Origin of the sequence: Photorhabdus aballayi, from assembly GCF_026153155.1 — a bacterium.
In the GTDB taxonomy this organism is placed as follows: Bacteria; Pseudomonadota; Gammaproteobacteria; order Enterobacterales; family Enterobacteriaceae; genus Photorhabdus; species Photorhabdus luminescens.
In genome coordinates this window covers 1-48685 of sequence record NZ_JAPFCD010000039.1, presented here as the reverse complement: position 1 = coordinate 48685, position 48685 = coordinate 1, and the positions used below count along the sequence as shown (strand labels likewise).

The window sequence follows — 48685 nt, the reverse complement described above, 5'->3', positions numbered from 1 at the left end:
AATTGCATACGGTGTTTACCCGGCACAATGGACGAGGATGGTTGCTGGTTGACCCGGCGGTTTTTCTCAATGACCGACAGGAAGAGCGATTACCGGCGGCCATCCTGAATCATCAGCCGGCGGCGATACCGACGCAGATAAAACATCACCGTTTCGAAACCCGCTATTCTCCTTGGCTGATATCACTGGATATCAATCAGTCGGAGGATGCCGAACTGCTGGCGCTGAGCGTCACGCAGGCGTTGCAAGAAGCCGATCCGGCAGAGTTGATTGCCGGGCGCGGGCGGATGGTGTGTGGCTGGCTGTTTAGTGCCAGCACGGCCTCCGATATTGCGCACCATATCGGGATGATTGCGGTACAAACATTGTCACCTGTACGGCAAATCGTGCTGCGTTTTTACGATTCGACGGTGAACCATGCCATATGGCCGTTGCTGGATAGATGGCAACGCTCGCGTTTGTTGGGGCCATTGACAGACTGGTATCTGGTTGACGGCGACGGTCAGTTACTGCATCGGGACAATGCCCGGTCGGCGAAGGAACTGTACACCTTTTCACTGTCGTTGACCGCGGCACAGGTGGCAGAAATGGTCTGGTCAGGGCCGATGAATCGGGCACTGCGACAATATCGTCAGGTGCACCGCAATCAGTTACGCCGGACGGAGACTGAATCCCTGCATATTATGTTGGCTTTGTTGCGTCGGGTAACCGCACGCTATGCCTTTAATGATGCTCTGGAGCTGGAAACCTGTGCATTGCACGGCTTGCTATATCACCCGGAGATTGATTTACACCCCCGAATACAGTCGTTGTTATCCAATGAAAGCGGCGAGAGCGCTGGCGGTTATGTCGAGCGAACCGCTGGACTGACAGTAGAAGCATGGTCGGTACTGGCTCGTGAGTGCGGCCATCTCAATCCTGCCATTATTCCCTCAGAGAACCAGGAGATTTTGTTATGAATCGATCATTATGTTGGATGTGTGAGTCCACCGGACCAGCGTTGCTGCCGGTGCGTTATACCGTGGTGCCTGATAACGTTTCTGAAACCTTGCCGGTGTGGGCGGAAACACCAGAGCCGACGGCGCCGGGCTACCATTATGCGCTGCGTACCTTACGGCAGGGGTTTTTGTATGTCTATTACGTTAATGCCGGATTAGGTGAACGGGAGAGCTGGGATACCTGGAGCGTTAGCGAGGATGGCGCGTTGTGGAAAAATCTGAATGCCCCTTTTGGTATCTTCCCCAAGAAAACCGCAGATTGTCATGCGCCGACCCATCAGAGCGCCAATATGGAATTTATTGCGCTAAGGGATATCGCCTTGCGTCAGGAAACCTGGCTGGCTTTCTCTCCCTCCATGTGGAGCCGGGAGACCATTGAGTATTATCACAACAACCGCGAAGCGCGGGAAAAGCGGATGCAGTGCGTGAAACCGTGGCAGTGGCGCGGGGTGCCGGAAGGGGTGGGGATTGCTCAGGCGACGATAGAGAACCTGAATACCGTCATCGATTACTGTCTGGGCGACAATGACTCAGGTAAATATGTTTTGCCCTGTAATCCGAAAGCGGCGCGTATCAGCGGGACACTGAAAGAGGTGCCCTACTACAAAGTTTATCACAATGCGGTGAGACCGCAGGGCACCTTGTATCCGTGGAGTAAAACGCGGGCGGGGTGTGCGGATATCACGGTCAGGGCGATGCAAAAGCGGGGGCTGGCAGATGATGGCAAGCCGGTCTCGCCGGTGTTAATCGCGTTGCATGATCCGATCGGGATAGCGCATGAATTAGCGGGCTGGAGTGATGATATTGTTGGGGCGCATAAAACCTTTCTGGATGAATTGTCGATTGAGTTTATGACCGACAGTTCACTGAATGGGGTGGAGAATCAGTTGCGTCAAATGCACGCCACACATATCAAAAAGCCGGATAAAAAAAAGGATACCATTTTGGCGGCTTCTGAGGGTTTGTCCGTTCAGGAGTGGGACAAACTCAGAGAGGATACAATCCGTCACGCCATTGAATCGGATAAGCAAGCCTTTGCCCGTGATTGGAAGAAATATGCGGCAGAGCTGGATCTGGCTAAACGACAGGCATTTAACCAATGTTATGCCGATCTTTGTGCCGAAGTGGCGAAAAAGCTGGAGCCACTGGCCCAGTTCAGAGTGAGCTGGTTAAAACAGAGCGGGTTTATCACCTGTTGTCAGGATTTTCATTCCACCCGACTGGAGGACAACCTTAATTATCGCGAGGCCGTGGATTATGCCATCGCTTCGCTGAATGTGACCGAAACGGGCTGTGCTTTTTTAGATGATCAAATCGATCAATATTCCGCGTGGTCACCGGACAATATTGTCTGGCGCTCATTATTGCTGAATAACCCAGACGTCATGAAAGAGATGGACGAGTTTTTACAGAAGATGAAGCTGAATAAGGGGAATGAAAAACCGGCGGACATCTCAGCGTTTATGAAAACGGTGACGACGCTGAGTGGAAAACTGACTGAAGCCTACGATAAAGCGAATGAAGCGCTGGAAAAGCCGCCCAAAACCAACAGCCCCTTTGCCCGGGCGATGTTGCACAGTGATCGGAGACTGGTGACGTTGGGCGACCGGTTCTTTAATTTTACCCGTTTAGGAAAAGTGCTGAATAGCACCAATGAAATGCTGAGTAAGGGGCTATTCTCGGTGATTTCAGGGGTGGCGTTTGATCAGGCGGTTGATTTGTCGGTATCACAGCTTAAGGAGGGTAATGCGTTTCGGCAACAGGTATTGGAAAGACTTAAGAGACCGGGAGCAGAGGCTCGTCTTGAAACGAGAAATAGTTATAACGATAGGTTTAAAGAATTTGCTCAAAGTGCTGAAGGAGAGCCGATATTAAAAAAATCCCGGATTAAATGTTTAGTCTTATTTTTTAATGGACTGGAGTATGCCAATCAATTCAAAGAGAGTAAGGGGGATACCAAGAGCCACGCTCAGGTGACCGCCGCGTTTTTAAGTACATTGAGTACGGCAATGGAGATTGTGGAGCCGATGGTGAAGCACGGCATAAAAAATATGGCTGCCACCAACACCATTAAGTTTATTGGGACGGGTGCTAGTACGGTTGCTTCTGCATTAAATCTGGGGGTAGATATTAGTGACCTTTATTCTGAATGGCGTGGCAGAGGGCGCTGGCAGTTTATTGGTCTTTATGGTCTTAAAGTGATTTATGATTTTGCACAATTCACAACAGCATTAAAGGGTTTATTAGAAATATTAGCTAAAAGGGCATTATTTTCAGCTAAAAGTTTAATGATTGAAGGAGGGGAAAGGGCTTTATTGTGTGAAATGATTGGTTGGTTGTGTAGCTGGGAAGTGATGCTCGTTATTTTTCTAGTTGAAGAGTTAGTGATGTATTTTTCTGATAATGATTTACAAAAGTGGTGTCGAAGCTGTGTTTTTGGTTTGGAACCAGAAAAAAATTTGCAGTCTACGCAATCTATTTACCTTGAATCGCATCGGAATGAGCTGTGTGAAGAACAACGTAAAAGTTTTGCTGACGCAATTAAGGAGGGTTTATGAGTACCTTTCGTCCTTACAAAGATGCTATTGATTTTGATGAAATAAACAGACAGAGAAGAAGTCTTAATACACAGATAGAAGTTAAGAGAGAAGTAATGATTCCGCGTTATCCTGAAGATAGAGAGGAGATAGAAAAAGCCATTGCGGAGCTTCAAGCCAAAATCCCCGAACTGGATGCGATATTAGCAAAAGAGCCGCCGCCGCCGGAATTACCTCCTTGTAAACCATTAATTAAAGTGAGTGGTGTGTTGGAAGAATTCGAAACCCTGTGTGTCATAGGTTATTTTACCGATCGTGAATATGATCCGGTCGCTTTTGCTAGGAAGGAGGAGCGGAATCAGTTTGGAGCGTTATTGTTGGCAATGGCGGGAAATAGTGCAGGGGCGGCAATAACTTCGCAAACCGAAGATAGGAAGATTGATGTTTGTGATTTTGTGCGGGGGAAAATTAATGGTATCCCTTTTCATGGTTGGTTAGGGTTTACTGTAGCAAAAGCGGGTGATTACGTTGAATTAGCGGTAACCGAGCAGGAAGGGCATTATTTAGTTTATGCCATTGCTCATCCCGAATTAAGGGTGATATCAATGACACCGCGTTGTAAACAAGGTATTCATTCAAATGCCAAATATCAGGTACGTGGTAATTGGTATTGCTTTTTATTTTTCATGTTTTTTTACATGATGATAGATGTTTTTTTTGTGAAAATGGATATTATCGAATATATGAAATACGTATGTTTTTTCTGCACTTTGGCGGCAGGAATACTTTCACCATTTATATATTTTTCTTGCATGAGAAACCCTAAACCAACATTCAGATTGGCAGAAGAGATTTTCACTGCATTAGGTTTCCCTAATCCTACGGAAGTTAATCTTCAGAAGTTCACGAAGAAGAAGCTTAAAGAAATCAAGGCTAACTCATTGGATGGGAATTCTAGTATAGGAAGGGTTTTGCCTGATAGGCATTGTTTATTAAGCTATTTCTACTATTACTGATTTAAGTAATTAAATAGTGAATGTTGGTTATATGAAGAACAAAGTAAAAACTTTGCCGATGCAATTAAGGTGCTGTCATGAATACTTATCAGATGTTAAAAGGTGCTATTGACTTTGAAGAAGTAAAAGATCAAAGAAAAGATATTGATATATTGGTAAATGTTAAGAGGGAAAGAATTCAACGTTGGCCTGAAGACAGAGAAGAGGTAGAAAAAGCCATTGCGGAACTTCAAGCCAAAATCCCTGAACTGGATGCGATATTGGCAAAAGAGCCGCCGCCGCCAGAATTACCGCCGGGTAAACCATTAATCAAAGTGAGTGGTGTATTGGAAGAGTTCGAAACCCTGTGTGTAATTGGTTATTTTACCGATCGTGAATATGATCCGGTCGCTTTTGCTCGTAAGGAGGAACGTGATCAATATGGAGCATTGTTACTGGCGATGGTAGGAAATAGTTCAGGGGCGGCTGTGACTTCACAGACGTCAGTTCGGGTGAGTGATGCCTGTGATTTTGTGCGGGGGAAAATCAATGGTATTCCCTTTCATGGCTGGTTAGGGTGTACCATAGCAAAAGTGGGTGATGACGTTGAATTAGCAGTGACGGAACAAGAGGGACATTATGTGGTTTATGCCATTGCGTATCCCGAATTAAGGGTGGTTTCTATGACACCGCGTTGTGATAGGGGGATTCTTGCAGATGCTAAGGCGCAGATATTTGGTACTTGCTGTTTTTTTTCGCTTTATCTGTTAATTTTAGCGATAGGGGGTGTTTTTTTTATTGACAAAGACCTTGTCGGATTTCTGGAATATATGTCTTTATTTAGTCTTGTGATGATAGCAATATTTGCACCTAGCACGTATTACCATCGTCTAAAAAAACCCAGGCCCTCAGTGAAGTTGGCTGAGGAGATTTTCACAGTATTAGATTTCCCGAATTCTACGAATCTCGATATTTACCAATTCACAAAAAAGAGGCTGAAGAGAATCAAGGTTAACTCCCCAGATGAGGAACCAGATAAAGGAAAGATTATGCCAGATAAGTATTGTTTATTAAGTTATTACTACTATTACTGATTCAAGTAATAGGATGGAGGTAAAAATTTATGAGATAGTCCTCAGAATTATCTATGCTGAGTCGTAGAGATATTAAAAGATTACCGGTCTTTGGAAAATTCAGTCATGAATTGTCCAACGTGAAGTTTTGTCTATTTTTATGTGGTTTGTTTGTAATTTTGTGTAAATCAAAGAGTTTTTGTGAAACAGATCTATAAAATAGTTTGGATAGGTTTTGCTATTAATCTATCGACATATTTTCTTTTGTTGGTTGTTATCAAAGGATTTGATTCCAATTATTTTGGACTCTCTTATCGAGAGCGGAGTTTTCTCGATAAGATATTAATGTTTATGCTGATTTGTATTTTGCTGGAGGTGGTTAATCTGTTGGTTATTCTCAAAGCGCCAGGGTATGCAAAAATCAGCTCTTTTATTACATCCTATTTCTTTCCTTTTGGAGTGGTTTATTTTATGTCGATTCAAAAAGTCGCACTGTCCCCATTCTCTGAATATCAGGATGATAATAGGGTTGCAGATTCCACGACTTATTTTGTCCGGCAGAAGTATCGAGACAGAGATGAATTGAGGAGCGTGAAAACAGTGTGCTGATTACCGTGAATTTAAATCAGCAAATCGACATCGTATGCTCAAAGAAATTTGTTGATAGAGATGATATTAATAAAGTCATTCAAATGCTTTTGCAGGCGGCGTCGAAAATGAGGGCGATAATATTATTACGCTGAAAATGTGAAAAATTTATTCTTAATGATATAGGGTTCATGATGTTTGAAGGTGTTATTCGCCTGGGCGATAAGCTCAGTAGCGGCGGTGAAGTGATCTCCGCTTCCTCTTCTATCGAAATTGAAGGGAAAAGAGTCGCATTATTAAATGATTTAGTCAGTTGTCCGCTGAAAGGGCATGGTATTAATCGTATTGTTAAAGCTAATTCTCAATGTATTTCCGATGGTAAACCCGTCGCATTTGATAAAGCGCTTTGCCAATGCGGTTGTTATGTTATTTCCAGTACGACTAAAGCCGGAATAGGGGAGTCATCATGATGGCTTGGGATATTCCGCAATCTTATTCCGTACACCGGTCGGAGCCGCCAGTCTGGTCGCTTTGGTGGCGTCTGTTCAGTATGGCTTGTTTCGCTGTCGTAGTTGCGGCCGGCAGTGTCTGGTATCTGCTTAAAGATCCCGCCAGCTTGCTTTATGCGCTGGTCGCTTTAGCTGGAATAACAGCACTGTTCGGCGTGATTGCCGGCTGGCGGCTGTTTCGTTACGGCGTCGAACTGGAGCAAGCGGAGGTGCTGACACGAGAGAACGCCTGGCAGGAGGCGCGCTGGCAAGCATGGGCTTCGCAGGCGATACGGGTTGTGGATTATGGCGCGTTTTTTCCGCCGGAAGTGCCATCCCCGGCGGATAAAGCTGTCTTGGTCAATGGCGATAGCGCACTGGTATTGCCCCCTTTTTCCAGTTACCTCAACTTGTTTGAAAATTTACTGGGGGAGATGCGTCATAGTTTGATGGCGTATGTGGCTAACCATAAGGTGAATGTCTATTTTCCATTGGGCAGGTCTGAAATCATCGTATGGGAACAATTCTGTCAGGTTTGGGCGGAACTGGGGCTGCCTTTGTCTCAACTGCAAGGTCCGATGCAACTCAAAGCCGATTATACCCATCAGATAAGTGACTGGTTGACCACGGAAACCAAAGGATTGCTGTTGATCATAACATGGTGTTGGGAAGGCAATAAAACGCCGGAGGCAGTCAGTGAGGGCGCGGTGATTTGGCTGCTGGCGCCTCCCTCTTCTCCATTGTCGGCAAAGTGCTGTCTGCATCGGCCTATGGCTACTGTCGCAGCGGAGGCCGGGCAGAGTGTGGACCAGTTTCTGCGTTATCAATGTCCTGCCATCACTGCCGGGACACTGTGGTACAACGATGCCGACTCACCGGAGAAAGATAGGTTGTTAATTCGGTTGAATCAGATATTGAAAGCCTTGCCATCATCGGCACAGCAGAGTGTACCGGCAACGCTTGATCAGCAGTTCATCCCCCATTGGCTCGGGAAATCAGGGTCATATGCGGACTGGTTTGCATTAACGCTCGCCATGAAAATGGCCGAGTATCAACAGGCGCCACAGCTTTTTCTGCTAGTGCGCCATGCCGAATTACAACTGGGGACCATCTCCCCACTAAGCAATGTCACTTCATCAGGGGACTTCCATGTTTAAAGCTTTTATTACCCGTAATTTGGGGGTGAGTTTGGTCACCAGTTTGATCGCGCTGGTATTAGGTGGATCGTTACATTTCTGGGGCGATCGATTCGGGTTGTCTACTCAGGTTGTCAAAATAGTCGTCTGGATTGTCAGCATGGTGGGTGTGATATGGCTGTTGAATCTTTTTCGTGATTACAAACAGCGTCTGCCTGTACAGGAAATCGCTGTTAACTCTCCTGTAGAGCAGGCTGCGCTTCCAGAAGCGCTATTTTATTTTCAACGGCTGCAATATCAGCTTCGTCGGCGTTATGGCCCCCTTTGGCGTCGGCGGGTCTGTATTTTGTTGGTGATGGGGCAACGGGAACAAGTGGAAGCTATTGCTCCGGGGCTGACAGCACAACACTGGCAAGAGGGCGAGCACAACCTGTTGCTGTGGGGCGGCAGTTTGCAGACGCCGCCGGATAAAGCGCAGTTACAGGCGTTGCGCCGATTGCGTCGCCGTCGTCCGCTGGATGGCGTGGTGTGGGCGATGACCGAAGACCAGCTCAGCCAGCGGACGCAGATAGAAACCGCGTTGCGTATGCTGGAGAAGCAGGGCCGACAGTTGGGCTGGCAGGCGCCGGTGTATGTGTGGAATGTGCGTCACAGCCACTGGGACCAGCGCGACCGGCCAACTCAGACGGTGGGCTGTTTTCTGTCAGAAGAGGGGACGGCTGAGAAGCTGGCGCAGAGTCTGGACGGCCTGATATCAACGCTGGCGAACCGGGGCATGGAACAGGCGATAGCGGAAAATCGTCACGATTTTCTGTTGCGACTGGCGCAGTCTTTGCGGGATGGCGGGGTAACGCGTCTGGTCGGGCAGTTGACGCCGTTGTTAGACCGGCCGCCGCTAGTGCTGGCGGGGGTGACGTTCAGTTTACCGCTGCCGGTGCCGTCCGGGATGGTGGAGCATGGCTGGCTGGTGGATGCCAGTTGGGATGGGGTGCTGGAACAGGTGCGTGATATCCGGGGACAGGCGGTGGGTTTCCCGTGGGAGAAAAGCGCCCAGTGGGGGGTGATAGCTCTGGCGGCGTTATGGGGCGCGGGCAGTGTGACCGCATTTTTTGCCAACCGCCATCAGGTAGCGGTCAGTCGTGAACGAATCAGTCAGGCCAGTGACCATCAGGGAACCTTATCGGCCCGTCTGCTCAGTCAGCATGACTTGCAATTGCAGATTGACCGGTTGCAGCGCCAGTCAGCGCATGGAACGCCGTGGTACAGCGGTTTCGGGCTGAATCAGAATACGGCCTTGTTGAAAGCGATGTGGCCGGTGTATCAGCGCAACAATGCCGAACTGATACGTGATGCCGCTGCCCGGTTGCTCCATCAGCGTCTGACCGAACTGGTGAATTTACCGGCGGGCAGCGCACAGCGTCATCAGCGTATCACATCGGCGTATAACCAGTTGAAAGTGTATCTGATGATGGCCCGGCCGGAGAAAGCGGATGCAGCGGTGATGAGCCGGGTGTTGATGGCGGACTGGCCGCACCGGGCCGGAGTGACGGATGGCCTGTGGCAAAACACCGGCGAATCGCTGCTGGCGTTTTATGCGGAGAATTTACCGCGCCACCCGGAGTGGAAAATCAGTGTGGATAACGGGCTGGTTGGCGAAGTGCGTCAGATATTGCTCAATCAGCTTGGTCAGCGTCATGCGGAGAGCATGCTGTACCAGAAAATGCTGCAACAGGTGGCCCACAGTTACGGGGATTTAAGGCTGGCGCAGATGACCGGGGCTACGGATGCGAGCCGATTATTTACCACCCGTCAGGTCGTACCGGGGATGTTTACCCGTCAGGCATGGGAAGGGCAGGTACAAAAAGCGATAGCGCAGGTGGCGGCGTCCCGGCAGGAGGAGATTGACTGGGTGCTCAGTGATGGCCGTCAGCCGGTATTGAAGGCGGTGTCGCCGGCGGAGCTGAAAGCCCGGTTGACGGAACGTTATTTTACTGACTTCGCCGGGGCGTGGCTGAATTTCCTCAACAGCCTGCGCTGGCATAAAACTCATAACCTGTCCGACACCATAGACCAGTTAACCCTGATGGCGGATGTGCGTCAGTCGCCGTTGATTGCCCTGATGGATACCCTGGCTTATCAGGGAGAAACCGGGCAACCGGGAGCAGCGTTAGCGGATTCGCTGATGAAATCGGCACAAAACCTGTTCCAGAAAAATAAGCTGCCGATGATTGACGACCAGACCCATATGCCGCCGGGGCCGCTGGATAACGCGTTTGGTCCGTTATTAGCGCTGATGGGCAAAAGTAGTGCGGAAAACGGGCTGACGGCGGACCCGTCACTCAGTCTGCAAACCTTCCTGACGCGGGTAACCCGGGTGCGTCTGGCGCTGCAACAACTGGCGAATACGGATGACCCGCCGGCGGTGATGGAAGCGCTGGCGCAGAGTGTGTTTCAGGGGAAAAGCGTGGAACTGACAGACACGCGCACCTACGGCAGTTTGATAGCCGCCAGTCTGGGAGTGGAGTGGAACGGGTTTGGTCAGGCGGTGTTTGTGCAGCCGTTAATTGAGGCGTGGCAGACGGTGTTACAGCCGGCGGCGGCCAGTCTGAATGCACAATGGCAGTCGGCGGTGGCGGCGGACTGGCAGACCGACTTTGACGGACGTTACCCGTTTGTGGCGGGACAAGATGAGGCTTCTTTGCCGATGCTGGGGCAGTTTATTCGGGCCGATAGCGGGCGAATAGAACAGTTTCTGCACAATCAGTTAGGCGGGGTGCTGCATAAAGAAGGTAAACATTGGGTGGTGGATGAAGTGAACAGTCAGGGACTGCATATTAACCCGGCCTTTTTGGCGGCGGTAAATCAACTGAGTCAGGTTGCGGATGTGCTGTTTGCTAACGGCAGCGAGGGAATACGATTTGAATTGCGGGCGAAACCGGTGCGTGATGTGGCGGAAACGGACCTGACGATAGCGGGTCAGCGGTTGCGTTACTTTAACCAGATGGAGAGCTGGCAGCGTTTACGCTGGCCGGGAGACGAAGATAATCCCGGAGTGGTGTTGACCTGGACCGGCGTGAATACGGGGGCGCGGCTGTATGGGGAGTATCCGGGGACGTGGGGATTGATACGCTGGCTGGAGGCGGCACAGGTGCAGATGCTGGATGAAAGTCGTTACCGGCTGAGATTTACCACGCCGGAGGGGTTACCGCTGACCTGGGTATTGCGTACCGAAGTGGGGAAAGGGCCGCTGGCGTTGCTGAAACTGCGGGGTTTTACATTACCGAAAACGATTTTTGAGGAGAATAGGGGAAATACTCTGGCTGAATCGGAGATAAATAATAACGACTGGGGAGCAGAATAATCGCTTATTTGACGGAATAAACTGGAGGTGATAAATGGCGTGATATTACCGGTTATTGCCAGAATAGGTCGCTGAGTTCAGCCATTCATTCGGTTTCAATATTTTATAAGCATATCATCGTGATATTCCTATTCGTCTGTAATGCTTTATTATGAGGCAGGGTAATTGCTGCCCTGAATCGGGGTTAATCTATTATTAATGGGATGATGCTAAATAATGCAATCTATTCTCATTCGCAGAATATAACTGAGAATCATTCCTTTTTTACGCATCGGTAACGTATTGGTGATAGTGAATGTTAATCATAAGGTGAGTGTTTTGATATTATTTAACGTATTGAAAATAATATAAAAATAGACTTTATTTCAATGATTTTGAACGAAATGAATATAAGAAAGGTGAATTGATTTCATATTATTTAAATCAATGCAATCTTTTTATATAAACAGATTAAATCCTGTTTATATTTGGTTTAAATATAATGAATTCTGCGGTTGATATTAAACATATTGTGCTATTTGATAAAAAAAGACTTGATTTTAATATGCACTCGCAGGGAGGATGGGGATTATTAAGTAACTGTCTATGTAGTTAATGGATCTATTAATTTTAACGCATGTGCCAGGCTATATGATTATTCCTCTCCCGGTTAACTGCTGAGTCAGGAAATACCGGCATTGATTGACTGTTCCCCGAATTTACTGGGGATGACAACCGAGAATGTATTCGGTTGGGGTTTTAATCACGTCACCGATATTGGTGGCATTACCCATTCAATAATAGAGGAGTCATGGGTATGGCAATCCCTGCGTATTTATGGTTGAAAGATGATGGCGGCGCCGACATTAAAGGCTCGGTGGATGTACAAAACCGGGAGGGCAGTATCGAGGTGGTGGCGCTGGAACATGCGTTACATATCCCGACGGATAACAATACCGGCAAGCTGACCGGCACTCGTGTGCATGCGCCGTTGGTGTTCACTAAAGAGGTCGATGCGTCTAGCCCGTATCTGTATAAAGCGGTGACGTCTGGTCAGACCCTGAAATCGGCGGAATTCAAGTGGTACCAAATTGATGATGCTGGTCAGGAGAAGGTCTATTTCATCACTCATCTGAACAACGTGAAGGTGGTGAAAGTGGCGCCGTTGATGCATGACATCAAAGATCCGACCAAAGAGAAGCACAACCATCTGGAACGTGTCGAGCTTCGTTACGAAAAAATCACCTGGACGTACAAAGACGGCAACATCATTCACTCTGATGCGTGGAATGAGCGCAATCAGGCGTAATGGGTTGACGGGTTGGCGGTTATGCCGGCCACTTTAAATCTAACAGGCGCCGGGATGATTGCGGTGCCTGTCTTCCCTTGGAAGAACAGGAGATGTTGTGATGAATCGACCATTATGTCAGACGTGTGAATCCATCGGACCGGCGCTGCTGCCGGTGCGCTATACCGTGGTGCCCGATAACGTTTCGGAAACCTTGCCGGCATGGGCGGAAACACCAGAGCCGACTGCGCCGGGCTACCATTATGCGCTGCGTGCCTTACGGCAAGGGTTTTTGTATGTCTATTACGCCAATGCCGGGCCATTTGAATCGGAGAGTTGGGATGCCTGGAGCGTCAGCGAGGATGGCGCGTTGTGGCAAAATCTGAGTGCGCCTTTTGGTGTCTTGCCCCAGAAAACGGCGGATTGTCATGTTACGACCCATCAGAGCGCCAATGTGGAATTTATTGCGCTAAGAGATACCGCCTTGTATCAGGAGACCTGGCTGGCTTTCACGCCCTCCGCGTGGAGCTGGGAGACCATTGAGTATTATCACAACAACCGTGAGGCGCGGGAAAAGCGGATGCAGTGTGTGAAACCGTGGCAGTGGCGCGGGGTGCCGGAAGGGGTGGGGATTGCTCAGGCGACGGTAGAGAACCTGAGTCATGTGATGGATTACCATCCAGAGGACGGTGACTCCGCTAAATATCTTCTGCCCTGTAATCCGAAAGCGACGCGTATCTGCGGGACAATGAAGGAAGCGCCCTACTACAAAGTTTATTACGGAGAGGTGAAACCGCGGGGCACGTTGTATCCGTGGAGTAGTAAACGAGCGGGATGTGCGGACATTACGGTCAGAGCGATGCAAAAACGCGGGCGGGACGCGGATGGCAAGCCGGTTTCGCCGGTGTTAATCGCGTTGCATGATCCGATCGGGATAGCGCATGAATTAGCGGGCTGGAGTGATGATATTGTCGGGGAGCATAAAACTTTTCTGGATGAATTGTCGATTGAGTTTATGACCGACAGTTTATTAAATGGGGTGGAGAATCAGTTGCGCCAATTGAGGACAAGTCACTCGGAAGAAAAAGCAGAACGAAATTTTGACTTGATTTCAACGATGATTTCTGGACATGCTTCCGCTCAAGATCTTGTAAAACTTAAAGAAGATGTTACTCGTAATACGCTTAAATTGGACAACCAAGTGTTTGCCAGCGACTGGGGAAAATACACGGCAGAGCTGAATTTGGCTAAGCGACAGGCATTTAACCAATCTTATGCTGATCTTTGTGCTGACATAGCGCAAAAACTGGAGCAATTGGCCCAGTTGAGAGTGAGTTGGCTAAAACAGAGCGGGTTTATCACCTGTTGTCAGGATTTTCATTCCACCCGACTGGAGGATAACCTTAATTATCGCGAGGCGGTGGATTATGCCATCGCTTCGCTGAATGTGACCGAAACCGGCTGTGCCTTTTTAGATGATCAGATTGACCAGTATTCTGCGCTATCACCGGAAAATATTGTCTGGCGCTCATTATTGCTGAATAACCCGGAAGTCATGAAAGAGATGGACGGGTTTTTACAGAAGATGAAGCTGAATAAGGACAATCATCAACCGGCAGCCCCTTCGGATTTTACGAACGTGGTGTCAGATCTGAGTGGGAAACTGATTGAAGCCTACGATAAAGCGAACGAAGCGCTGGAAAAGCCGCCGAAATCCAACAGCACCTTTGCCCGGGCAATGTTGCATTGTGACCGGCGAATGGTAACTCTGGGCGACCGGTTTTTGAATTTTACCCGCTTAGGAAAAATGCTGGACAGCATGAATGAAGTGCTGAGTAAAACGCTGTTATCGGTGATTTCAGGTGTGCCGTTTGATCAGGTGGTTGAACTGTCGGTATCACAACTTAAGGACGGTAATGCGTTTAGGCAGCAGGTGTTGGAAGAGCTTAAGAAACCGGGTTCTGAGGCGCGGTTGAAAAAAAGTAATAAATATCAGTCTGATTTTAAAAAATTTGCTGATAGTGCTGAAGGAGAGCCGGTATTAAAAAAATCCCGGATTAAATGGTTAGTCTTAGCTTCCAATGTCCTGGAATTTTCCAACCAGTTACAAGAGAGTAAAGGGGATGCTAAGAGTCAAGCGCAGGTGACCGCAGCGTTTTTAAGCACACTGAGTACGGCGATGGAGATTGTAGAGCCGATAGTTAAACACGGAATGGAAAATGTGATTGCTGCCAACACCATTAAGTTTATTGGGACGAATGCTGGGGCGGTTTCTTCGGCATTAAATCTGGGAGTAGATATCAGTGATCTTGGTTCTGAATGGCATGGTAGAAGGCGTTGGCAGTTTATTGGTCTTTATGGTCTTAAAACTGCTTATGATTTTGCACAATTAACAACCCCGTTAAAGGGTTTATTAGAAGTCTTAGTAAAGAGGGAATTGCTTTCGCCTAAAGGTTTGATTTTTAAAGGAGTGTCAAGGATTCTGGCATGGGAAACTTTTGCCTGGCTATGTAGTTGGGAGGCGATGCTGTTAGTTTTTTTGATTGAAGTGTTAGTAACATATTTTTCTGAAAATGATTTACAAAAATGGTGTCGGAGCTGTGTTTTTGGTTTGGAACCAGTAAAAGGTTTGCAATCTACTCAATCTATTTACCTCGAATCGCGGAGGAATGAGTTGTGTGAAGAACAACGTAAAAGTTTTGCTGATGCAATTAAGGATATCTCATGAGTACCTTTCGTCCTTACAAAGATGCTATTGATTTTGAAGAAATAAAAAGTCAGAGGAGCAGCCTTGATACATGGATAGAGGTTAATCTTGACTGGATAGTAAGCCACCCAGAAAGTAAAGAAGAGTCAGAAAAAGAGATTGAGAAAACAAAAGAAAAAATTCCTGAACTGGATGCGATATTAGCAAAAGAACCGCCGCCGCCGGAATTACCGCCGGGTAAGCCATTAATAAAAGTAAGTGGCGTATTGGAAGAGTTCGAAACCCTGTGTGTGGTTGGTTATTTTACTGATCGTGAATATGATCCAGCCGCCTTTGCTCGTAGGGAAGAGCGGGAGCTGTATGGGGCGTTATTACTATCGATAGCAGGAAATACCTCAGCGGCAGCAATTAATTCGCAAACCAAGGTTCGGGAGAGTGATACCTGTGATTTTGTACGAGGGAAAATCAATGGTGTGCCATTTCACGGTTGGTTGGGATTTACTGTAGCAAAGGCGGGTGATTACGTTGAATTAGTAGTAACCGAGCAGGGAGGGCATTATGTGGTTTATGCGGTTGCGTATCCTGAATTGAGAGTGGTTTCTATGACACCGCGTTGTAGACAGGGGATTCATTCAAATGCCAAATATCAGGCACGTGGTACCTGGTATGTTTCTTTACTGTTATTTTTTATATTTATGATACCGTGCCTTTTTCATGAGCAATCCAGAGAGGATATGATTGATTATATAAAATGTGTCGCTTCATTTTGTGGGTTGATGGCAATTGTCCTTTCACCGTTAATCTATTTTTCCTGCATGAGAAAACCTAAACCGACATTTAGGTTGGCTGAAGAGATTTTCACGGTATTGGGTTTTCCTAATCCTACAGAAATTAATCTTGAGAAATTTACAGAAAAGAGGTTGAAGGAAATCAAGGTCAATTCTCCAGACGAACAATCTGATAAGGAGAGTGAAAGAGTTATGCCCGATCAGGCTTGTTTTCGGAGTTATTATTACTATTACTGATTTAAGTAATTAAAAATAGGAATTAACTGTGTGAAAAACAACGTAACAGTTTTGCTAATGCAATTAAGGACGGCATATGAGTACCTGCCGTTCTTTTAAAGAGGCTATTGATTTTGATGAAATCAAAAGGCAGAGGAGCAGCCTTGATACATGGATCGAGGTTAAGCAAGAAAGAATTCAGCGTCGTCCTGAAGACAGAGAGGAGGTAGAAAAAGCTATTGCGGAAATTCAGGCCAAAATCCCCGAACTGGATGCAATATTGGTAAAAGAACCGCCGCCGCCAGAATTACCGCCCAGTAAGCCATTAATTAAAGTGAGTGGCGTATTGGAAGAGTTCGAAACTCTGTGTGTTAAAGGTTATTTTACCGAGCGTGAATATGATCCGGTTGCCTTTGCTCGTAAGGAAGAACGGGAATTGTATGGCGGGCTATTAATGGCGTTGGCAGGAAATACTTCGGGATCTAATTCGCAAACCAATGTTCGATGGGGGGATGTCTGTGATTTTGTCCGGGGGAAAATCAACGGCATCCCCTTCCACGGCTGGCTAGGGTTTACTTCCGCAAAGGTAGATGATTATGTTGAATTAGCGGCAACCGAGCAGGAAGGGAATTATGTGGTTTATGCGATTGCGCATCCTGAATTAAGGGTGGTTTCTATGACGCCGCGTTGTGATCAGGGTATTCATGCAGATGCCAAAGAGCAGATATTCGGTACTTTCTGTCTTTTTGGAGGATTCCTGCTTATTTTGGTTATTGTTGCTTGGACAGATGCTTTGGAGCTTCTGGAAAATATGCTGCCATTTTTTGCTTTAATGATAGCGATATTTGCCCCCAGCACATATTATCGCCGTCTAAAAAAGCCCAGACCTACAGTTAAATTGGCTGAGGAGATTTTCACGGTATTAGGTTTCCCTAATCCTACGAATCTCAATATTCGCCAATTCACAAGAAAGAGGCTGAAAGAAATTAAGGCCAATTCATTAGATGAGGGAGCCGGTAAAGAGAGTGAAAGAGTTTTACCAGATGATGGATGTTTCGCAAGCCATTATTACTATTACTGATTCAAGTAATTAAAAATAGGAATTAACTGTATGAAGAACAACGTAAAAGTTTTGCTGATGCAATTAAGGATATCTCATGAGTACCTTTCGTCCTTACAAAGATGCTATTGATTTTGAAGAAATAAAAAGTCAGAGGAGCAGCCTTGATACATGGATAGAGGTTAATCTTGACTGGATAGTAAGCCACCCAGAAAGTAAAGAAGAGTCAGAAAAAGAGATTGAGAAAACAAAAGAAAAAATCCCTGAACTGGATGCGATATTAGCAAAAGAACCGCCGCTGCCTGAATTACCGCCGGGTAAGCCATTAATAAAAGTAAGTGGCGTATTGGAAGAGTTCGAAACCCTGTGTGTGGTTGGTTATTTTACTGATCGTGAATATGATCCGGCCGCCTTTGCTCGTAAGGAAGAGCGGGAACTGTATGGGGCGTTATTACTATCGATAGCAGGAAATACCTCAGCGGCAGCAATTAATTCGCAAACCAAGGTTCGGGAGAGTGATACCTGTGATTTTGTACGAGGGAAAATCAATGGTGTGCCATTTCACGGTTGGTTGGGATTTACTGTAGCAAAGGCGGGTGATTACGTTGAATTAGTGGTAACCGAGCAGGGAGGGCATTATGTGGTTTATGCGGTTGCGTATCCTGAATTGAGAGTGGTTTCTATGACACCGCGTTGTAGACAGGGGATTCATTCAAATGCCAAATATCAGGCACGCGGTACTTGGTATGTTTCTTTACTGTTATTTTTTATATTTATGATACCGTGCCTTTTTCATGAGCAATCCAGAGAGGATATGATTGATTATATAAAATGTATCGCTTCATTTTGTGGGTTGATGGCAATTGTCCTTTCACCGTTAATCTATTTTTCCTGCATGAGAAAACCTAAACCGACATTTAGGTTGGCTGAAGAGATTTTCACGGTATTGGGTTTCCCTAATCCTACGAATCTCAATATTCGCCAATTCACAAGAAAGAGGCTGAAAGAAATCAAGGCCAATTCATTAGATGAGGGAGCCGGTAAAGAGAATGAAAGAGTTTTACCAGATGATGGATGTTTCGCAAGCCATTATTACTATTACTAATTTAAGTAATTAAAAATAGGAATTAACTGTATGAAGAACAACGTAAAAGTTTTGCTGATGCAATTAAGGATATCTCATGAGTACCTTTCGTCCTTATAAAGAAGCCATCAATTTTTCCGATAGCAAAAAAGCAGCAGAGCAGGAAATAATGAATTTTCAAGCTAAAATCCCTGAACTGAAGAGGTTGAGGAAAATCAAAGCTAATTCCCCGGATGGAAAATTGAATAAGGGTGGTAAGCGGGTTTTGCCGGATAAGAGCTGTTACTCCAGCTATTACTACTATTACTAATTCAAGTAATAAAGCCGTGGAGGAAAATTAAAGAGAGCATGTAATGGGGAGTTTTCGGGATTATCTATAACGAGACGTAGAGATATTAAGAGATTACTTTTCTTTGGGGAATTCAGTAACGAATTATCCAATGTAAAGTTTTGTCCATTTTTATTCGGTTTGTTTGTAATTTTGTGTAAATTAAGGTTTTTTTGTGAATCAGATCTATAAAATAGTTTGGGTAGGTTTGGCTATTAATGTATTAACCTATTTTGTCTTACTGGTTGCTATAAAGGTAGCTGGTGCTGGTTATTTTGATCTTTCTTATGAAGAGCGACATCTTGTTGCTAAATTATCGATATTCAATGCTTTGATGTTGATTTTTATTTTGCTGGAGGTGGTTAATCTGTTTGTTATTCTCAAAGCGCCAAAGTATGCGAAAATCAGTTCGTTTATTGCATCTTGTCTTTTTCCATTTGGCGTGGTTTATTTCATTGGGTGTTTGTTATCAATTCAACGAGTTGCACTATCCCCATTCTATGAATATCAATATCAGGCAGGTAATGTGACGTCTGATTCCACGGTCTATTTTGTACGGGATAGGTATTGGAAAAGGATGTGTATTTTTGGTTGCATAACGCTGGTTATGTCAATGAAGGGCGCGGTTAGTATTTGTATGATGATGACGGTTATGCATTGTCTCTCATATCGTAAAACAGAAGGTCGTTATTTCTTCGCCGAGACAGAAGGGGGATTTTTATTAACACCAACCGCGTTGAGTAAAACTATTTTCTTGCCCTATGGCTGTATTAATAGGGTGGAGGAGCGTGAAAACAGTGTACTGATTGTTGTTAATTTAAATAAAAAAATCGACATTGTATTCTCAAAGAAATTTGTCGAAAGAGACGACCTTATAAAAGTCATCAAGCTACTTTCACAGGCAGCATTGAATAATCCGAACGATAATATTATCACGTTCTAAATGTGAAAAATTTATCCTTAATGATATAGGGTTCATGATGTTTAAAGGTGTTATTCGCTTGAGCGATCAGCTCAATAGCAATGGTGAAGTTATTGCTGTCTCTTTAGTTGAAATAAAACAAGTTTCAATGGCTGACAGAGATATTCAGTGTCAAAGGAGAATATAAAGATGCTGCAACAGCTAATTGCGAGTTGTTTTATTGAACGTGATGCATTGGCAGAAGCACGGCAGAACGCGGCGCTGTGGGAAAACTGGTTGTTACCCATTAGTACCGATGTACCCACGGGTAATGATCCGGTCTATGAAGATGATTTTCTGTGTATGCGGGAGGAGGTCAATAAACTTAGTGGCATTGATACCGCTCTGATTTGTCAACTGGCGGAAAAGCTGTTGACCACCCGGTGCAAAGATGTCCGCGTGGCGACTTACTATGTGTGGGCGCGTCTGCATAGTGAGGGGGAACGTGGTCTGGCAGAAGGGTTGGCGCTATTGGCTGGATTGGCGGATCGTTTTGGCGAAGCCCTGTTACCCAGTCGGACTAGCAGCCGTAAAGCTGCGCTGGAGTGGCTGACTGGCGCCAAAATGCGGGACAGTTTATCACGCTACCCAGAGGTAAATCGGACTGACTTTGACCATATTCTGGCCGCGTTGGCGTTACTGGAACAATCCTTTGCCTCTTGGGATGAAGAATCTCGTCCAAGTTTCGTCGGGCTGGCAAGAACGCTGGAGAACCGATTAGCTCAGTCCGGTGGATTAAATGCGGTGGTGCCGCAAACTGCCGCTCCAGTACCGCCATCGGCGGGGCAGAGTAATGCGTCAGCACCGGGTAAGCCACCGGTTTGGCGTCAGGTGCAATCTGGGCGTGATCTGTTAGATCAGGCGCGTGAACTGGTGCGTTATCTGCGTGATCAGCCTCAGGGTTGGCTCTCCTCTGCCCGGCTGATACGTAGCGTCCGGTGGGATACCGTCCATCAGCTACCACCACAGGATGCTGATGGGCGTACTCGTCTGGTTCCTCCCCGCACCGAATACCGTTCCCAACTAAAGCGGCTCTACCGGCAACAAAACTGGCATGAGTTATTGGAGCAGGTTGAGCGCATGTTTGCGGAAGGGGTGAATCATTTTTGTCTGGATTTGCAATGGTATCTCTGTCAGGCATTGAGTCGATTGGGCTGCCCTTATGAAAGTTGGGCGGACATCATGAAACACGATCTGAGAATACTGCTTGAACGGCTGCCGGGGCTGGAGAGTCTGGCCTATAACGATGGAACGCCTTTTGCTGATGAGGTGACCGCCAATTGGATCACCCAACAGGTTCATGACCATCAGGCAGATTGGCAGTTTGAGCATTTACCGGCACAACCTCGACATGATGATGACGTGTTGGCGCTGGAGGCGGAAGCGCTGCAATTGGCGGACAGCGAAGGCATTGATGCGGCGTTACGTTGGTTGGGGCAATTGCCCAGTATCAATGGGGCGCGCCACCGCTGGTTACAGCGCTTGCTGATGGCGCGGGTGGCTGAGCAATACGGCAAGCATGAAATGGCGCTGCATTTACTGACGGAGCTTGACGCCGATGAGCAATTCAATCTTGGCGAATGGGAGCCGGAACTGATGTTTGAGGTGAAGGCGTGTCTGCTTAAGTTGCTGCGCATGAAAGCCCAACGCAGTGAACATGATAAAGCGAGGATGGCGCAACGGATGGAGACGCTGCTGGCGGGATTGGTGGCGATTGATCCGGTCAGAGCTTCGGTGCTTTGTGGGTGATTGACTCTGTTTATCAGTTGTAGGCGCCGCCATACGCCTTCTCGACTTGTTTTATTCCTTTTCGTTTTATAACAACCATTAAGAGTGATGATATGGATGATTTAATTCTCCGCTATTACGAGGCGGAAATGCACTATCTGCGTGAAGCTGGTAAAGAGTTTGCGCAGGCGCACCCAGACCGGGCAGCCATGCTGAATCTGAGTGACGAGCGGGATCTCGATCCTTATGTGGAGCGATTGCTTGAAGGCTTCGCTTTCTTGATAGGGCGGATGCGCCAGAAACTTGACGATGATTTGCCGGAACTGACGGAAGGGCTGATTAGTTTGCTGTGGCCGCACTATATGCGGACTATTCCTTCACTTTCCATTGTTGAATTGGCGCCCGATTATCAGACTTTGGCAAAAAGTGAAGTGATCGCCAAAGGGTTTGAAGTGATATCTCAGCCCGTAGGACCAAGCCAGACCCGCTGCTATTACCGGACTACCCGTGATGTGCAGATTACACCGCTGCATATCGCCTCTGCTACGTTGCAGAATGAAGCCGACGGCCGTTCAGTGATCCGTTTGCGTTTTGACTGCGGTCAGTTGACGGAGTGGGATAAAGTGGATTTGACGCGGTTGCCTCTGTACCTCAAAGCGGGCCGGCCGGTGAGTTCTGCCTTGCATCTGGCGTTAACCCGACAGACTCAACATATTTACGCGCGTTTGCCGAATCAGGAAAAGCGTTCTCATCTTAATAATGGCTCTTTTTCACCGATGGGGTTTGACAGTGATGATCTCTTATGGCCGAAAGAAGGGAGCGCGTTCAGTGGTTATCAGTTGTTGCTGGAATATTTCACTTTCCGCGAAAAATTTATGTTTGTGGCGCTCAATGGCTTGGATTCGTTAGAGATTCCTACCGGTACGCCTTGGTTTGAGTTGGATATCGTACTCAGTGAGCTGTGGCCCTATGAATTGAAGTTTTCAGCGGAAAATATCCGATTGCATTGTGTGCCGGTAATCAATTTGTTCAATGTTGAAGCCGATCCGATGCACATTTCGCGGCTGCAAAATGAGTATCTACTGCGCCCGATGCGCATTCAGGATGGTCATACCGAAATTTATTCGGTGGATGAAGTCTCCTCTTCTCGACGAGGTGATGCGCAGCGTTTTGTGCCGTTCAGCAGTTTTCGCCATCGGGGCGGTATCATGCGTAGTTCCGCACCAGAGCGTTATTTCCATACTCGTGTATGTCGAAGTCCTTCGGGTTTGCACGATACCTGGCTGATCCTCGGCGGGGAATCGTTTGAAACTGACCCAGAGATTGATGATGAAACCCTTTCACTGCGTATCACCGGCACCAACGGCCAGTTGCCTCGTCAGGCATTACGTAATACGCAACTTGAGCAGACATTACACTCCGCCGCAGGCCAGTTGCGCGTAAGCAACCTTTGTTCACCGACGTTGCCCTGTTATCCCCCGGCGAATGACCGTTTCCACTGGCGGATATTGAGTCATCTCGGTTCTAACTTTCTTAGCATGATGGATAACCCGGAAGTGCTGCGCGGCACATTAGGGCTTTATAACTGGACGAATGACGAGATGAACTGCCGTTGTCTGGATGCCATTGTTGGGGTGAAACATGCGTTGATCGAACGTTTTGAAAAGGGCTTTCTACTACGGGGCGTTGATATTGAGATTACGCTGAACAGCAGCGGCTTTTCCGGCGAAGGCGATATTTTCCTATTCGGAGAGCTGCTTAACCGTTTCTTCTCGCTGTATACCGATATTCATCTGTTTAACCAATTGACACTAATCCTTCAACCTTCAGGGAGATGTTTGCGATGGCAAGAAAATCACAATCAGCGTATTCCCGGTTAATGCAGCAACTGGCGCCGAATATTTACGATTTTAACTTTTATCGCTTCTGTCAGTTGTTGGAGAGTATGCGGGATGGGTGTCCGCCGTTGGGTAGTACGATGTCGCCCGGTGATGATCCGATCCGTTTCCGGCCTGATCCCGGTATGGGTTTTCCTGCCGGTGAACTGAAAAGTGTGGAATGGGATGAGCAACAGCCTGAACAGCCGCCGACAGTACGCACAACGTTTCTTGGCTTGTATGGCGTGGATTCACCACTACCGACGGCTTATCTGAATGATATTGTTCAGCAGAGTGAAGGCTATGAAGGCGTAGCAGATTTTCTGGATATTTTTAACCATCGAATAATGACCCAGTATTACCGTATCTGGCGTAAATATTCCTATCCCGCGACTTATGAACCGAGTGGTCAAGATCAAACCTCGCAATGCTTGCTTGGGCTGATTGGTTTGGGGATCGCCGGCAGCCAGCAACATATTGCGACGCCGGCTTCTCGCTTTCTGGCGCTGCTCAGCATCATGCGGTTGCCAACCCGGATAGCGGAAGGCGTGATGGCGCTGGTCAAGCTGTTGGCTCCTCTCACGCAGGTACAGGTGGTTCCTCATGATCGCAGGCGAGTACGGTTTACCCAACCGGTTCGTTTAAGTCGTCACCATCCGATTCCACTTTCTCAACGTCCCGTACTGGGCAAAGTCGGGACGGATGTTAACAGCCAAATGGCGCTGGATCTCTATACCGAAGATACCGATGAAGCTCAAGGGTGGTTACCGCAGGGGGAACTGCATACCGATCTGTTGGTGTTGCTGCGTGTTTATCTGGGCTGGCGTTGCAGTGTGCGATTACAGCTCACTTTACCTAAATGGGTATTGCCATCGGCGCAGTTAGGGAAACAGCGCGTTCGGTTAGGTCGAACAGGCGTATTGGGGTTGAAACCGGGAGCACAAACGGTTTCAGGCATGGTGAAAATTAATCTGGGGCGCTATCAAGGGCTCTTACCGAGTTATCAATATAGGGAGGCCGAGAATGGCAGCTATCAATTTTAAATCCGTCGTGATGGGCGGCATCGTGTGTCTGATGACGCAAGGGTTAGTTGGATGTGGTCTGACACAGACTGTAACTGACGGCACGGTAGCCGTTACGCAATCCATTTTTCATAAACAGGTGAAAACGTTGCGTTTGGATTTTAGCGCGCGCAGTGCGCTTAACGCCACCGACGCGCAAACTCCGTTGAGCACGGTAGTACGTGTTTATCAGCTTAAAGACAATAAAGCATTTGAGCATGCCCGTTATGCGGAACTGTTGAAAGGCGATAGTGAAGTGCTTAAGCCGGATCGACTGACGCAGCGGGATATCAGAGTGGCGCCGAAGGGGAGTGTGTCACTGGACATGCCGATGGAGAAAGCAGCACAGTTTGTTGGGATTGTGGGGCTGTTTCATACACCGGATGCCGCCAACAATGGTTGGCGGTTGGTGATCAGGCGTGACGAATTGGATGCTGATAAACCGCTCACGATCGAGTTGGGTAGCGGCACCCTGACATTGAATGCGATGAAGGGGTGATCAATGAAACATCTAAGACCTTCGCTTTACGAAATGTTGATGTTCAACTTTTACGGTGGGCTGGATATCGATCAGATCGAGGAACGGAATCAAGTGATTTTATCCGTAATGGATAATATGCGACGTATCCTTAGTAGTCGTGCGGGTTCGATTGCTCATTTACCGGATTATGGTCTGCCTGATCTCAACATCATTTTGCAAGGACTGCCCGCGTCGTCACAGAATCTGATTGCCACAATCGAACACACGTTGTTGACCTATGAACCGCGTTTGAAACAAGTCAATGTGACATTACTAGCGCAAATTGAACCGGGGCATCTGCGTTATGACATCAACGCTGAGTTGAAAGATATAGGATTAGTGCGTTTTAGTACGGAATTTGTACCGGAAGGGAAAGTATTAATCCGCCACTTACGTCAACAAGGCCATATAGATTAACCCTCTGTTTCATTTAGGCTAGCTTGTTGAAATAGTCTGATAAGGATAACTGTTATGACTGCAATATCATCCGGTAACACGATACATACCGGGGATGACCCACGTGCGCTGCCGGAATTCAGTGCGCTAAAAGAAGAAATAGGTAAATTGAACCATCCTGCTCGGCCCGATGTTAATTGGGCCAGAGTTGAACAACTTTGCCTGACATTGTTTCGATTAAATGGTGTAGAGCTACAAAGTGCCGCTTGGTACACGTTGGCCCGAGCTCAGCGCGCCGGATTAGCTGGTATTGATGAAGGATTGGCATTGATTGATGGATTAGTGAGCCATCAATGGGCGCAGTTCTGGCCTCAACCAACTCATGCACGGATTGAAATTTTCGCTTGGTTGGTCGCACGCTTACAGCAAGTATTGCGTACTCTCGTCTTCTCCTATATTGACTTGCCGTTAATTTACCGGGTGGAAAAGGTGCTTGAGCAACTGTGCGAAGTGCTTCAACGTCTGGAACTGAAACATGTCAGTAAACTCGACAGCCTGCGTGTACAGCTTCACAACAGCGCCCGGCGATTAGAGTGTTTGGAGCAGGAAAAGGGCGCGGTGCCGGTATCTCTCGCCTCGGCGCAGCCTATTGAAGGCAATGCTATTTTGTTGCCCGCAGAACCCTCTTCGCCGCAACTGGTCTATGTGGTACAGGAGACAACCTCATCGGCGCAACCGCAAGTCAAAGTCGCGCAGGCTTTGACTACCTCGCGCTGGAAAGCTTGGCACGGTTTTGTGGCGGGGGTTGCATTTTGTGCGTTGTTTGTGACAGGCGGTTGGCTGGTGGACAGGATGCGACAACCGTCCCCATTGGTTGAGGCTTTACTGGCGACGACGGCGCCATTACCGCAGACACTGCTTCCTGCTCAACTTGCCGAATTACACCAATCGGACAATGCGGCTCTATTGAGCCAGTTACAGGATAAAACGTTGGATGCGAGTCGGGCGCAATTGACACATTTAAACACTTTGCCGGGCTTGTGGCCTTTGAATTATGGCTCTCGGCTATTGCAACAGCTACGTACATTGTGGCCGGCCAGTCAAGCAGTACAGGATATGCAAAATCAGTGGTTACACCAGCGTGAGGCAGCGGCGTTGCCTATGTCGGCATTAGAAAATTACCATTTAGCTCAGTTACGCCTGCAACATCTGACAGAGCGACTTGATGCATTGGATGAAAAACGTGGTCGTTATCTCACCGGTTCTGAATTGAAGTCTATGGTGTTTGGTATTCGGCAGCCGTTGACGAATACTCCGCCGTTAGAAGAGTTGCTGCGTCAACTGGCGGAGCAAAAAAAGAGCGGTACCGTATCTCTGGCATTACTGATGCAAATTGACACCCGTTTTAGTCAATTGCTGAATCGCTATTATTTGTTGCTGAAAGTAGGAGGGTAGCTTGGTGGAAAGTAAGAAATTAACAAAATCGGGTTAACATGCTGATCATGAAAGGGGGGATGTTTTATCTATTTAGGGAGATTATGATAGTTTTTAATTTTTTAGCTAATGGAGATCATTTTATTCTTTCTAAATTAACAGATAATCCTGACCTGTGAATAGGTTTTTATATCAGTTGTTGTTCGTGACGAGAATTGGATGCTATTATTAAATACAATTCAGTTCGGCGAGGGTTTTTTTGAATTGGGTAATTAATAGGAACGTTTAATTGAATTGAATGACTTATTGTTTTAAATAACTTTTCACAATTCTGCTACACATTCCCCTATTCAACCCATTGTTATATATAGAGTTATGAGTGGTATAAGATGTAGCGCTATTTTGGAATCTTATTTAAATAAATGGATTAAGATGTTTTCTATGAATTTATAGAGATAAATGTATTTTTAAGGTCTATAAGTAAGATGTAGTGATTTGTTTTATCTTTAAATCTGGAGTTGTTTTTTCATTAGAAGTGGATTCGATATTTTTTAATGAATTTGGTGAATGACTATATGTTAATTAATGAGTGGCTGTTATGAAAGATGTAATTTATTGGAATGCTAAAGTTCAGGAAGAAATAGATAATTACCCTAATGCAGTACGTGATAGAATTAACTTTGAACTCGTAGCCTTACAGTGTGACTATCCTCATTCTTTCGATGATTTTGATTTTTATGAGGTTTTATCTGATGGCGATTTACTTAAAGAGCGAAAAGTGAAGTATCCTCCAGCTCAGAAGAAATCCATGAGAGAAACGATTGGTCGCTATGCTATGCAGTTGACAATTAAAAGTACTGATTCATATCGCATGATTTATGTCGCTAAGTTTGAAGAAGCGATTTATGTGTTGCATACATTCAAGAAGAAGACAGAGGGAGTGGCTAGAAAGGATTACAAAACGGCTGCTGGACGTTATAAACAGCTCGAAGAGTATCGTAAAAAAACGTAGAATAACTTGCGTTTATATCAAATTTGATATATTTTCTGTTTGATATCGTTTTCTTATCGGTTTTGGTACTGATTTTAAGGTAGAGATTATGGAATTTATAGTAACGAAAAACCCTTATGTTTCATCAAGCAATAATCCTAACGAAGCAAATGATAAGCATATTCGCGCTCAACTAATGGTGATCATCCGCAAGATGATTCAGGAGCGTGGTTTAAGTCAGGTAAAAGCGGCGGAGCTTTTGGGAACGACTCAAGCGAGAATTAGCGAGATCATTAATGGGAAGTTGGAAAACCACACTATTGATAAATTATTTAATATGTTAAATCGACTCGGTTGGAATTTCGAATTTAGTTATCACCAAGGTATGGTGACTGTCGCTGTAGATAAAATAATAAAAGTCGCGTAAATATTATAATAAATATCTGGTAAGGTTATTATTAATAAGAGAATTATTTGTTATAAAATTAAGAACCAAACTATTCTAATAGAGAATAGAATAGTTGGAAGTCATGTTTTTTATATTTTATTCCTTTTAATAACGTTGTTGAAATATATTTATTGATATATTTAATATAACCAAAAGTTATATTTTATAGAGGAATCAGGCATACATTAAACTGTCACATAGGCCAGCCGGCGATTAATTTTTGTGTATCGCCGGTTTTAAACGGTCTGACATACTCATGGTAAGACTGCGTGCTTCGTCTTACTCTGTGCCAACAATGGAGCTAATTTGGTACATAAGCCTGTTTAAGAGATAGGTAATAAAATCTTTCTGGTTTTCCTATATTGTATTTTGTCCCATTTATCGATTGTTATTCCATGGAAAAAATAACCTAACGATTAATTCATAACATCTTATTTTTCAACACTTTTTAAATCATGTGATTATTTCTAGGTATTTATTTTACTCTCTATTAGTTAAAGAAAAATGAATTTGTATAGTGACATGATAAAGAGTTTTGGTATTATAAGTTATTGTAAATGTAACACCGGTATATTATTGATCTTTACGTAAAGCCGTTAATATTTTTTGTAAATGCTGACAAAAACTGTCACTAGTTTGTGAATAATGCTTGTAAGGGGTAATCGTGTTTTTCCGTGAATAGCAATAATATATACCTAATAGATTTCGAGTTGCAGCGCGGCGGCAAGTGAACGAATCCCCGGGAGCATAGATAACTATGTGACTGGGGTGAGTGAAAGCAGCCAACAAAGCAGCAGCTTGAAAGATGAAGGGTATAAATAACGATAGGAATAGTTCAGATGAAATATGCCTTTATTACCGGTGCGACAGGAGATATTGGTTTCGCAATTACAGAAAGATTATCTGAGGATGGTTTTGAACCAATATTATTATCGCGTACTCCTGAGCGCCTTGATAGTGCAATTGAAAAACTACGCAATAAATATGGTAGTCAATTTGCAAAGAAAATAGTTTGTGATGTTTCTAATCATGACGATGTTAAAAAAGCGTTTGACCAACTGGATCTTGAAGATAATAAGCTGACAGTTCTGGTGAATTGCGCTGGCATTTCTGGTGGCGGTATTACTGCTGAAATAAGCCCACGAACTTGGCAAAATGTCATAAACGTTAATTTAAATGGCACTTATTTTGTTATACGTGAAGCTTTGACAAGAAAATTAATGTTATCTGGCGGCAGAATTATTAATATTGCCTCCACCGGCGGGAAACAAGGTGTTATTCATGGCGCGCCTTATTCTGCTTCTAAGCATGGTGTTGTCGGCCTGACTAAATCCTTGGGGCTTGAATTAGCACGTAATGGTTCAGGCGTTACGGTTAACGCAGTTTGTCCTGGGTTTGTTGAGAGTGACATGGCGGAGCGTGTTAGAGAACATTACGCCAAAATTTGGGGCACTGATGTCGCAGAGGCGAAAAGAAGAGTAGAAGAGCGTGTTCCTATCGGAAGATATGTTGAACCTAATGAAGTGGCTGAAATGGTTGCTTATCTTGCATCCCCTCTCGCCGCGGCCGTAACCGCTCAAGCACTTAATGTGTGTGGTGGATTAGGTAATTACTAATTATGGACGGTATTTCTTTATCATCTGATTTTTTTGATCTTTGGATTATAAAAATCGACGATATTGATTTAACTTCTATTGAACAGTTAATTCACTGTTCTGATATAGTTCGCCATAACCAAATTTGTTTAGCGGATAGAAGAAAAAGATTTATATTTAGACGGGCTGCATTACGTTATGTTTTGAGTCAGTATTTATCTGATTATGAAATCATAACGAATGATAACGGAAAACCTTATATATCCACGGAGCAAGACTTCAAATATTATTTTTCACTGAGTGCTTCAGGAAACTATTGCGCCATTGGTTTTAGCTCAAGTGAAATAGGTGTTGATATTGAAGTCACTCCTTCTAAGGTAAAATTTTCAGAAATTATTGAACGTTTTATTAAGGATAAAGAGTTGGAATATATGAAAGGTATAATGTTAAAACAACTATCAGGAGTTAGTCTCGGATTTAATAACTATTATCATTTAATGTCATTGTACTATTGGGTTAGACTTGAAGCATATATTAAATTATTTGCTTCGACTTTACATGAGAAATTATTGGTTAATAACTCTGATTCTGTTAAAGATATGAAAGAATTAGAGGCGAGCACATTATTGATTCATAGTCAGCAATTTGTTTGTGCCTTATCTCAAAAGAAAGTCATTTTTACACCAAATATCAAGGAAATAAATTATTCCGAAATTATAAGGAACAAAGATGAGTAATATTATTGACTTAAGTGTTCCTATAGATTGTGATTTTTGGGAACCTGAGAAAGTAACTAGGGGAATCGTTGATCATAAAGAGGGCGCCAATAAATTAGGTGAGAGTTATTTGTATTTCCATACTAATTCATGGTGGAAGAGAGCCTTTGTAAAGCTGTTCAAACGCAAAAAGTGGATCATTGATCACAAAGATTTTCCTGATGGTATGGGATTATCACTGATGTATTATCAATTGACCACGCATACCGGAACGCATATTGATGCTCCCTATCACTATGGGTGGCATGAAGGGCAAGATCAACCAGCGACAATTACTGATATTCCTTTGGATTGGTTTTATAGTCATGGTGTATTGCTTGATTTTAGTCATGATAATCAGTCAATTGATAAACAGGCGGTAGAAAATCAATTAAAGAAAATTAATTATAAAATAAAAGAAAATGATATTGTCCTTATCAATACCGGAGCTGATAAACTCATGGGGGCAAAATCCTATTTTACTCACTATAGAGCGATTGAAAGTAGTGCTGTTCAATGGCTAGTAGGGCAAGGGGTAAAGATTATTGGGACAGATGCATTTAGCTTTGATCGGCCATTCATAGAGATGATTAACGATTATAAAAAAACCGGGAATAAAGATTGCTTATGGCCATCTCATTTTATCGGACGAGATCATCCTTATTTACAGATAGAACGGCTTTGTAATTTAACCAGTATTCCTAAACCTTATGGATTTAAAGTGTGCTGTTTTCCAATAAAATTAGAGAAAGCAGATGCTTCATGGAGTAGAGTAGTCGCAATATTATAATAATTATATGTAATTATATGGTAAGACGGGGGAAATATGAGCAGAAAAGAAACTTCAAGATCATACAACTAAATCTAATATGCCCTATACCCTATGTATTTCAAGATGCATCGCGACGGCAAGGGAGCGAATCCCCGGGAGCATAGAAAACTATGTGACCGGGGTGAGTGAGTGCAGCCAACAAAGAGGCAACTTGAAAGATGACGGGTATAAATGTTTAGAGAAGGTGCTTAAGGTATGAATTGTGCATTGCATGATTTACTTGTATCGAATCCACAAAGATATAGCTCAGTGTAAATTAATAACTAGAGGTAGAGTAGATACGCCGATTTAATCGGAAATTCCAGTGAGCAAGGTGATAAATAAGTTAGCAAAAGATATATTATCTTTGCTATGTTGTAGTGTGAGCAGCTATAAGCTCTATGATAATAAATTTGTCATCTCCTTTCTGGATGATTTTTAAGAATAAATTGAGTCATTAAGAAAAAGCTTAATTATTCTATCTATACCCTATGGATTTCAAGGTGCATCGCGACGGCAAGGGAGCGAATCCCCGGAAACATAGAGAACTATGTGATCGTGGTGAGTGAGTGCAGCCAACAAAGAGGCAACTTGAAAAATGACAGGTATATATGCAGATTGAAGGGAGTTAACTTAGTTTGGTTTAACCTGAAATATTCATATTATTCTTGCAGTTTAAGTAGATGAAAAATCAGTGAAATAACCAAATGGGTATTCAAATGGAGTTATGGTTTGGTGCTTATTTTCAAAAATTTTTGTTAGGAGATAAAAATCAAAAAAAATATATAACAAATGTGAATTTGAAGATAAATAAAGTAGTTTAATCTTACTACTTGAAAATAATGATTTTCTTAAATGAAAATGGGTGAGATTTATATTAATAAAACTTACCTGAATAAGTGTTTATTTTATATTTTATCGAGATAATTATTGTGATAATAAATAACAGAAATGAATCTCAACCGCGTAGAGTTGTGGTGACAGGGCTAGGTGTTGTTGCACCGACAGGTGTTGGCGTTAATGAATTTTGGAACAATATTCATAACGGCAAATCGGGGGTAATTGAATATGAGTGGGGAAGAGAAAAATTTGGTTTTAAAAGCGGAGCAATAGGAAAAGTTGACGGTAGCAAGAGTAATAACAAAGAGTTTGTGCTGAAAAGTGAGCGTAAATATCTTGAGTTTGCGCTAGAAGCCTCTGAAATGGCAATGCAAGATGCAAATTTAAAACCTTCAGACATTGATGGCCGGCGTTTTGGTGTTGCGATAGCAACAGCGATTGCCGATGCTGAGGGAATGGAAGAGTGTTTGCTCAGGATCACCAAAGGGGGCAAAGAGAATATTCACCCTGATTTAATTAAATCAGAAGATTATGACAGCTTTGATTTCAGCTCTGCCGCCACCTCTGTTGCGAAAAAATATGGCGCATCTATGTCCGTCAGTAACATATCAACCGGGTGTGCGGCAGGGCTTGATGCATTAGGCATTGCAATGGAGCATATCCGTTATGGCAGAGCGGATGTTATGTTGGCTGGCGCCAGTGAAGCGCCGCTTTGTCCACTCTCTATCGGCTCTTTTGAAGCTTTAGGGGCGCTATCATCAAGAGAGCTGGAAAATCAGCAAGCAGCGACTTGTCCTTTTTCCCTTGAGCGGGATGGGTTTGTGATTGCTGAAGGGTGTGGAATATTAATTTTAGAGTCTTATGAACATGCTAAGCAGCGTGGAGCACATATCTATGCTGAATTAGCAGGGTATGCGTCCGTCAATAACGCTTATCATATGACTGACTTGCCAGCGGATGGAATGGCAATGGCGCGATGCATTGATATGGCATTGAAGGATGCCCAGATATCACCATCAGCGGTAAATTATATTAGTGCTCATGGCAGTTCTACGGCTCAAAATGATATTAACGAATCAAATGCGATTAAATTTGTTTTGGGAGAAAATGCATTTGATATTCCAATTAACTCATTAAAGTCAATGACAGGTCATGCTTTAGCAGCCGCTAATGCGATCGAGTCTGTAGCATTATGTCTGGAAATAGAAAAGCAGTATATTCACCCAACAATTAATTATCAAACACCGGACCCTGATTGCGATTTAGATTATATTCCTAATCAAGGTTGCGCATATCCAATTAAGACCGCATTAAAATTATCGAGTGGTTTTTCTGGTATTCACAGTGTTATTGTTATGAGGGCAGTAGATAATGCGTAGAAGAGTTGTCGTTACCGGTGTTGGTGCAATACATCCTGATGGCAATGATGTCACCTCCATAAAATCAAAAGTCATGCAGAAGTTATTGGGCCAGGAATCGAAAAATAATACCACCGCAAGTTCTGTAATAAGAACATTGAGTGATTTCGATGGGGCAAAATATATCAATAACCGCCTAAGACGCAAAATTGATGAATTTTCGGCTTATGGTATCGTCGCCGTTGAAATGGCATTAAAAGCGAGTAGATTGGATGTAGATAAGCTTGATCCCAATCGCGTTGGCATATATGTCGGAAACTGTTTTGGCGGATGGCAATATATTGAGGATGAAGTTAAAGCGCTCCATATTGAAGGCATAACGGGAATGGGACCTTATGTTGCCACAGCATGGTTCCCTGCGGCGCTTCAAGGGCAATTGTCACTGCTTTATGGTTTTAGCGCGCAATCTAAAACGTTTTCCACCTCCGATGTGGCAGGGATGCAAGCAATAGGCTATGCAGCGGAAGCGATTTCTAATGGTGTTGCGGAAGTGATGTTATGTGGCGCGTCAGAGCATCTTTCCAGCCAATTAGTTAAAAATTTGCTGGAGAAAGCGTCAAACCAAAAACACTCTGAGGTTTTTGGCGAAAAACGGCCTGGAGATTTTTCCGAAGGCGCTGCATTTCTAGTGCTGGAAGAGAGGCAACATGCTTTAGAACGTGGCGCTTCGATATTGTGTGAATTAACCGGTTTTGTTGATTATTTTGCACCGGATAAAAATACCAGGGATAACACCTTAGAATATACTGCTGAGCTATTTAACCATAATGAGAATGCTGTGTTTATTATGGATGGAATATATGATGATGAAAAAGAGATAACGAGTAAGGCTTTCTCAAATAAAGAGATAAAAACATCATTTATAAATCTGAGACCCTATTTGAATAACCAATTTTCAGTCAGCGGGGTAATTGATTCAGTGCTGGCATCATCATTTTTGTCAGAAAATAACGGGGATGGAGATCAACAATCTAATAAAATAAATGAACTTTCAAATACTAACCAAATAATAATTCAGCGCTTTAGTAACCAAGGTCATGTATGTGCGTTGAGTTTTTCAGCAATTTAATCTCTAAAATATTTAATTACGCGAGGAAAAATATATGAATAATAATCCAGAAGTAAAAATAAGAACGATTTTGTCTCTTTTTCTTAACGTTAATATTGATGATTTCAATATGGATGCAAACCTTGCTGATGCCTATGATATGGATTCTACGGAATTGGCTGACTTGGCAAAAGAGATTACGAAAGAGTTCGGTATTTCTGTGACGAAAAGTCAGTTCAGTAATTGGGAAACAGGAAGAGCCGTTCTTGATTTCGTCTCATCAAGTTTAAACGATAAAAATTAATTGCTAATTAAAGGGAAACAGAAATGAAACTAATCTCTATGTTGTTACATTCAGAGCATGATAACTTACATCATGATTGTATTGTCACTAAGGATTATCATTATACAAGAAAAGAGGTCATATCTTCTGTTTCCCATTTAATTGATGATTTACTTAGTCGAGGAGTGCAAAAAGGTAATAAAGTCATTGTTATATTTGAACATGATGAATTAGGTGTTTTCTTTTTAGCTGCCGCCAGTGCTATGGGGCTGCATTTATTAATGCCCTATAATTTATCATCAGCGACAATCGATGAATGGATTAATTTCACCAATGAAGTGCAATACGATTTTGTTGTTTATCTCAAAAAAGATAAACATTTTGTTGGAAAATTAAAAGAAAACAGCATTAATGTGATTGATATTTCAGATCATAAGATCGGCGTTAGTGATGATATCGCGGAAATCCCAATGATAACTTATTCTCCGCAACCTATTGCTAACTTTATTGTCCTGTTCACCAGTGGGAGTACAGGTAAACCGAAAGCCATTAGTATTTCAGAATCGTTAGTATGTCGACGAATTTATTCGGTGACCGAGAAATTAAAATTTACGCAAGATGCTAAAATATTCATGTCAGGTTTGTTGAATAATACAACTGGAGTGATTTTTTCTTTTGGCTCATTATTACATCAATCAACACTTTTTATACCGGAAGATAGAAATGTAGAGAGATGGCCTGATTATCTTTCTTGCAATAAAATCACTCATATTATGTTACGCCCAGAATCAATGAAATTATTCGTTAAATCGACAGCAGAACTTAATATCGATCTCTCTTGTTTACGGGTGGTTGCTTATGGCGCTGCGGCGATGCCTCCTAGCGTACTTGAGAAAGGGCGCCAATTAATTGGCTGTGAATGGGTGCAGGGATATGGGTTAAGTGAAACTTATGGTCCTTTCTGTTGGGTAGATGAGCAAGATCATCGTGATAAAAGATATCTCAATTCAATTTATTGTGTTGGCAAGATTGATAATACATTGGAAGTGGCAGTTAAACCTATTATAGGCTCATCGGATAATATCGGAGAAATTATACTAAGAGGTGAAAGTATTATGGAAGGATATTATGATGTCCTGTCTGGAGAAATAACGCCTCCTGATGAATGGTTTGCCACTGGCGATCTCGGTTATATAGATGAAGAAGGTTATTTAGTTTTAAAGGGACGTAAGCAAAATACTTTTATGAGTGCTAACGGACATAGAATTTATCCTGAAGAAATTGAATCTATCTTATCCCGAATACCCAATGTGAATGTGGCTACGGTTGTTGGTTTTTCTTTCCATGAAAATGGTGTTGCTATTGATCAGCCGGTTGCTTGCATGAGTGGAGAGATATCGAAGAAGTCATTACCTGAAATTGAAGATATTATTTCATCCTTTTTAATGAGTAAACTTAGTCGAGAAAAATGGCCGGATTGGTTCTATGTTACTGATGAATACTTTCCAAAGAGCCATAATGATAAGATATTGAAATCAGAGTTAATTAAATCAATCGATCCTAAAAAATTATTTACATTGAGGAACCAATAATGAATTATGTAGAATCACATTCAATTGTCTGTAATGCTCAAATAGAAGATGTATATCAAATTATTATTAATTCTGATAAATGGCCGGGAATGTTTGAACCCTGTCAGGAAATAAAAGTTCTCTTTAGAGATAAAGAAGGAGAGAAAATACAAGTTAAAGCCTTAATTAACGGTATTTTAATGCAATGGGAATCAGACCGTAAATTTTATCCAGAAACATTCAGTATAAAATCGAAACTGAATCCGCCAATGACATTAGTTAAAGAAATGGAAACGTCATGGCGCGTGATTAAAATTAATTCTCAGCAATGTGTGCTATTGTTAGAGCATTTGTATGATCTTGAGTCTGAGATCACTGGGTTAATTGATGGTGTTGAAACAGTAGAACAGGCACACGAATTTATCAGTAAAGCTATTGATAATAATTCAGTTAAAGAACTCAAGAACATAAAAAATATTGTAGAGTCAACAGAGGATGTAGAAAAAATATTAAAAGGAACGATTACCCACTCAGCCGTATGTGAAGCGCCAGCGCAGCAGGTCTATGCTTTGGTTAAGGATGTCTCTTGTTGGACGGATATTTTTTCGTTCTGTGATGGTGCGGAAGTTTTAAATAGATCAGGCAATGAAGAATTGGTTGAAATCAAAGCAAAACAAAATAATAAAGCAGTAAGTTGGCAAACGAAACGATATTATTTTGATGCTATTTATCGGGTTGACTATGTTATGCCTACACCGATGCCATTATTCAAAACAATGTCTGGCAGATGGCAAATCATTCCTATTAATGATCAACGCTGTATTTTAACAGTACAAAGGAACTGGACTTTATTAGAGGATATCAGTGGTATCGTTGATGGTATCGATAATCATGATCAGGCTAATTCCTTTGTTATCTCATTTATTAATGATAATACTCGAATGGAGATGGATAGTTTCAAGAGCCAGGTAGAAAGTCATAAAAAATCAAATTTATTAACTTTCTCAGCAGGATATTATATTCCTCACCAAGTTGATGATGTTTATAATATATTTTTAAATATCAATGACTGGGGTAAGATATTGCCTCATTGTGATTCAGTAAAAGTCATTTACAATGATGATAAATATCAAGAATTTAATATGGAAGTATCAACACCAAATGGAAATGAGACTTTCCGTAGTATACGATTCTGTGATGCAGATAATTTATCGATTGAATATTTCCAACCAGAGCCGCCTTTAGTATTAAAGTCTCATAGTGGTTCATGGCGGATATTTAATAAAGGAAGCGGTTCATTCATTGTTTCTAGTCATGATGTTGAGTTAAATCATGATTTATGTGCAGTTAAATTTGGTACAGAAGATAAAGCAAAACAACGAGAGATAGTAAAAAATGCTATTTCAGAAAATAGTAAGAAAATGGTCTTTGCCTGTAAAGAGTGGTTAGACGCTCGTATTTAGTAAATCAAAGGAAAGTAAGATGAATAATAAAAATAAACCCAATAGAATTTCGCCAGAACTTCTTGCTACTTGTGGTTATTTTATGCCAAGACTATTTTTCTTAAATTCTCAATATGCTCCCCAAGTTCATTGGGGAGATGTTGTTGCGGCATTGAGTCATTTTTCAGAGGGAAATTTAGATTTATCCTCTGAAGAGTTTTGGTATGAATGGATGATTAATTGGTCAAAAGTGGGTGATAGCTATATTAGTATCGCAAACTCGGCTAAAAGCGAAGTCAGCCATGTTCGTGCTTTGAGGAGTGCTGCTGCCTGTTATCATTGGGCAGAATTTATGTATTTCAGTGATAGGAGCAGAAAGATACAACTCAGAGAGTATATTCGTTCATGTTTTTTATCTAGTATAAAATATAGTGATTTGCTAGTTGAGCATCAGTATATTGTCGTCGATAAGTTTCATATGCCGTTTTTCCTTATATTCCCTAAAGGGTATAAAGAAGAAGAGAATCATCCTTTGCCTTGTGTTATTTTATCCAATGGATTGGATTCAATGACTGAAATTGAAATATTATCTTTAGCCGAGTTTTTCTTGGGGAAAAATATGGCGGTAGCTATATTTGATGGACCAGGACAGGGAATAAATCTTGGAAACTCACCAATAGCTATCGATATGGAATTATATGTTTCTTCTATAGTTAAATTATTAGAGGATGACGCTAGAATTAATAGTGATCTCCTCTGTTTCTTAGGAATTAGTTTTGGTGGTTATTTTGCTCTACGCGTTGCGCAAAAAATTGGCGATAAATTTTGTTGTATCGTCAATTTATCCGGTGGACCTGAAATAGCAGAGTTTGATAAGTTGCCAAGAAGGCTTAAAGAAGATTTCCAGTTTGCATTTATGGAAGATAATAATTGTATGCAGTCTCTTTTTGATGAAATTAAATTGGATGTCTCTTTACCTTGTAAAACCAAGGTTTTTACTGTTCATGGTGAATTAGATGATATATTTCCGATCGATAAAGTGAAAAAATTAGATCAGTTATGGGGTGATAATCATAAGTTATTATGTTATGAATCTGAGGCTCATGTTTGTTTAAATAAAATAAACGAATATATGATACAAGTTTCAGATTGGGTTAGTGAGCAATTTTGGCTGAATGGCTATAAGAAAGGCTAACTTATTTTATACTATACCTAGTAGATTTCGAGCCGCAGCGCGGCGGCAAGTGAACGAATCCCCAGGAGCATAGATAACTATGTGACTGGGGTTTTCGAGTGCAGCCAACAAAGAGGCAACTTGAAAGATGACGGGTATATAATGTTTACATAGATTCATCAGGTTATCGGGATTATTATTTGTGTAATATTATCCTTCGATATTAATAATTTGATACCAAAAATAAATTGAAGATAAACTAGTTATTATCATCTTCCCTAAAAAATTTTATTTTTTTTCAACAGGTGTTAAGGTAAAACCCATTTGGGATATGCCTTTTAGTTCCATTGCTCTTTTACTATGAGTAATAAAATCAAAACATCTTCCCAGGCATTACGAAGAGATATGTCCGAATAAAATAAGACCATATTTTCTCTGCCGAGGCATTAACTGGCAGTGTGAAAATTGACTTTAATATTTGTGTTTTCTTATATCATTAATACATAGTAAGTTTACTTATGATAAGTTATCTTATTGAATGTGAATTTTATTTTTTGTATTAATTAGCTGTATATTAAACTTTTAAATATTTGCTCTGTGTTCGATGTTCGACACTGATTTCAACCTTGTTTCGGCGTAATGCATCGAACATTTACTCTTGACAGAGTTTGGTAATTATGTAAGACGGCAATAGTATTTTCGTCAATCCAGACAATTGAGGTCTATATTAAATATAGGATTTCGAGTTGATGGTTTTATAGAGAAATCTCGGCATTGTTCCATGATAGATAATTAAGAATAAATAGTTATATTGAGTAACTAGCTAGTAACTCAATATTATTTATTCAGTAAGGCCTTATCCTATTTGATTTTTATTAAAATGAGGAGTACGGAAATGTCAAGAACCGAAAGACTTATAGTATTATTGCAATACTTGAGACAAAGAAGGTATCCTGTCAGTGGTAAATTACTCGCTAGTGATTTGAATGTAAGCTTACGCACGCTTTATCGAGATATTGCTTTACTAAACAGTCAGGGGGCAAATATAGAGGGAGAGCCAGGTCTAGGTTATATATTACGACCGGGTTTCATGTTGCCTCCTTTAATGTTTACGATGGATGAAATTGATGCCTTAGTTTTGGGTAATAAATGGGTTATTGAACAGAATGATGTCGTTTTGTCTAAGTCTGCTCATAGCTTTATATCTAAGATCGCCGCAGTATTGCCTGAAGAACAACGTGATCAGCTATATTATTCACCCATGTTTGTAAAAACAGAAGGTTACAGTAAAGTTACAGATAATAACTTAATGTTATCTGATATCAGAAAAGCGATATACCATAAATCAAAAATAGTGATAACTTTCCTTGATTTAGATAATACACATACTGTGAAGACAATCTGTCCACTGTCGATCTTTTTCAATAATGAATTCTTTTTAGTTTCTTGGTGTGAATTCAGCAATAATTTTCTTAAGTTACAAGTGGGGAAAATAGAGAAACTGGAAGTATTATCTGAAAGATATATACAGGATAGAATATTATTACTAAAGAAATGGAGTGAGAAAGAAGGATTGTCTGATAATAATTTATCTTAAATAAATAATTACAAATGAGTAATTTATATGGGTATTTGTCTTATACATGTTTAATTGTTCTTTCTACTAAATATATAGTAGATTTTGATGATTATCCGAACTTCCTGCTTTTATTTATACTGAGGGTTTGAAAAGTTTAGTGATTTTATTAGGTTTGCTAAAATTCGTTTTTGTTGCTCAAAATTGGGGATGAGGCTTCTGAAAGGATCAAGTAGACAAGAACGATTATTAGGAAAAAGCCGCCCTAGAGTGCCAATTGTGATAAATCACTTAATTTGGTAATCTGGGGCAACGAATAATATAGGGCGAGTTTGAAATTGTGGATAATAAAGTTAAAGAATTCTTTAAAGGAAAGATTTTAAGTCGATTGAACAGAGATCGTGATAAAATCACGATCTCTGTTTTGCCGGCTTGTAGTTTGTTTTATGTAAGAGTGCTATACCCTATGGATTTCAAGATGCGTCGCGACGGCAAGGGAGCGAATCCCCGGGAGCATAGCGAACTATGTGACCGGGGTGAGTGAGCGCAGCCAACAAAGAGGCAACTTGAAAGATAACGGGTATATCGATATTTCCCACATGATGCATATTACTTACATAAATAATAGAGTGGAAAAAACGCTACCATTTCCATGCATCCGGGCTGGTTCCTGTAGGTAATACGCTCATGCCAAAATCGCTAATGACAACAGCGACATAGATATCATTATCGTAACAATTTAATTGATATCTCCTTCCTTTTGCTGTCCATTGCCAATAATCATTTTTCCAACTTTCTGGATAGAATTCTTGGATAAGTGAAGCGGTTGCTGGATGTAACCCATCAACATTAAGAGTACTTGTATTTCCAGAGCTACTCCAAGTCACATCACCGATTAAGTTTTCATTTGTAAGATTAACAACGAAGAAGTAATGATTATTAATTTCAAGCATTTCACCTTTTTCTTTTTCCTCAGTCTCTTTCATATTCTACTCCTGGTTAATGGATTAAATGAATGATTATTATAGAAATAACAATAGTTTCTCTGATATTTCTATTTTTATTGTGATAAATGCAATAACTAAACTAATAATTACCATAGAAATATAACCAATTTAAATATGTTTTTATTTGCTATTGTTTTTAATCTGAATGATTTACATTAACCTATTGGGCGCAATATTTAATTGCTGTTTTTGATAATTTATTGTCTATAAATTAATTGCACTTATGAATAGTAATCATAAATTATATATCGTATATTTTTATAGTAGCGTAAAAGTATAGAATGTAAAGTATATCATCATGAATGTTTTACATGAATATTAAGTGAAGGTTAATTATGTATTGGAAAATGGCTTGAATAGCTATTTTATTGGGTTGTTATCGAAGGTAAGAAAAATAGGCCATTATGACCCAGTGATTTATAATATATTGATTTTAATGATTTAATTAATTTATTGTAGTTGGCGGAGTAAAATTTTTTGTGATATTTATCACGATTTTCATACTAAAAATGCGCGCAAGTAACCATATTGAGCTAGAAATAGAATATAAGGTGATAATTTAATTTTATGATTATTTAAAATTATTTACTGTAGAGGGAATATAAATAGAAAACGGTCATGAGGTTATCTGAACGGTTATGATTTTAATTGTGTAACTCAGAATTGTGTTATTCCTGTGTATAAAAATAGCAGGTGATTCTATTCTATGTAAGAATGGAGATATTTTTTCTTTTATTTATTCTATTAAAACAGGTTTCTCAATTATAAATAGATAGGCTGACTAAATAAGTGCAAATGAAATATCTTCTGGTTTTTAATTGGTAATAAATAAATTTATTAGTGATTGTCGGGATAGTTTATAACCCGAAGAGCGTTAATTTATATGGGGATCGCTATAATGACTATTTTAATTAATGAATATAAGAAAAAAATGGATAGCGTAAAATTAAGCGATCCTGAAGGAAAAGGATTTTTTTACGATACTAAGCAAGCAATATGGCATTGTTATTCGTATGATATTTGTTCTTATCTTCTGAATTCAGATTATGTGATAAAGGAGAAGTTGAGCATTCCGTTAGAAATATTTTCTGCATCAGATAAGAGTAGAGTTGCCAGATTTATTTTTTATCTTAATAATTCGCTCATTTTTAATGATGATAAACATAATAATGATGCAGTAAGTTTTATTCGTGGCAAATTTAACGAAATAGATTTTGAAATCATCGCCAATGATCTTTTATCTTCTTTAAAAGAGTCAGATGTTATAACTGAGGAGCATTTAAGGGGAGTGAATAACTTATTGGCTGCTTCTTTAGTGGGGTTGAAAGCCTCAGCCTTTTTTTCTGCCCACGCCCTAAATGTCGGTATGTTTTTTGATGGGAAGGTGAGGGGGAAGGCGCATTTTGTGTCGATTGCGGAATCTTTTATTGCTATATATCAGCAAATTTTACGGCAAATGACGATTAACGGTGAAGTAATGGAGCTGATTCATGTTGAGAAATTTGTGGCTGATCTGTCGGTAACATTTATTGCTGCTCATGAAACGACGATGCAATTGATAGCTGCGACATTGTTTTATATTAAAAACAATGCAATCACAGTGACGGAAAATAATATTAAAAGCATTGTTATTGAAACTTATCGTATATCTAGCCCGGTGCTTTCCGTAGATAGAGTATTTAAAGAGAGACTGATATATAAAAATAGCTGTTTCAATAAAGGAGATCGAGCTCTGCTTTATACCGGATTAGCCAATTTCGATGCTGCTGTTTTTGACCATCCTTACCAGTTTCAGCCTGATCGTGAAGGCTGCCCACTGTCATTTGGCGCAGGAGCGAAAAAGTGTATTGGCATGAACATCGCGATACATTTTACCTGCCAGTTAATAACTAAAATACTCTCTTGTTATCAACTTGATGATGTTGAAATTTATGAAGTCATTGTTGATTCGTCAGCAATAGGTTGTTCAAAGTTTACATTGAGTGTATCGAAGAAATTAAAAGTCTCATTTTGAATGGATATGAAGTTTAATAGCTTTGCATATTTGGATTTATTTGCCCAAATCTTGATGATTTTTGTTCTATCTGATACAGCTTGTTCTGTCACACAATGTGACGTCGTTTTGGTACGTATATTGGCTTTTGTTAAAATTGATGTTAAATTCATCAAATAGTATGTTCCTTGAGCTCTGCATAAATCAATGTAAATGAATAGTGGATATCTATAGCGAACTAATAACCGTAATATGGTAGGAGTAAGGCTGATGGCCACATTAGCAAATGAAAGAATCATCATAAGGGTGAGTTCAGAGACCAAAGAGTTACTCGAAAAAGCATTATTATTATCAAGGGATACAAGTTTGAATAACTTTATTGCAAATGCTGCTGTAGCAGAGGCAAAAAAACTTATTGAACAAAATATGCGTATTCGATTGTGCCAAGAAGATGCATTGGCGTTTGTTCATGCATTGGAAAGACCAGTCAAGGTAAATGAACGTTTCCTTCGTGCTGCTCGTAGATATAAGGAAATAATAACAGATGAAGATAAGACGTTTAAATAAAAGTAAACACGATAGGAATAATTTTGACTGTAGTGCGGGCCGAATAATTACTTGAAAGCAGTATCGGGACAGCATGATAAACAGAGTAGATGCGATGTAACATATTTCTGTTTGAGTCGAAACTTGATCTGACATCCATTCTTGATAGATGGCAGATCAGGTTTGAGTTCTAGTACAAGTTATTACGCCACAGAATTTCTGCGTGTCATTCTTCGGTAATTTTCTACCCTTCCTGTCGTGACATTTTCTATACCAGACAATATCCCAGAACAATTATGACAAGCCGGGAAGTCTTCATTTGTTTTACCAACGAGTCGTTGCGTGAATATGTAAGTCTGACTCAAACGACTTGATATATTTTCTCCCTTTTTAGCAAGTTCAGTGACCATATAATTTAAGGATTGTACTTCAGCATGCAGGCCCGCAATACCCGCCATTTTCGGTAAGATATTCTTGTTTTCCTTAATGTGTGCTCTGATCCTCTGTTCAATTAGTGGATGTAATTCAGTACCTGATTCTTTATACGCTTTTTGTATACCCGCGATGAATTCTTTTTCATTAGTAACACGATAGCTGCCAAGATCCATATTCGGCCTCCAACGTTTAGATGTTTGCAGTTTATCGGGATGGTACTGTTCGAAACCGGGCTTCGCTTTTTCGCTGATAAGTTGCACTCCAGGGAAGGTGTTTTTTGCACTTAAGCTACCACTCAGGTTTAAAAATTTATCTTTATAGGTGTCGTGCTCTGTGCTGATGCCATGACCCATAATACCGGCGTGGGCAGCATATCCTTTTAGTTTTGCATTTGTATACATCATATTTCTGGATGCTTTTTCTCTATCTTTTGGCTTCATCGGTTTGAGTTTTGCTTCGTTTCTCTCTGTTTCTTGTAATATTTCGCCGGTGCTTCTGGTGAAATATTGGTATCTCCGCTCAACTCTTGGATTTTGTTTATACAAAAGTGGCGAAATATCAGGTCTGTTTTGTGGAATGGCTAGATCAAGCCAGTCTAAACTTGAGAGCCCCATATTATCCGCAAACGTAATTGGGTTATTCATCACCATACAGTAGAGATTTAATCCATCGATAGTACCGGCCGGGTCCGCACTTAGCCATCTCCCTACCCACGGCTGATAATACCGATAGCCGTAATAATACAATCCGGTAGCATCCCGTTCTTTACCAGAATACCGGATTGTTTTGTAACTTGCTTCGATCCGGCTTTCTGCCGCCCATAGCGCTGTACCGCCAAATGGATAGTACTCTTCTTGACTGATAATTTTCCCGTTGCTATCTATCTCAAGCTGGCTGGAACCAATAAGATTGTCGTAACTGTAACGTACCTGATTATTGTTGATATTTTCTGGTTTGCCGCTTTCCCAGTGCAGAACCCGCACTTGCGCTCGACCGGCTTCACCTACTGTAATGATCTGTAACTCTTCCGTTGTGGTAGCGCCATTTTTTGTTGTACGCAGTTCCAATCCCGATAGGTAAACGACTCGTTGTTGCCGGAAGATATCCTGCGTTTGCTGTTCACTGACTTTTAACAACCGCATCCCGTCGCTGCCATAGAGATAACACTCTGTGTCGTTGCTATTGTCGGTGTAGTTATTTCGTTTTACCTGCGTCACCCGTTGTAGTTCACCGCGAGTATTCCAGTTTAGGTTTTGTCCCGGTAATAATGTTTCCTGATGACCGCCTGCCTCAAACAATGCATCCACTTTGGTTGGATCAGTGGTTAAGGTACTCAGGACCGCATGGTTACTGCGATTCGAGACGGTTATGTCTGTGGTGTAGTTGTTTTTGCTCGCGGATGAACTGTGCCGAATTTGGGTCAGGTTGCCACCACGGTCATAGGTATAAGTACGGGTGTAATTGGTGTAAGTGTTGTTATCGGAAGGTAATGCTGGTGAAGGGAGCCGGTGATTCTGCTGGCCTATATTCGCCATTTCGCGCCCTGTTGCGCTGGTAAGCTGATACAGAGAGTCGTAGGTATAGATATTCTTCGGCACCATTTTCTGATTGCGCCAGAAACGGGTTGCTTCTGCATCGTTACGGAGACTGATGATATTGCCAACTGGATCATATTCATAACGCAGGTCTTGCAACACTTTGGTATCTGATGGGCGGCGGGTAGTGATGCCCATCAGTCGCTGAGTTTCTGGTTCATAAGTGTATTCGGTGATGATACCGTTACCGTGCTCTTCGCGTAGTTTTTGTCCTGCGGCTGAATAGGTTAGGGATTTGATAATCATCTGCTCACTCTGGCCTTTCACGGTTAGCCAACTACCTTTTAACTGACCGGCTACATCATACGCCAGACGCTGGATGTTGCCTTTGGCATCGGTTTGCGTCAACAGCGCGCCAGTGGCATCCGTTTTGTTTTCGGTGGTGTATACATCGCTACTTAATCTCTTATCCCAAGTCTTTTTATCCTCCCCGAACCAGTTCGCGTCTTGATCATCAGCCAGTAACTGACGGGATTGTGATAAAGCTGCTCCGGTCAGGGAAAGGCGATTTAGTTGGGTCACGCTTGCTGTATCGTAGTGATACATACACTGACCAGCAAGGTTTTGGTCTTTTTCTGCTGGTGTATTTCCAGCCCAGATAAGACGTTCGGTGATACGGGATTCTAGCTTTGGCTCTTGTTCGGTTATGGATAACAGACGACCGGGCAGGGAATTGTCTTCATATTGCCGGGTCTGCTTGACGTCTGTTGCAGTCACAGTCAGGACAGGACGGTTTTCAATATCATGAAGAGTGACAGTACGGCCAGCATCAACACTTTCTGTACGCAGGATATTGCCGGTCAGATCATACTGCCAGAGAAAATTGGGTTTCACCGTTTGATCTTTCTCTTTGTTCTCTTTGGCGTCATACAGGCGCGGATCAAAACTTTTATGTAGATATCCGAGAGCATCATATTGATGACGGGTGATACGGATTTCACTATTTTCTTCTGCGGTAGTACGGCAATAACGGATTTCACGGACATCCAGCCCACGGTTATCGTGAACAGTGATAGTGGGAGTATGTTGATAAGTTTTGGGGTCAAAGTTGTTCATAATTTACCTCTTTGTTGTGTTGAATAATTGTGGTGTTGAATAATTTTTTGTCTGCATAGCAGCGAATGAATGCCAAGTTCAGCTTCTCCACATTAATGAGGATAACCTTTCTATTGAGATACCAGCGGTATGCGAGATTTCAGGAGATAAGCAAGAATAATCTCATTTAGAAGTATGCTGCTGTAACTAAATAACAGTAGCAAGTATAGGCAGACGAGTACAAGTATCGTAGAAAACAGAGTCAGTAGCTTTTGCTATCATTTATGGCTGTTTTTTCTGTTAATAGGTGAATTTTTCAATAAAGGAGAAGTAATTTATTATTATTTAACATGCAGTTATGTACTGGTGGAATGTTAACTGGAAGTATAGTTATCTGTTATAAGCGTGAGCTATTTTATGGGTTAATCTGGCGTCAATTAATGACGCCAGACAAATCGGATGTATCAGATCATGGTGTCAGGCAGACATCCCAGTGAGTATCACTGACTTAAACTTTATCTTGTACGCTATGGTGGAATAAAGCCATTGTGCTTATTAAGGTCTCGTAAGACGCTTTCTTAATTGAATGCTCTGTTTTAATGGAATAAAACATAATTTCTTAAATATACTGATAATATTCTCAATGAAAATGATTTTATTGCAATGATTTAATTGTATTTTTTTAAATAATATATGATTTTAATTTGGTTGGATAATGTTTGGAGTATAAGTTTATATTGTTTTTAATGTTTTTTATAGTGTGATTTCTAATTTGGATATCGTTGTATGCAGCATAAATTACCATGATTATTATTTATGAAAATTATTTAAAATAAGGAAGCCGGATCTCCATTTGCATGGAATTTATATTGCGTTTATATAATGGTATAGGATAATAAATTTATTGAATTTAGAAATTATAACATGGGTTAATGTAAAGTAATGGAATGAATTATGAATCAGAAATTGGTTAATTTACCATTGTTATTTTCACAATATAAATAATATTAGATCGTAATTCTGGACTAAATTGTAAAATAAAATGATGAGGATGGTAATTATAAATATGAATGTTATATTTTTAGTATTATAGATGGATAAAATAGATAAATTTAAGGTTTATATTTTGTATATTTTTGATTTATTAAAAATAAAAACTTTTGGTTTTTTATTGAAATATCATTATATATAATATTGCTTATTGGCAATTCTTATTTTGGTTGTTATTGAAGTATTTTATTCTTACCGGGAGCTATAATGGTTGATAAAGGAATATTAACATGAATCATTAGTAAAGTGAGTAAAGTAATTATATAAAAGCAAATTTCTATCGTGTGTATAGAAATATGTTTTTTATTTTAAATTTTTTAATGGATTTTTTATGTTGCTAAAAAAATTTGATTGGTATTAATAATATCAGAAATTTCGTTTCCTTAGGTGTTGTAAATATGCATATACTCAATAAATTTCGAGTTGCAGCGAGGCGGCAAGTGAACGAATCCCCAGGAGCATAGATAAC

General features: G+C 41.9%; 38 protein-coding genes. 36 read left to right on the top strand and 2 right to left on the bottom strand.

From position 1 onward, the window contains the following. The 34 genes from OO184_RS17530 to OO184_RS17365 form a co-directional block, all read left to right on the top strand. Nucleotides 1-959, top strand: a 959-nt coding sequence (locus OO184_RS17530) for a DUF4123 domain-containing protein (protein WP_265380279.1), incomplete at its 5' end; no start/stop codon positions are given. Continuing rightward, entirely contained in the window at nt 956-3556 is a 2601-nt protein-coding gene (locus OO184_RS17525; RefSeq protein ID WP_265380278.1) for a T6SS effector BTH_I2691 family protein, read from the top strand. The genes OO184_RS17530 and OO184_RS17525, both read left to right, overlap by 4 nt. Next, complete coding sequence (locus OO184_RS17520; protein WP_265380277.1) at nt 3553-4551, top strand: putative type VI secretion system effector; 999 nt, start codon at nt 3553-3555, stop codon at nt 4549-4551. Before OO184_RS17525 ends, OO184_RS17520 begins: the two co-directional genes overlap by 4 nt. Before the next feature lie 77 nt (nt 4552-4628). Then, nucleotides 4629-5624, top strand: coding sequence for a putative type VI secretion system effector (locus OO184_RS17515; protein ID WP_265380276.1), 996 nt, complete (start codon nt 4629-4631; stop codon nt 5622-5624). A 180-nt stretch (nt 5625-5804) separates the two neighbouring features. Next, on the top strand, nt 5805-6212 hold the full coding sequence (locus OO184_RS17510; protein WP_265380275.1) for a hypothetical protein: 408 nt from the start codon (nt 5805-5807) through the stop codon (nt 6210-6212). A 170-nt stretch (nt 6213-6382) separates the two neighbouring features. Next, a complete protein-coding gene (locus tag OO184_RS17505) occupies nt 6383-6661 on the top strand; it encodes a PAAR domain-containing protein (RefSeq protein WP_265380274.1) in 279 nt (92 codons plus the stop codon). After that, on the top strand, nt 6658-7836 hold the full coding sequence (locus OO184_RS17500) for a KPHS_23130 family T6SS system protein (protein ID WP_265380273.1): 1179 nt from the start codon (nt 6658-6660) through the stop codon (nt 7834-7836). Before OO184_RS17505 ends, OO184_RS17500 begins: the two co-directional genes overlap by 4 nt. Continuing rightward, a complete protein-coding gene (locus OO184_RS17495; protein ID WP_265380272.1) occupies nt 7829-11176 on the top strand; it encodes an ImcF-related family protein in 3348 nt (1115 codons plus the stop codon). Before OO184_RS17500 ends, OO184_RS17495 begins: the two co-directional genes overlap by 8 nt. Before the next feature lie 677 nt (nt 11177-11853). Beyond that, nucleotides 11854-12000 (top strand): hypothetical protein, encoded by a 147-nt coding sequence (locus OO184_RS17490; RefSeq protein ID WP_265380271.1) that lies wholly within the window; start codon nt 11854-11856, stop codon nt 11998-12000. Then, nucleotides 11973-12464: an Hcp family type VI secretion system effector gene (locus tag OO184_RS17485; protein ID WP_265380270.1), complete on the top strand. Its 492-nt coding sequence runs from the start codon at nt 11973-11975 to the stop codon at nt 12462-12464. Before OO184_RS17490 ends, OO184_RS17485 begins: the two co-directional genes overlap by 28 nt. 100 nt (nt 12465-12564) lie before the next feature. Continuing rightward, complete coding sequence (locus tag OO184_RS17480; protein ID WP_265380269.1) at nt 12565-15171, top strand: T6SS effector BTH_I2691 family protein; 2607 nt, start codon at nt 12565-12567, stop codon at nt 15169-15171. Then, complete coding sequence (locus tag OO184_RS17475) at nt 15168-16175, top strand: putative type VI secretion system effector (RefSeq protein WP_265380268.1); 1008 nt, start codon at nt 15168-15170, stop codon at nt 16173-16175. The genes OO184_RS17480 and OO184_RS17475 overlap by 4 nt, the downstream gene beginning before the upstream one ends. Nucleotides 16176-16251: 76 nt before the next feature. Further along, a complete protein-coding gene (locus tag OO184_RS17470) occupies nt 16252-17235 on the top strand; it encodes a putative type VI secretion system effector (protein ID WP_265380267.1) in 984 nt (327 codons plus the stop codon). Between the two features lie 76 nt (nt 17236-17311). Then, nucleotides 17312-18319: a putative type VI secretion system effector gene (locus tag OO184_RS17465; protein ID WP_265380266.1), complete on the top strand. Its 1008-nt coding sequence runs from the start codon at nt 17312-17314 to the stop codon at nt 18317-18319. Nucleotides 18320-18395: 76 nt separating this feature from the next. Continuing rightward, nucleotides 18396-18608, top strand: a complete 213-nt coding sequence (locus tag OO184_RS17460; protein WP_265380265.1) for a hypothetical protein — start codon at nt 18396-18398, stop codon at nt 18606-18608. Nucleotides 18609-18801: 193 nt separating this feature from the next. Then, nucleotides 18802-19569, top strand: a complete 768-nt coding sequence (locus tag OO184_RS17455) for a hypothetical protein (RefSeq protein ID WP_265380264.1) — start codon at nt 18802-18804, stop codon at nt 19567-19569. Between the two features lie 168 nt (nt 19570-19737). Next, nucleotides 19738-21336: a type VI secretion system protein TssA gene (tssA, locus tag OO184_RS17450; RefSeq protein WP_265380263.1), complete on the top strand. Its 1599-nt coding sequence runs from the start codon at nt 19738-19740 to the stop codon at nt 21334-21336. Nucleotides 21337-21428: 92 nt separating this feature from the next. Further along, the gene (gene tssF, locus OO184_RS17445) at nt 21429-23195 is read left to right on the top strand and encodes a type VI secretion system baseplate subunit TssF (protein ID WP_265380262.1); all 1767 of its coding nucleotides are present in this window, start codon (nt 21429-21431) and stop codon (nt 23193-23195) included. Next, a complete protein-coding gene (gene tssG, locus OO184_RS17440; protein ID WP_265380261.1) occupies nt 23159-24235 on the top strand; it encodes a type VI secretion system baseplate subunit TssG in 1077 nt (358 codons plus the stop codon). The genes tssF and tssG overlap by 37 nt, the downstream gene beginning before the upstream one ends. Before the next feature lie 10 nt (nt 24236-24245). Then, nucleotides 24246-24752, top strand: a complete 507-nt coding sequence (tssJ, locus tag OO184_RS17435) for a type VI secretion system lipoprotein TssJ (RefSeq protein ID WP_376712577.1) — start codon at nt 24246-24248, stop codon at nt 24750-24752. Nucleotides 24753-24755: 3 nt separating this feature from the next. After that, the gene (gene tssE / locus OO184_RS17430) at nt 24756-25190 is read left to right on the top strand and encodes a type VI secretion system baseplate subunit TssE (protein ID WP_265380259.1); all 435 of its coding nucleotides are present in this window, start codon (nt 24756-24758) and stop codon (nt 25188-25190) included. A gap of 54 nt (nt 25191-25244) precedes the next feature. After that, nucleotides 25245-26624: a VasL domain-containing protein gene (locus OO184_RS17425; protein ID WP_265380258.1), complete on the top strand. Its 1380-nt coding sequence runs from the start codon at nt 25245-25247 to the stop codon at nt 26622-26624. Nucleotides 26625-27201: 577 nt separating this feature from the next. Next, the gene (locus tag OO184_RS17420) at nt 27202-27615 is read left to right on the top strand and encodes a type II toxin-antitoxin system RelE/ParE family toxin (RefSeq protein ID WP_265380257.1); all 414 of its coding nucleotides are present in this window, start codon (nt 27202-27204) and stop codon (nt 27613-27615) included. 88 nt (nt 27616-27703) lie between these two features. Further along, nucleotides 27704-28021, top strand: coding sequence for a helix-turn-helix domain-containing protein (locus tag OO184_RS17415; protein ID WP_265380256.1), 318 nt, complete (start codon nt 27704-27706; stop codon nt 28019-28021). Between the two features lie 860 nt (nt 28022-28881). Then, complete coding sequence (locus OO184_RS17410; protein WP_265380255.1) at nt 28882-29658, top strand: SDR family oxidoreductase; 777 nt, start codon at nt 28882-28884, stop codon at nt 29656-29658. A 2-nt stretch (nt 29659-29660) separates the two neighbouring features. Continuing rightward, entirely contained in the window at nt 29661-30374 is a 714-nt protein-coding gene (locus OO184_RS17405; protein WP_265380254.1) for a 4'-phosphopantetheinyl transferase family protein, read from the top strand. Then, entirely contained in the window at nt 30367-31182 is an 816-nt protein-coding gene (locus tag OO184_RS17400; RefSeq protein ID WP_265380253.1) for a cyclase family protein, read from the top strand. The genes OO184_RS17405 and OO184_RS17400 overlap by 8 nt, the downstream gene beginning before the upstream one ends. Before the next feature lie 953 nt (nt 31183-32135). Next, complete coding sequence (locus OO184_RS17395; protein ID WP_265380252.1) at nt 32136-33422, top strand: beta-ketoacyl-[acyl-carrier-protein] synthase family protein; 1287 nt, start codon at nt 32136-32138, stop codon at nt 33420-33422. Continuing rightward, entirely contained in the window at nt 33415-34530 is a 1116-nt protein-coding gene (locus OO184_RS17390; RefSeq protein WP_265380251.1) for a beta-ketoacyl synthase N-terminal-like domain-containing protein, read from the top strand. Before OO184_RS17395 ends, OO184_RS17390 begins: the two co-directional genes overlap by 8 nt. Before the next feature lie 34 nt (nt 34531-34564). Next, nucleotides 34565-34813, top strand: a complete 249-nt coding sequence (locus OO184_RS17385) for an acyl carrier protein (protein WP_265380250.1) — start codon at nt 34565-34567, stop codon at nt 34811-34813. A gap of 23 nt (nt 34814-34836) precedes the next feature. Then, entirely contained in the window at nt 34837-36384 is a 1548-nt protein-coding gene (locus OO184_RS17380) for a class I adenylate-forming enzyme family protein (protein ID WP_265380249.1), read from the top strand. Continuing rightward, nucleotides 36384-37826: an SRPBCC family protein gene (locus OO184_RS17375; protein WP_265380248.1), complete on the top strand. Its 1443-nt coding sequence runs from the start codon at nt 36384-36386 to the stop codon at nt 37824-37826. The genes OO184_RS17380 and OO184_RS17375 overlap by 1 nt, the downstream gene beginning before the upstream one ends. A 19-nt stretch (nt 37827-37845) precedes the next feature. Next, nucleotides 37846-39000, top strand: coding sequence for an alpha/beta hydrolase family protein (locus tag OO184_RS17370; RefSeq protein WP_265380247.1), 1155 nt, complete (start codon nt 37846-37848; stop codon nt 38998-39000). A gap of 874 nt (nt 39001-39874) precedes the next feature. Next, nucleotides 39875-40576 carry a helix-turn-helix transcriptional regulator gene (locus OO184_RS17365; protein ID WP_265380246.1) on the top strand — a complete coding sequence of 234 codons (702 nt, stop codon included), beginning with the start codon at nt 39875-39877 and terminating at the stop codon, nt 40574-40576. Between the two features lie 620 nt (nt 40577-41196). On the opposite strand, the gene OO184_RS17360 is transcribed toward OO184_RS17365, so the two are convergent. Beyond that, nucleotides 41197-41541 (bottom strand): hypothetical protein, encoded by a 345-nt coding sequence (locus OO184_RS17360; RefSeq protein WP_265380245.1) that lies wholly within the window; start codon nt 41539-41541, stop codon nt 41197-41199. Nucleotides 41542-42460: 919 nt separating this feature from the next. On the opposite strand from OO184_RS17360, the gene OO184_RS17355 reads away from it, so the two are divergent. Both OO184_RS17355 and OO184_RS17350 read left to right on the top strand, forming a co-directional pair. After that, nucleotides 42461-43576, top strand: a complete 1116-nt coding sequence (locus tag OO184_RS17355; RefSeq protein ID WP_265380244.1) for a cytochrome P450 — start codon at nt 42461-42463, stop codon at nt 43574-43576. A 249-nt stretch (nt 43577-43825) separates the two neighbouring features. Further along, on the top strand, nt 43826-44122 hold the full coding sequence (locus OO184_RS17350; protein WP_265380243.1) for a type II toxin-antitoxin system TacA family antitoxin: 297 nt from the start codon (nt 43826-43828) through the stop codon (nt 44120-44122). Nucleotides 44123-44304: 182 nt separating this feature from the next. On the opposite strand, the gene OO184_RS17345 is transcribed toward OO184_RS17350, so the two are convergent. Further along, nucleotides 44305-47187, bottom strand: coding sequence for an RHS repeat-associated core domain-containing protein (locus tag OO184_RS17345; RefSeq protein ID WP_265380242.1), 2883 nt, complete (start codon nt 47185-47187; stop codon nt 44305-44307). Nucleotides 47188-48685: the final 1498 nt, after the last annotated feature.

Coding starts and splice junctions, on each gene's coding strand:
- OO184_RS17525 (WP_265380278.1), top strand. CDS start 956: ATGAATCGATCATTATGTTGGATGTGTGAGTCCACCGGACCAGCGTTG.
- OO184_RS17520 (WP_265380277.1), top strand. CDS start 3,553: ATGAGTACCTTTCGTCCTTACAAAGATGCTATTGATTTTGATGAAATA.
- OO184_RS17515 (WP_265380276.1), top strand. CDS start 4,629: ATGAATACTTATCAGATGTTAAAAGGTGCTATTGACTTTGAAGAAGTA.
- OO184_RS17505 (WP_265380274.1), top strand. CDS start 6,383: ATGATGTTTGAAGGTGTTATTCGCCTGGGCGATAAGCTCAGTAGCGGC.
- OO184_RS17500 (WP_265380273.1), top strand. CDS start 6,658: ATGATGGCTTGGGATATTCCGCAATCTTATTCCGTACACCGGTCGGAG.
- OO184_RS17495 (WP_265380272.1), top strand. CDS start 7,829: ATGTTTAAAGCTTTTATTACCCGTAATTTGGGGGTGAGTTTGGTCACC.
- OO184_RS17485 (WP_265380270.1), top strand. CDS start 11,973: ATGGCAATCCCTGCGTATTTATGGTTGAAAGATGATGGCGGCGCCGAC.
- OO184_RS17480 (WP_265380269.1), top strand. CDS start 12,565: ATGAATCGACCATTATGTCAGACGTGTGAATCCATCGGACCGGCGCTG.
- OO184_RS17475 (WP_265380268.1), top strand. CDS start 15,168: ATGAGTACCTTTCGTCCTTACAAAGATGCTATTGATTTTGAAGAAATA.
- OO184_RS17470 (WP_265380267.1), top strand. CDS start 16,252: ATGAGTACCTGCCGTTCTTTTAAAGAGGCTATTGATTTTGATGAAATC.
- OO184_RS17465 (WP_265380266.1), top strand. CDS start 17,312: ATGAGTACCTTTCGTCCTTACAAAGATGCTATTGATTTTGAAGAAATA.
- OO184_RS17460 (WP_265380265.1), top strand. CDS start 18,396: ATGAGTACCTTTCGTCCTTATAAAGAAGCCATCAATTTTTCCGATAGC.
- tssA (WP_265380263.1), top strand. CDS start 19,738: ATGCTGCAACAGCTAATTGCGAGTTGTTTTATTGAACGTGATGCATTG.
- tssF (WP_265380262.1), top strand. CDS start 21,429: ATGGATGATTTAATTCTCCGCTATTACGAGGCGGAAATGCACTATCTG.
- tssG (WP_265380261.1), top strand. CDS start 23,159: ATGGCAAGAAAATCACAATCAGCGTATTCCCGGTTAATGCAGCAACTG.
- tssJ (WP_376712577.1), top strand. CDS start 24,246: ATGGGCGGCATCGTGTGTCTGATGACGCAAGGGTTAGTTGGATGTGGT.
- tssE (WP_265380259.1), top strand. CDS start 24,756: ATGAAACATCTAAGACCTTCGCTTTACGAAATGTTGATGTTCAACTTT.
- OO184_RS17425 (WP_265380258.1), top strand. CDS start 25,245: ATGACTGCAATATCATCCGGTAACACGATACATACCGGGGATGACCCA.
- OO184_RS17420 (WP_265380257.1), top strand. CDS start 27,202: ATGAAAGATGTAATTTATTGGAATGCTAAAGTTCAGGAAGAAATAGAT.
- OO184_RS17415 (WP_265380256.1), top strand. CDS start 27,704: ATGGAATTTATAGTAACGAAAAACCCTTATGTTTCATCAAGCAATAAT.
- OO184_RS17410 (WP_265380255.1), top strand. CDS start 28,882: ATGAAATATGCCTTTATTACCGGTGCGACAGGAGATATTGGTTTCGCA.
- OO184_RS17405 (WP_265380254.1), top strand. CDS start 29,661: ATGGACGGTATTTCTTTATCATCTGATTTTTTTGATCTTTGGATTATA.
- OO184_RS17400 (WP_265380253.1), top strand. CDS start 30,367: ATGAGTAATATTATTGACTTAAGTGTTCCTATAGATTGTGATTTTTGG.
- OO184_RS17390 (WP_265380251.1), top strand. CDS start 33,415: ATGCGTAGAAGAGTTGTCGTTACCGGTGTTGGTGCAATACATCCTGAT.
- OO184_RS17385 (WP_265380250.1), top strand. CDS start 34,565: ATGAATAATAATCCAGAAGTAAAAATAAGAACGATTTTGTCTCTTTTT.
- OO184_RS17380 (WP_265380249.1), top strand. CDS start 34,837: ATGAAACTAATCTCTATGTTGTTACATTCAGAGCATGATAACTTACAT.
- OO184_RS17375 (WP_265380248.1), top strand. CDS start 36,384: ATGAATTATGTAGAATCACATTCAATTGTCTGTAATGCTCAAATAGAA.
- OO184_RS17370 (WP_265380247.1), top strand. CDS start 37,846: ATGAATAATAAAAATAAACCCAATAGAATTTCGCCAGAACTTCTTGCT.
- OO184_RS17365 (WP_265380246.1), top strand. CDS start 39,875: ATGTCAAGAACCGAAAGACTTATAGTATTATTGCAATACTTGAGACAA.
- OO184_RS17360 (WP_265380245.1), bottom strand. CDS start 41,541: ATGAAAGAGACTGAGGAAAAAGAAAAAGGTGAAATGCTTGAAATTAAT.
- OO184_RS17355 (WP_265380244.1), top strand. CDS start 42,461: ATGACTATTTTAATTAATGAATATAAGAAAAAAATGGATAGCGTAAAA.
- OO184_RS17350 (WP_265380243.1), top strand. CDS start 43,826: ATGGCCACATTAGCAAATGAAAGAATCATCATAAGGGTGAGTTCAGAG.
- OO184_RS17345 (WP_265380242.1), bottom strand. CDS start 47,187: ATGAACAACTTTGACCCCAAAACTTATCAACATACTCCCACTATCACT.